Raw genomic sequence first — 54,980 nt, 5'->3', positions numbered from 1 at the left:
TTTTGGGCAGGGCATTGATCAATCAAACTTGGGTGGACTCGATGAACGGGTTTCCTCCGGGTAATCAACTGCGTCTGGTTCTCGCACCTGCGCAATCTTTGGAGACAGTCACTTACTTCGACGCGGACAATGTGCAGCAGACATTGGCCGCTGAATCCGTTTCCCTTCACCATGACGCTTGTGGCGCCTTCCTGCGGCTTGCTCCGTCTTCAGCGTGGCCGGAAACATATGATCGCGATGATGCGGTGCGCGTGACTTACATCGCTGGATATGGCGAGGCTGCGTCGGATGTGCCTGCCGAAATTCGTCTGGCCGCATTGGACGCGGTGTTTCATTGGTACAACTGCCCCGGCGACGATTTGCCGGTGCGGGTAATGGAGCGGGTGCGGAAGTTCATCCGCCCGCATTTCTGATGGCTGGAAAGGCACTTCAACGCCGCCTGGACTGGCGGGTTCAGTTCCAGCGTGCCGCAAGGGTGGATGACGGGTTTTCGGTCAACCAGGAATTTGCCGATCATGGCGACCCGATCTGGGCAGAAAAGGTGGACGTGAGCGATGGCGAGCGTCTCAAGTCTGCCGAAGTCGCCGCGCATGTATCCACGCGCTTTACGGTTCACTGGAGCACCTTCACGTCTCAGGTCACGCCAAAGGATCGTCTGATATGCGAAGGGCGCGAGTACAACATTGTGGGGATCAAAGAGACCGGTCGCAGGCGTCGATGGATTGAGATTTCAGCATTGGCGCGGACGGATACATGAGTTTCGAAACTGTCAAGCTGGAGGGGTTCAGTGACCTGGATAGAGCCTTCGAAGACCTGAGTGCAGCCACTGGCAAGAACGTTTTACTCCGGGCTGCGATTGCGGCGGCAGAGCCGATGGCTCGGGCTATGCGGAGCCTCGCACCAAAGGACGAACTGGACCTGTCGGAAAGCATCGACGTTAGTACCAAGTTGTCAGATCGGCAGGCGAAAATGCACCGCAAGATGTTCCGCAACGACAGGGATGCGGTTGAGGTTTTCGTCGGGCCGGGGCCGGACCCCGCTGCTCACATTCAGGAATTTGGGACAGAGCACGTGACACCGCAGCCCTTTGCGCGCCCAGCCTTTGATCAGGAGTGGCGCGGTTTCATCGACAAGGCCCGCGTAGAAATCGCGGACCAACTGGAGCGGGCTGCAGCGCGGGCTGCGCGGAAAGCGGCGCGGGCGGGGATCTGATGGAAGAAGAGTTGCGCGCCCTGATTTTAGCGCATCCTCCGGTGCAGGCCATCGCGGATGATCGGGTTTACTTCGGTGCACGACCACAGGGCGATCCACTGCCGGGTGTTGTGATGACCACTATATCCGACGTCGAAGGCTACCACATGCAAGGCCGCAACGGCCTTTCCGAAGGCCGGGTGCAGATCGACTGCTACGCGGAAACCTACGGGCAAGCAAAGCTGCTCTCCCGCGCCATCCGTGATCTGCTGAGTTTCTATCGCGGCGGCAGGTTCCGGGGGATTTTCCACGTTGGAACACGGGATGGGCGGGAAGACAGGGCGGATGATCAGGTCACACAGCGGCCTTTCCGCATTGGGCAAGATTTTAACACAAACTGGAGAACAGACTAATGCCTGAAGCACCAAGTCAAGTAGACATCTCGCACAATGATGAATTGTGGATTGGCAGGACGGTTGCGTCCGTGCTGGAGTGGACCCAAATCTATGGCATTGAAAGCCTGCCGTTTCCTGACCAGGTGCCGGACGATATTGACATCACTCACCAACAGTCGCCGGGACGCACACGTGAAACCAAGCCGGGGCTCTTGCCCGTCGCGGATTTCACGCAGGAAAAGCAGTATTGGCCGGCACATGCGGGTGACGTGTTGATCGAGGAACTTTCGGCTTTAACTGCCGCCGGTACACGTGAGGAAGTTCTTTTTGAATTTCACATCGAGGGTGCAGCACGGCGGACCTATCGTGGATACGTCAACAGCTTCACACCGACGGGAGAGGTAGGTGGCAAGCGGATGGCGTCGATGAATGCCAAGATTTTCGAGCGCCAGCCTACCAATGAACGGGTGATCGCCTGATGGACCGGTTCAGTGGAAGCATCCAGCGAGAGTTTAATGGCACGCAACTGACGCTCGTCATGGACTTCAATGCCGCCATCTTCTTTGAAGATGAAACGGGTTTGGATTTCTTCGAGACCGTCGAGGCATGGGGCGACGATGACGCGAAACTGCCGGTCAAACAGGTCCGCCATTTCGTACATGCCGCCCTGCAGGAACATCATGCGGAAATGAGTTTGAAGGATGCGGGAAAGCTTTTTTCTGCAGACGTAGACCTTGTGCGCCGCCTGATGGAAGCAACGACAAAGGGCGTGGAGGTTGCGCCCGAAGGAAAAAAGAAGAAGGCAGCGCGGTAAGCGTTGCCATCCTCTTTGAAAAGTGGATCAGCGCCGATCTGCCGCCCGACTTGTTCGGTCGGCAAACAATTGGCAGCTATTCCCTTTTCATGCGTGGGGTCGAACGCAGGCTGGAGCGGCTTGACCAGGATGCGCGTGCCCACTCCTACATGACTGCTTTCCTAATGCGGCAACGGGATTTGCCGGATTTCAAGGAATGGGTGACCGGCACACGGGATCGCGCGGCATTCGTCCAGAAATGGACGGCGCAATGGGACAAGATTGACGCGGCGCTGGCCGCATCTAGGAAACACAGATGTTCAAATCGGTAATCGGCGCGCTGCGCGTCAACCTGGGCCTTGATAGCGCCCGGTTCAAAAAAGGCTTGACCGACTCTCAGGCCGCTTTGCGCAAGGCCGGTCGGTCGATGAAGCAGACCGGGCGCAACCTGAGTGCGGCTGTTTCTGTCCCCATTGTCGGTTTGGCCGCGCTGACCGTGAAAACGGCAGGTGACTTTGAGGCGTCCATGAACCGGGTCAAGGCCGCATCTGGTGCAACTGGTGGCGAGTTGGCTGACTTGCGCGCAGCGGCACGTGAGATGGGCGCGACGACGCAGTTTTCAGCGTCGGAGAGTGCCGACGCCGTTGAGGTGCTGGCCAAAAACGGATTGAACGCCTCGCAGATTTTGGGAGGTGCACTCGCGGCCTCGCTGACGCTGGCAGCGGCAAGCGGTTCTGATCTGGCCACTGCGGGCGACATCGCGACGGATGTGATGTTGCAGTTCAAGAAAGAGGCGGGGGAACTGGGTGGCGTGGTTGACGGGATTTCCGGCACGCTTGTCAACTCGAAATTCGACATAGACGACTATCGCCTTGCGCTCGCCCAGGCGGGCGGTGTCGCCGGTGGATTGGGCGTTGAGTTCGATGACTTCAACGCGGTCATTGCCGCAACATCCAGCCGATTTGCGTCGGGGTCCGACGCGGGTACGGCGTTCAAGACCTTCCTGCAGCGTCTTGTGCCGCAGTCGGACGGGGCAAAGGACGCCATGGAAGAGTTGGGCCTGACCTTCTTCGACGCGGAAGGCAACATGAATTCGATGTCGGAGATTGCTGAGACCCTGCGCAACGGGCTATCCGGGCTTTCCGAAGAGGCACGCAGCGAGGCGCTGACCAAGATTTTTGGCACTGATGCGCTTCGGACGGCCATTGGCCTCATGGACGCCGGTGCCGCTGGCATCGACAACATTTCAGCAGCGATTGATCGGGTGAGTGCACAGGAACAGGCTGCGGCAAGAATGCAGGGTTTCAACGGCGCGATGAAAGAACTGCGCTCTGCGTTCGAGGAGCTACAACTTGCTATTGCGGACAGTGGTCTTTTGGATTTTGCAGCGGGCCTTGTGGCGGGTTTGACAAACGTAGTTAAGGCAATCAGCGCCGCTGATCCTAAAGTACTGAAGTTCGGTACCGTTTTTGCTGGTCTGGCGGCGGCGCTGGGTCCAGCGCTGATCGCCCTGGGTTTGGCGGCGACTGCCGTGGCGGCGGTTGGCGCACCAGTGGCAGGCGTGATCGCCGGGATTGGTGCCTTGGGTGCGGTGCTTGCAACGTTCTGGCCTGAGATCAAGGCGGCTGCGACGGCTGTGCAGGACTTCGGCGGTGACGTTGTGACATTCCTGTCTGAACTCCCGGCTGAGATCGTGGCGGTTTTCTCCGCCTTGCCGGGTCAGATGTTACAAATCGGACGCGATATCCTGGATGGTTTGTTGCAGGGTCTGCGGGACAAGTACGAGGGGGTCAAGGCGAGTATCACCGGGTTTGGTCAGGGTGTTATTGACGGCTTCAAGGAGACGTTTGGAATTCAATCGCCGTCACGTGTTTTCAAAGAGATCGGTACAGATATCATGCTTGGGCTGGGGCATGGCCTGGCAGAAACCGGAAAGCACGTTCAAGCAACCATGCAGGAAATCACCGGCGGGCTGTCCAGCGAAATTGACGGTCTATTGGAGGGTGTACTGCTCAACGGTGCCAGCTTCAAAAAGTCCCTGGCTGGAATCTTTGGGAACCTAAAGGGTCAGGTGTTTAGCAATGCCACGTCTGGGCTTTCTGAGGTGCTTACCGGGCTAATTCCCGGCTTTGCCATGGGTACGAGTTTTGCGCCGGGTGGGCTTGCCATGGTCGGGGAACGGGGGCCGGAGCTGGTCAACCTGCCACGCGGTTCGCAAGTTATTCCAAATCATCAGCTTGGGGGTGCAACGATCACACAAAATCTGACGATAAACGCCGGAGCTAGCAGCGATCCGCGTGCTATCGCAGATGTCGTGCGTCCTGTGATCCGCCAAGAAACGCTTGCGGTCCTGGAGCGTTCGCGGCGGGAGCGGCGATAATGGCATTTCCGCCCTTCACGGTCCCCGTGGGATCGGTCACTCAGGAAATCGTCACCAATGGTGTCAGAACGGAATCTCCCTACAGCTTCAAGCAAACTGCTTATGACTTCATGGGCGCGCGATGGGGGGCCACGATTGAATTGTCCGTCATGGAAGAGCGCACGCTCGCCACGTGCCTGCGTTGGCTCGCATCGCTCAACGGGTCGTTCTCGACCTTTGAAATGCTGGCATTCGACTATGCCGGGCCTTTCGGCACGATAACGGCAAATCCGACTGTTGCGGCCGCCGCATCGGCGCGCGCGCAATCCCTTTCCGTCGTGGTCGTATCCGGTGATGCGCTTGTCGCAGATGACCGGATTACGATTGACGGACACCTGCACGTTGTCACCTCAGCAGAGGTGCCCTTGTCGGAAGTGCAGGACATCACCGTCTGGCCGAGGTTGCGGGCGGATGTGTCCATTGGCGATCCGGTCGAAGCCCTCGCGCCGTATGCGACCTGGGCACTTGCTCGGCCCCGAAATGCCCTGCGCAGCAACGTGGACTTCACGAATTCCGTCACACTTGAGCTAGTAGAGGCTGTTTGATGGACGTAAGCGGTGACCGGCGCATTGGGCTTTTGGTGCGCGGGCAGTTCGACAGCGGTGATTTTGCCGCCTTTACCGGCTTGGGAACGGTCGAATGGCAAGGTGTGACATACTCGGGCGTCGATGACGCAATTGAGATAGGGGAGACAAGTGGTTCCACGGCAGACGGCAAGGCCGGTTTGTCGATCACCTTGTCAGGTGTCAATCCCGAGGTCATTGCCCTAGCGGAACTGGAAGAATTCCAGCGGCGGCGGGTCACGGTATATCTCGCCACCTTTGACGATGAAGGCGTGATCACCGACGGGGATGTCTATTTTGATGGGTTGGCGGATGATCTGGAGAGCGACGACAATCCGGACAATCCCGTTCTGACTCTGCATTGCGAGCAGCGCGCGCTTGATCTGTCCCGCCCGCGACCATTCAAATACCTGCCCGAAGATCAGAAGCGGCGATTTCCCGGCGACACGATCTTTGATCAGGTCCAGATCATTCAAAATCAGGAAGACACATGGGGAAGGTGACCGGATGGGAACGGGCCTTGGTGGAAGTTTGCCATGCCTGGAGGGATCGACCCTTTGCTTGGGGCTCCGCCGATTGCCTGCACTTCTGCATCGCGTGCGAGCGGGCGATGACCGGGGCGTCCGTGCTGGATGGATTCCCGAATTATAGGACGGAGCGCGGCGGTTATCGCCACATGCGCAAGATGGGGTTTCGCGACATTCCGTCATTCATTGACAGCAAGTTCAGTCGCGTGCCGGTCGCGGCGGCCCGGCGCGGTGATTGGGTCATGTTAGCCCAGAAAACAGGACCAGCCTTCGGCGTGGTGGTGGGGAGAGATGTGGCGGTGATGTCGGAGACCGGATTGAGCTATTATCCGGCCCTTTCGGGGGGCATGGCGTGGCACGTCATTTGAGCCGGGTAATCCTTTTAGCCTGCACGGCGCTGGTCGCATTTGCGATGCCTGCAGACGCAGCCCCTGTGTTGACGGCTTTCATCGCCACGGCGGCGGGCGGGGCGCTTACAGGCGCGCTCGCGGGTGGTGTCGTCTGGTCTGCTGTCTTAGGTCAGGCGGCGGTCGCGGGCGTTTTAGCAGGCGCGCAGGCGCTGTTGGAGCCAAAAGCAAAATCGGCACCCGCCGCCGAAGCACAAAACATCACGCTGAACCGGATCACGCCGCTAACAAACGGTCTGATCCTATATGGCGAGCGCACGCTTGGCGGCAGCATCGTGGCGCGCAGCACCACACCGTCCGGCGGAAAGGCCAATGCGCTTTATCACAGTGTCATTCCTCTGGTCTGCCATGAGATAGATGGGGCCGTAGCGATTCACATCGGGGAAACGCTGGTTTGGACAGAAGAGCAGTACCAGATCGACGCCGCCGCAGCCGTGCTGCCCGAACACCATTGGGGGCAAATAGCCAGCGCCTTTCAGCACAAGGTTGCCTTGCGCATTTACAAGGGAACGCCGGAGCAGGAGGCGGAGCCGCTCTACGTGCAGGCCGCTGCGGAATGGAAGGAAACGGCGCGGGGCAGGGGGATTGCATATCTCTATTTTAACGCCGCGTTCGACCGCAATCTGTTCCCGCAGGGGGTCATGCAAATCAGGGTCAGGTTGCGCGGAAAGAAGGTATTCGATCCGCGCACTGGCTTGACTGCGTACAGTGAAAACGCTGCGCTGCATGTCAGGGATTACGCACTGACACCGGAGATCTTCGGGGGCATCGGCTGGAGCGCGCAGGACGTTGATGATGCGTCTATCATTGCACTGGCCAATGTTGCTGATGAAGATGTCGGCGGAGAGGCCCGTTTTGCCTTCAACGGTGTGTTGGATACAGCCTTAGGCTGTGATGAGAACCTTGACCGCCTTTCTACATCGTGGGGTGGCTGGTGGACCGTCGATCGAGGGCGGTTGTCAGTTGGGGGTGGCTGGTACGACCCGCCGACTTTCACTGTGACCGAAGACATGATGCGCGGACCAATCCGGGTCCGTGCCCGCCGTCCGTTTGAGGAGCAGTTCAATATCGTCAAGGCGGTCTACGCGGACCCAGACGCGGAGCATACCCCGACTGATCTGCCTGTCCTGTCCAGCACTGTCTACCGGGCGCAGGACAATGGCGAGGACCTGGTGCGCGATTTGGGCGAATTACCTGGCGAGGTGAGCCATGCACGCGGTCAGGGTCTCATGAAGCTGGCGCTGCTCAAGGGCCGGCGGCAAAGGTTGGCCGACATCCCCTGCAGCCCGGAAGTTTGGGGTGTCAGACTTGGCGGCAATGTGCGCGTGGATGTACCGCGCCGGGGTTGGGATCAAAAGCCGTTCGAGGTGGTTGGCCGGACGGCCCGAATATCTGCCAATGAGGTTCGCGTCGCGCTGTCGTGCATTGAGACCGGCCCGGATGTCTTTGACCGAGACACCAGTACAGAAACACCAAAACCTGCCGGGTCGGTGTCGTCCTTTCCGAACCCGACCGCCTTACCGGTGGTCTTCGCGCCGTCAGCCTCGGAAGAACTCTACGAAACCCGAGGCGGCGGCGGTTTGAAAACCCGCGTGCTTGTGACGAGTGACACGGAAAATCCGTTCATCGAAACTTGGCAGTTCCGCTATCAGATGGGAGCCGATCCAGTTGTGATCGGACCTATGACGCAGGAGGCACAGCACGTCTTTGATGACATGCGTCCTGGCTCTTACGTCTTTGGTGCGCGTGCGGTGACAAGACGTGGGATTGTCGGAGATTGGGCGATTGGCAACCCGGTCCAGGTTCTCGGAGTCAACGATACCCCGACGGCTGTCACCGGACTTGTTGTGCAGGCAGCAGGCGGTGCCGTAGCAATGATGCGATGGGACCGGCACCCGTCCTTGGATGTGCGGCAAGGCGGTCGAATTGAATTCCGGCACGCGCCGCTGTTGACGGGTGCCACGTGGCAGAGTTCAACGGGGATTGGCAAAGCGGTGTCCGGCGACCTTACTGTTGCGTCCCTCCCACTTAAAGCGGGCACCTATCTCGCGCGCGCCTTTGATGCGACCGGCATTCCCGGCCCGGTATCAATGGCAACCACCAAGGCTGCTAATCTCGCCTCGCTGGTGACTGTCTCAACCATCACGGAAGACCCTGCGTTTGCCGGACAAAAAACCGACTGCACAATAGATGCGGCCAACCTTGTGATCGACCAGGGCGCTCTTTCCGCCACCTATGAACTGGCTTCGATTATAGATTTGGGGTCGGTGCAGTCGGTTCGGCTCGTTACGGAACTCAGCGTGATCATCGGGCGTCGTGATGACCTGTTTTGGCAGCGGGGCGGTACGCCTTTCTGGCAGCGCGGAGGTGATTTGTTTTGGCAATCGTCGGCAGCCTTCGGTGACGTGGATGTGCAAGTCAGCGAAACCGACGATGATCCTGCCGGATCGCCGGTATGGTCACCCTATCAAAGTCTCGATGCGGCCGATTTTTCGGCGCGGGCATTTCGTTTCCGTGCTGTTTTGAGTGTCGAAAACATCGACTTTGAGACGCGGATTTCGGCACTTTCAGTCACGGCATTACAGGGGGCCTGATGGTACAAGCAACTTACACGCCAGTCGTTACGGACAATGATGCGGCAGCGTTGGCATTCTTTCAGAACGTTCTTGCCGCAATCGCCAGCAACAACGCTGGCGCGGACGAGCCGCCGCAAGTATTTGAGCGCATGCTCTGGTTCGACACGGCGGCGGGATATCTGAAGCAGAGAAATGCTGCCAACGACGGTTGGAACCGACTGGTGCCAATTTCGCCTACTCAGACAGAGGAAGTATGGCTAGAGGGGGTTTCAGCCGTTGCAAGCCTGATCACGCCTGAGCTTCTCAAAACTGTGGTTGGCGCAGGCTCAAGGGTGGTTCACATTGCCACTGCTGAGATGACGAATGAGGCTGTGGTCGATTTTACAGCGTTTGACCCGGCATTGTACTCTGGATACCTGTTTCGTTTTGCGAACGTCGTGCCCTCCGTCGGTGATGCCAATCTGCATTGCAGGTTTTCGACGGATGGCGGCGCAACATACATTTCCTCTCTGAGCTACAAGCATACGCAAGTTTATAGCGATGGCGGTAGCAGCGCGATTTCTACGGGTGACAATTCAGCGACATACATCAACATCGCATTCCGCGTGAGCAATATTGCTGACTATGGATATTCCGGCGAACTGGACTTGATCGGCCCAGAACGTGAGGCTGCGACCTTCACAAATGCACGTGGTTCCTTGCTGCACCGAGTCTCGGGCACCTCCATCATCAGAACGACCATGAACGGCGGTGCCATGTTATCAATTGATGTCGTAAACGGCATTCGGTTCTTGTGGAACAGCGGATCGTTTGCCGGAGGAAAGATAGAAATGCTGGGGGTTAGGAGGGAATGATGAGCATGATGATTGTCAATGGCGAACCGGTTGAAATCCCCGCACAGGAACGTGCCCAGATCGAGGCGGAATGGCTGGCTAACACGACCCCCACAAGAGCCGATGTTGATATCGAAAGAGATCGCCGCTTGGCGCTGCCGCTGACCCATTCCGTCCGGGGGCAAGAGTATCAGTTTCACGTGGATGAAAAGTCACTACGGCGTGTCACGGCTGCTGCTGCGGACGCGAAATTCGCAATACTTAAGGCGTCCTTGGAAGACCCGCCCGTTGATCTATTGGGAAACTACCGGTGGCAGTGGCCGGATTTGGACTTTGCGTGGATCACGGTAGGCGGCGCGCCGGTATTGCTGGATGCTCACGAAGTTGCGGCGTTGGGTGATACTTTTATGAACTGGGAACCGGCGCTGATTTATGCCGCTAGCGCGATCAAGGCTTTGGACCCGATACCCGCCGACTATGCGGATGACGCGCGGTGGCCGTGATGGACGCGGAAACGCTGAAGCTATGGGCAGCAATCATCGCTTCTGTCGTGGTGAAATTTCTACTGACCGATGACGAGCTGGAGGAAAGGCCGACGCGGGCGAGAATCTGGCAACGCCGCAGGCGCGCGATAGGGGGTATCCTTGCGGGCATCCTGATTGCGTACTTCGGCTATGAGCCTGTCATTCGGTGGGTGCCGGTGTTCACGCCGGAAGACAAGATCGTGGTCGCCATTGGTCTGGGCTTTACCGGCGAGCACATCACGCGGTGGCTGATCGGCATAGGTCCCGATTTCATCACAAGGCTTGCTGCCCGGTTGCTCGGAGGTCAATCGTGAGAGCCGCTGTCAGATCAGTTCGGAAGTCGATAAATTGGCCATTTGTGCTGTTTGTCATGTGGGGCGTTGTTCTCTTTGGTCGGGAAGAGGGTAGGGTGCTTTGGGACACTTATGTTGACCGTGGGCCTTGGACCTCGCCAGCCGTAGAGATCATCCCGATGGATACTGGCAAGCCAGGCATTCGGTATCAGGCAAATGCGCGCCGCGCTGTGACGGGTCAATGGACTGCAATCATCGAAACAGCCGAAGGGGGCAGGATTGCCACCCGCAAGGGACGCGGAGATTACTCGCCCAAGACGTATTCGGTTCAGCCTGCCCCGTGGTCCTGGGCGAGTTTTTTTGAGAATGGACAGACTGCACCGGCGGAGCCAGCTTTTCCATACCGGATTTGCGTCCGTCATGTCGTTAAAACGCTGGATTCCGGCGTGATCCGCGCGGGGCGAAAGTCTTGCTCCTCTGCTTACGACCCGCTGTCGAAAAGCATTCTGGACTAAAAATCTAAAGGACATCGCTATGACCTATGACGTCCGCGCCATTCAGGCGCGTCTGGCGGAGCTTGGCTTTGACCCAGGCCCGATTGACGGGATCGACGGGCCGCAAACCCAAGCCGCTGTCATCGCATTCAAGAAGAGCGTCGGGCTGCGTGCACGCGCCTATGTCGGGCCGATCACATGGGCAGCACTCATGGAGGATGCCCCCGACAGCGAAATCCCTTGGATGTCCGAAGCAATCCGCGTGAAGGGACTGCATGAAGCGCGCAATCGGTCGCAATTGGTGCGGTGGTTCGATGCATCGGTAAGCTGGTTCGATCCACGCGAAGTGCCGTGGTGCGGCGCGTTTGTCGCGACCGTCATGCGCAAGTGGAAGCCTGGGATCACCCTGCCTGAGAACCCGCTCGGGGCGCGGAATTGGGATGACTTTGGGAAGTCCTGCGCGCCGCAATTGGGTGCCGTCATGGTCTTCTGGCGGGGTTCTCGGAATGGCTGGAAAGGTCATGTCGGGCTGTACTGGGGCGAGGACGCCGACGCTTACCACATCCTGGGCGGCAACCAGTCCAACGCGGTGACCATCACCCGGATCAGCAAGGCGCGGTTCCTGGATGCGCGCTGGCCCTTCGACACTCGGCAACCGTCCATCACCAAGCATCTGAACAAAAACGGGCAACCACTGTCCGTCAATGAGGCTTAGGAGGCCGCAAAAATGTTCAAAACACCTTTGGCAAATCAAGTTGATGAACTTCCGACGAACAAGCTGGCGGTGGCCGCTCTTATCGCTCCGGCGATCACAGAGGTTCTTGGGAACTATACTGCTGGTACTGCATTCGGCGGACCCGCTGTGTCGATGCTCATTGCTGCCGGGATAACAATGCTGATCGGGCGCTACATTCCTGATCGTGCCAACGTGCCCACCCGCTGATGTCTAAACCAGTTTTGGTGTTTCTTATGATCCTGCTGCCGTCCTGCGGTGGGCCGCTGAGCCTGTTGACCGGCGGTGGCCCAAATGTCGCGGCCAATGTTCAAGCGGGCAAGGAAAACACGCAGAACCTTGGTGTCGTGATCAGCCGGGAACAAACGCTGATGCGTCCGCGCGCCCGGTTCATTGAGCAATCCAGCGGGGCGACAGGGCTGCGCTCTGAGAACATCGGCACCGTTGTTCAATCCGGCACCCCGCCGTGGCTAATCCTCGCTTTTGCAGTGGCGCTGTTTTTGGACAGCCCTGTGCGCTGGCCGGGCCAGGTGTGGCGGCTATTCCGAAAGCCAAGAACAGCAACTTAAACACGAGGGGCCTGCGGGTCCCTTTTTCTTTGAAGGGGAAAGACCAATGCTTGACTACTTCTTGTCGTTCGCGAAGGGACTGACCAGTCCTGCAGACATAATCGAAAGCGTGACGCCCAATGATGTCGCGGATCTGCAGCGGGCGACACGCGCAATCAACGTGGCGACGACAGGTGTCGTTCGGGTCACGACCACGGCTGGCGTCACGGATGAAGTCACCATCGCGGCAGGTATTGCGTTTCCTATTCGCGCGACACGTGTTTGGGCGACAGGCACAACAGCCACCGGGATCAAGGGGCTGTCCTAATGTTCATCGGTGTCAGCGTCGGAATTGACGCTACTGGCGGGATCGCAATTGGCGAGGCGGTTTTTGCCACCATTGAAGGCCTGACAAACAACCCGACGCACGGCCCGACACCGCAGATCGAAACAGTGCTGACGGGCGTCTTGAACGGGCTGCAGGGCGGCGAGGTGGTGGTGCACCGCTGGCGGGTGAACGGTGTATTGATCGGCGGCGCTAATGCAGTGACCTATACGCCGATTGCTGGTCAGAACCTTCAGAGCCTACGGTATGCGCCAACAGTCGACGGCGTGGAGGTTCTCAGCGCTCCTTACACTGTTCGATACCCGCCGCCCGTATACTCCTCGCAACCGTTTGCAGATCACATCGACCCATTCGTCGGAACGCCGGTGAACATTACGCCCGGTTCTTCGATCACACCGGGCGCAGTACCCAGCATCGTTTACGTTCGGCGCAATGGAGTTGATGACAGTGAACACCTGACAGGAACCGAGTATAATGCCGAGGCAAACACGGGTGAGGTTACCTACCGAGAGGCATTAACGTCCTCTGGCGGCACGACCTATTCGGATGTAGTCACGTTCACGCTCCACGGCGGCACCTTCGATCAGGCAGACAACACCATCACGCTTACGACAAATGCCACCAGTGGTATCTGGCCGATCACGGCGTCGGGGGCTTATACCGGGACGGCCAACCTTGACCTTGAAGATTTGCAAACAGGCCCGGTCGCTCTGTTTGACACACTGCTGAGCCATGATGGATCGCCGGATGTCGGGGATAATCTCCCGATCACCCCGGCACTATGGGCAATCACTGGCGCTGGCAATCTTGTCTATTCCACGAATGGCACCAATCCGGTTGATGCGTCAGACCCCAGTGCGCCGACGCTGCTTGCCGATGCTGCTGATGCAGGCGCATCCTTGACTGTCACCGAAACCATGACGGACCAAAACGGGTCGCAACAGGTGTCGAGCAACGAGGTTTTGATCGTTGCCGGATCCAGTATTAGCCTGCCAGCCAGTCCGATTTCTGCGGGTGGCGGCAACACGCTTTCCTACACATTCCCTAGTGTCGCGCTTGGAGCAACAGACGCCAACCGCCACTTGCTGGTGTTCGTTGCTGGCTTCAAGGCCGCGAATAGCAACGCTCTGTCTCTCACTGTGGGCGGCCAGACGTGCACCAAGGTTTCCGAGCTTTTCGACCCCGGCAACATTGGTACGCTCGCCTTGTTTCAAGCTGATGCTGATCCTGCAGGCACTACGGGGGATATCGTTGCGACCCTAACGGGCGGCGTAGGCTGGTCACAATCCCGCGTCGGCATTCACGTGGTCAGGGTTGTTAAATCCGGTCCACTGACGCTGGAGGATTTGGCCTTTGCCAGTACAGCCGTCCAAGATCACACCCTTGCTGTGGACGTTACCGCCGGAGGTATCCTGCTCGCGGGGGCATTTAAATCCGGCGATACCGTGCAGCCCGGTTTCACCGGCGTCACCACCCGAGGATCGCCTTACGGTGACATCGACACAGGCGAAATTCTCTCTCTCGGATTTGACTCCGTAGTCACAACAGAGATCGGCAGGCAGGTCGTCGCCAATTCCAATCAGGCATCGCCGGGGCGTCACCTCGCAATCGCAGCGAGCTTTTTGCCATGACATTCTTCTTCTCTGGTCGCCTCAGCGGCCGCGCGCAGACGTTAACCACGACGATTGGCGGCCAGATTTTGGCGTCCGCCAGCGTGTCAACCTGGGGTGCTTCTGCCGGGTCTGGCGGTACCGTGGCGATCTCTGTTGATCGCACCAACCTGCAATGTGCGCCGGACAGCGTCCGTTTCACCGTGGATCTGTCTAGCACAACCTTTGACAGTACAGAGACCTATTCCGCCGTGTCTGGTAACACTTACAACAGTGCATACGACCCGCGCCTGCATGACCACATCTTCTTGTGGGATCTGGGGGATGTCGGCGTTTGGGACACTCCGGCCAATGTGCTGACGGAGTGGAAGTCAAAACGCTATGCGAAAGGGCCTTTTGTCTCGCACATGTACAACACCCCCGGGACGTACACAGCGAGCCTCTTGGTGGTTGAGCCGTCCTCGGGCAAGTGGTCACGTTCGGCTGATGTGTCTTTGAACGTAGCCGCGCAGGGCGATGTCTACGCGGAGGCAAACATGATCTTCGTGAACCCGATCGGGGACACGGACTTCCTTGACGCCCCCGCCGGTGCGCAGAAAGTCAATCTGGATACCCTTTACAGCGATACGGCAGAATGGATCGCCAACAGGGGTACCTCTTCGGCCTGGTACTTCAAGCGCGGCGGCGCGTGGGACGTTGGTTTGAGTATCACCGATGGCGTGGCCGGAAACATGTTCTTTGGCGACTATGGGTCGGGCGCGCGCCCGGTCATCAACAACCAGTTGGACCAGAACCAGAACCGGGTGTTTAACATCACCAACACCTACAACCCGGCCCCTGCGGAGCGCACGGACCTGCGGTTGTTCAATCTCGACTTTCAGGGTGGCTTCGATCCGTCCAGCATGGAGATCGGCGGGGTAGCCAATCCGAATGTCGGGCGCGCGGTCATCATCCACGGCTCGCCCATGGATGCCATGGTGAGTAACTGCCGGGTTCAGGGATTCCGCAACAGCAGTTTTGGCCACGGTGTCGGCACGGCGGAGTTGAGCATTCAGCAGAACTTTCACTACGATAATGTGCACCTGACCGACTTTGGTGGGCAATACGCAATCATCACGGAAAGCCTTCTGAACCCGAACAGCAGTTTTTCATTCACTGGATGCGGCTTTATACAAAACCCGCTGGCGTCGTCGGTTGACACTCAAATGCGCGCCCTTGCGAGAGTAAACGGCATAGCATTGACACATGGGCGCGGCACGGAAATGTTCCACACGCGCGGCACTGGGCAGCCGGTCTTCAAGCTGGAGGAAAACCCTACGAAAATCACCGGTCAGTACGAAGACGGGCATATCGTCAACATTCATTCGTGCGTGTTTGAGGGCGGCAATCAGGCCCCCGTGAGACTTCACGGCTTGATCAATAACAGCGGTTCGATCACCCGGCCCCTGATCGGCAACCATATCTTCGACGGAAACATCTTTATCGCGAATTGGTCATCCGACAGCTTTGTACGCACGAACGGCATGGGCCTGACCCTCAGAAACAACCTCGGGTTCAAGCATGAAATCCCGGACGACTCGCCCACGACGCGCCGCATCCTGGGCTTTGTCCTGGCGGACAATGACAAGCCGGATGCCATAACCGCCTCAATCACTGCCCCAATCACAGTCTACAACAACACGATGTGGGTCCTGAATGGCGAGGCCAGCCAGGTCGGATTTGCGCCGCTCATGATCCGAATGGAAAGCTCAACGCATGATTTCCCGGATCTGGTCGATGCGAATAACGTGCGCTACATCCCGAACCTTAATGCGCCAGATGATGTGACCACTCACGCGCCGCACACGACGGCCACGTTGTTCGATTCTCGGACACTTGGACAGATCGAGGCAGGCTTTGTGTTGAACGCGACCTATGCCCACACCACGCCTATTGTGGAAGCCGGTCTGGCACCCGGTTCAATAGGAATTAACGCAGCTGCAGGTGATCATCGGAGGCTCGCGGGTGCCGGTGCGAGAGATGATCTTGCGGCCTTCTTTACCGGCACGCCACTTGTCGCCTTCGCCAGCGACATCGGCTGGTTGGAGGCCAATTAGCGTTCGTATCGCATGTTGGCTATGCCATCCTGCACTTTTTCGAATGCCGCACCGATGTCCTCCAGCAGTTCCACAAGCAATGGCCCGGCCATCAGGGGTGTCTCATCCTGCACGAGTCTGAGAACCTCTCTTTTGAGCGCCTCATTTTCAGCCAATGCCTTTTGATGGACGGCGGGAATCGGCCTTGTTTCGTCCTCGCCAACGACTTCGCGAGTTTTCGGTTGGTTTTCAGCGGCTTCCGGCGCTATTGGTTTCTTTGTCACGATCTGCATTCCTTGGTTTGGGAGACTGGTTGTGGCGGGGCCGGTACTGTTGCGAGCAGGCCGGCCTACCTATTTGTTTTAAGCAACATGCTCCTTTCTATTGGCGACGAGCGCTGTGCCGAGTTGCATGGCGGTCTCTGTGGACATATCCACGAAAGCCTCTGTTTGGTCACGTTCGTCCCGAAAGATGACCCGGAGAGTTGAGCCAGAATGTTCAACATACGCGCGTCGGGATGTGCCATCGGACATGGTGACATCGCCAATGGGCTGACCGCCCGACGTGGCTGGTTTGTCAACGCCCTTTGCCCGCCAGACGCGAAAGCTGACGAACAGCATTGCGGCACATATGATGACGGCGCCCAATTGTGTAGCTATTAGTGTTAGCGCAGTTGCCAAAATACATTCCTTTTCAACGCGGTAGGTTGCGGCAGATCGGGAGAGTGCCAGTCCCCGAACCGACTATTTAACTAGATGGACAGGTTTCTAAAATGATCTGCATCAAGTTTTGTCGCTAATTGGCGTCACGTCACTTAGGTATTTTGGTAACGCACTCGCTTCGAATGGTCCATCGCTTCGATCCTATTCTGTGGCTTCCAAAGTTGTGATCGGGTCATCCGCTTCTGCGGCCCGTGTTCTTGCCCTCAAAGCGCCGCAAATCTGCAGGCAAATGTCGCGACCTGATGCGCTCCAGCGCAAAGCTCTTTCCATCTGCTTCATGTTGGCCTTGCGGGGCGTCGATATCCCAAGGTTGGCGCACATTGCCGCCATTTCTCCGGCATGAAGAAGTGACATTGCTTCGGGGGGAAGTGGGTTTTGTATCCCATTCTCTATCGGTGGTTCTTTCCAGCAGAACGCAGGGTGGTGAGCTTCTGCGAAATCCTGCGCGCCCGGATACCACCAGACGATCTGATCGTATTTCATGAAATCTATTCGGGGCATGGTGGCGCGGGCTTCAATCTGATCCTGTGGAATGAATTTCCGATGCAGTGCGGCAATGGCGGTGTGAGAAGTTCGGCGCATGGCATCCAGTTGTGTCTCCAGCCGATCCAGTTTGTCCCTTTCAGATTTGATTTCGACGGTTACTATTTCTGATCGGTCAACGGCCATGACATCGCAACGCACAAGGCCATCAAGCAGGTTGATCTCATGGATGATGCGGGCATTTGGCCGGGCCATTCGAAGCCGCGCGACAACAGCGTCACGTATTTCTTTTTCGGCATCGCTGCGATGTTCGGGCATCCGTTCGATCCTCTTAGGTGTTACAGGTAGCGGTAGCGGAGATCCGCGGCCAAACCGGGATATTGCTCGGCGTCCTCCAGAGACTTCACATAGGCTTCAATGGCGGCGCGGGCATGCTCGTCGTGGTCCATGTCCAAGACGAAGTATTCGCAGTCGTGGTGCTTCTCCCCTGGGGCTGATCTGCCGTCCGTGCGCTCGACTTTGAACTTGCTGTAGAGGCCGCGTTTTTCGTCGTCTGGCATGGCTTCGGCAGCAAGGTTGTGAAGCGTTGAACGCTCGCCGAAATAGACGGGTATTCCGTTCTTACGGGAGGTCTTGTCAAACTTGGCTGGGATCTCTGGGGCTAGATCAATGCCTAGATGCATTGCGATCAGGTCAGCACAAATCACAACATCCGCAAGCTCTTCCGCAATATCCCGAAGAAGATGACCGCGTTGCCCCGCTATCTCCTCGGCTTTCTGCCCCTGAATTCCCCGGTCCAGTCGGGTCAGCTTTTTCAGCTTGTTCAACAGTTCACCTGCTTCTCCGCCAAGCTCCAAACCCCGGAAGGCAAGATCGATTTCTTCTCCGCCGGGCCATGCGTCCTGGCGGGCTTGGTTCGATTTGCGTAGTTCATTCAGCATCTGTTCGATCCTTCTCTGAATTCAGTTTTCGGGTTACAGTCGGGGGTATGAAATTCCCCACGCGCCTCCCGTTCTTTCTTCGCAGCCAATGGGACATCTCTGCCGAACGTCTGGCTGATGAGGTGATTAATTGGCGGGAAACCGTTTTCTTTGCGACCAAGCACGGCTGCACGCCGCCGCTGCCCGAAGAAATACCGGGCGAGGTGCTGGAGGCATGGCAGCAGATCAGGCGCGAGGAATACGTGAACTTTGATCGCCAGTGGGAGGCTGTGCACGCCTATGCGGAGGCCAACGGGTATGAACTGTCCGTGGAACCGGAACCGACGCCGGATGATTGGTGAGCTTTTCTCCTGCCCGGTTTTTGGTCTACGGTGGCCACCATGTGCAATCTCTACGCAAACACCATGCCCATCGACGCGATGCGGAACCTCTTTGACGTTGCGCCGGGTCGGGTTGATCTGGGCAACATGGAGCCGCTCGCGGCGATTTTCCCGAAGTACGAAGCGCCGATTGTCCTGATGGACGATGGCGACCGCTCTTTGGTGCGCGCGTCGTGGGGCTTTCTCACGCCAAACAAGTCGAAGAAAACAGGTAAGTGGCTTAAGCCGCAGGCGTGGAACAACACGCGAGACGACAAGGTGAGGTCTGCGCCGCTGTGGCGCGACAGCTTCGAGACCCGCCGCTGTCTGGTCCCGGTCACGTCCTATGCGGAGGCGACGGGTCGAAACCCCGCGACTTATCATTGGGCGAACGTCAGAGACGCCGAGGGCTTTGCCTTCGCTGGCATCTGGAAGCACCAGGTCGGACGCCTGGGCGAAACCGATGTGGACACAATGGTCTATTCCATTATGACCGCCAGCCCCAACAGTTTCGCCGCGCAGTATCACACCCGCATGCCGGTGATCCTTGCTCCGGGAACCTATGACACTTGGCTGAACAGTGCCCCTGACGACGCGTTCGACCTCTTGAGCGGTATTCCCGCAGATCACATGCAGTTGATCGGCGAGGGTGAGGGAATGCGGGAACAGCCCGAAATCTGACGCTGGACAAGTGGCGCTTGTTCTTTTTATGTTCTCACGATCCAAATCGGGAGACTGAAAATGCGCGCATGGGACTATCCGCACAATCCGGTGCGTATCCGCTGTGACAAGTGCGGGCGAGCTGGTCAGTATCCCAAAGCGCGATTTGTCGAGATTGTAGGCCGTGACACCGCGCTGCCAAAAGCTCTGGGCGTGATTGCTAAAGATTGCCCGAAGGCCAACAAGCCCAGCCATATCGTTCATGACAGGTGCGGCGCGTACTACCCGGACCTTACCGACTGACGCGTTCATGGCCGGTGCTGGGTCAAGGGCGCGGGTCATCAACGGTACCCCTCATAAGGTGGATCTGGTTGAATGCCTTCGTCGTGCAGTTGCTTTTCAAGCTGCCGTGTGCGAACCATTTCACGCTCTAGAAAATGCCACGCATCGCGGCAGTCTTCCTCCCAGCTCACGCGCCACATCGGAACGTCGCAGTTCGGGCACTTCTCTGGCGTTGAGGTATCGGCGTGAACAGTGCCGGTTGATGCGGATAGAAAATTCTTTGTGAGTCGGAAGTCGCATTTCGCGCATCTCCACTCGCCCGGTACGTAAAGCTTCATGGACTGTGTCTCGGAGATCGACGGCATCACGTCTCTCCTTTGGTTTGTGTGAGGGCGGCCCGGATACGCTTCAATAGGCGAAACACGTGCTTTCTCCCGTCACCCTCTCTGGATAGAGAGTGCGCCATTTCGACAAATGGCTCGGCATCCCGCAAAGCCTCTTCCAGTGCCAGCGCACGGGCCTGCATCCTTTCCCATTCGCGATACTCTGGTGAGCGGTCCTCAAACCATTTCGCGTACAGATCAGCCCAGTCATTGTTTGGATTAGCCACGGGTTCCGGGGGTGGTCTAAACATCACACCACCCCCGCCAGAGGGATAGGCACCAAACGACTAGCAATGATCGACTGCGAGGTCCTGAACAGCGCACCTTCTAAGCCATTGATATTCAATGGGGGGACTTTTTGTTCAGGATCGGCAAAAACCCAATGAAAACAACGAAACCGCTGTTCCTCCTCGGTCCGCCAAAAATTTCAAAGGCTTAGCGAGAGATCGCTAAGCCTTTTTCGGTTTTTAGTCTCTTTTTAGTCGCTCTTCTTTGGATGGCTTAACCAAGCGAAATCGATTTAGAGTCAGATACTACGCCGAAAACACTGGTTTGATTGACTCGATCAGCAGAAGCGCACTAGCTTCGACGTATAGTCGGAGGGATTTATGAGAAAGCTATTTGTCGCGCCATTAATGTTGTTTCTGGCTGCTTGCGGTTCACCGGACGGTATTTCCAGAGCAGAAGCAATAGACGAGCTGGGGTTGGAACGCTCTGAAGGAGGCTCCAGTGTTGATACCGTGATCGCATTGTATCAGTCTGGAGATTATGTCGCTGCGTTTGACGCGATTCCTGAACAGAGCCTTGTACAGAGAATGAGAAAGTCGCAAGCGTTTGGCGGTTTGCCAACGCCGCAAGGGGAGAAAGCTGTGGTCGAGGAAATACTCTGTGCAGACTATGATCGCTGTGACGTTGTCACCGGCGCGTGATTGCGTTTTCTGAGATGCAACTCTCGATGAGCAGAGCGAAAGTCTTAGTGTTCGCTATGTGTGAGATGGCGCTACTTGGTTGCCAAACCACGACGCAATCGACCACTTCTACCCATCCAACAGGCTCGTCAGTCGTAGATCGGTCAAATTTTGTCTACGTGTCTAATTCCACACCTTCGGCAGAGGCATCCGCTTTAGGAAGGCTGAACCGTGAGGGCGTCGAAAAACGCGTTGCAGGTCAGCGAAAGCAAGCGCAGTCGTTAAAGGCAAAAAACGGTCCTCAATCAGTTGTATTTGTCTTGTATAGTGACATTCCGGTCGGTGCGCGGATAGTGACAAGTTACACCTATTCTCGCGCAGCTGATTCAATTGGTTCGGAACCCACTGATAAGCCATTCACCGAGCGTTTTCAGTATGTTGTACTGGATAGTACGCCGATAGAGCCTTTGTTGATAGTGAACGAGCTGTTCAGCGTTTTCAAAGGCACTTTTGTTTTGGAAGCGGAAGTAAACGGAAGGCGCGTACTCAGATCTGTCGTACCGGTGACGAATGACCTAGCTGGGTTGCGGAGGCAACAATGAGACAGCATATTTGGAATGTTATTCTAACAATGCTTTTGCTTGCGCCTACCATGTCTTTGGCTGGCGGTGGGCCGGGGCATGGGGTTGTGAGTTACCGGGACACCCCACGATTGCCGGTCGTAACACCCGTCACTGAAGAAGAAATTCGTGCTGAAGCGAGACGCCTTTTGCAGCGAGTTTTTGTGCAAGCAAACACGGACTACCAGTTGAGAGATTGGCTCGTATTGTTGACAGATGTCAGCGAACTAGTGGGGTCATTTGATAGCAAGTTTCATGATCTTGAAAATAATCAAAAGCTGTTCTCGTTCAGAGGGCGTACTTTGACCGGGTCGGATTTGAATTACTACTTTATGGGCGTATTCTTTTCGGCCTACGGGTGGCCGGAAGCCTCGTTAAAACTTTCAATGCGGGCCTGGAAGAAAGCAAAATATGGAGGAAGTCCCAGCGCAGATGCTCTGTGGGCTGCTGAGCAGGGCCACGCCGATGGAGTACATTATCAGTTTCAGGGGTAATTCGAAATCAGATCATTATATCTAGTGGAAAAGGCCCGAGGGCTACCTGCCCGAGAAAAAGCGTCGCATCTTCGACTTCGAGCCACGAAACATGATCGTGTTTGAAGCAGTCGCGTTGGCTGAAGCAGTGATCTTCGGCCCACCTGATCAGTTAGCCGCCGCTATGGGTTAGCCCATATCGAAAACCGCCCGCTTCAACGGGGCGGTTTTCCTTTGGCATCGACGTTCAAGAAATGAAGTTCGATGCCTTCACTACGGGCCATACCAACCGACACTGCCATTGACGATTTCAACTCCTTGCAGGCGCTTGCCGTCGGCTGTCAATAAGACGACACTGCTCGGAACTGGAATTTTGTTTTTCTGCCGAACCATAGCGCCCCCTTCACTCGAACGACAACCCGGCGAAATAGCCTGCATCTGCGCTAGCGAGACGCCACGCTGCCACTGCGCTAAGGTAAACGAGGCGACAACTTGTTCGGAAGCACCCGGACAAAAATTCACCACTCGAACGTTGTCCAGAATAATCGGCGTCTGGCTAGTCGCTGTAGCAGCGACTGGTGTTGCCTTTCCCGTGGGTGTTTCTTGCGGGACGTCGGTCATACAGGCGGTTAAGCCCAAAACAATCGGTAGTAGTAATATAGATCTCACTCAAATTATCCTTTCTTGCGGCGTATCGCGCTCAAGGCAAACACACTGGAGAACAAGAGTAAAGCGGAGGCAGGTAAAGGCACCGGGCTGACGCCGCCCGATCCACTGCCTGAGCCGGTTTCAGGTACACCGAATGAGCCGGTGACTGGATCGAAAGCGAAGCCACTCTCGGCAAAGTAGCTTCCGGCGTCACTGACAGCATCAACCCCCCGATTTGCCAGGTTGAACGTGATGAGGTCGTCAGTGCCAAACTGCGAAGGCAGAATAGTGGTTGTGCCAGCTGTTAGCAGAAAACTGATTGTTCCATTCACGGCATCGGCATCTATCGGATCAAGCCCAATCGATTGGGTTAACTCCAGATCGACCAGCGGCGTCAAACTCCAATTGAGCACTTCGCTAGCTGTCCCCCTGAACGTTGCGTAGAACAGGTCGAAGTCACCGAAATTGAAGTAATCCCGAATGGGTGTTCCAGACAGCACGCAGGCATCTGCGTTGGTGCAGCTATCAATATCAACCACGTCGCCCAGACCCACCTTCAAGGCGCTGGCCGGAGCAGTCAAACAATACACGGCTCCTGCCGCCATAATCAGTTTTTGTAGTCCCTTCACTCTGTACTCCCAATGTTTTGGGCCGCCCTATCCCCAGGCTTGGGCTGATACAAAATTGGCAATTCTGTACACTTCATGTGTTAGCGACGTCTTAGGCCGCAAATTTGCCAGTCTGAGGCAACAATTATTGAGACGCGCCGCCCGTTACGCATTGGTTTTCAACGATAAAGCACTGACTGAACCAGAATTGCCAATAGTGTAGCAACGAAATTGTTGAGGGTTGGGCGTCCCTCGTTCCTATGGCAAATCAACCCATCAACGAAATGCGCCTGTACAATCAGCGCAACGAACGGCATTTATCTCAATGCGAGTGAGTTGGCGCGCTTCATCGACGCAGCGCTTAAGGCACCGATCCGGCAGCGATCATTTGCTCTCACCCTGGCCTATACCGGTGTCCGGCTATCCGAGGCCCGGATACTACGCGGCGATGCCATCCAGCTCGAAGAACGCATTTTGTCGGTGCGGACCCTGAAACAGCGTGGCAAGCATGTGATGCGGGAGTTGCCCAAGGGACCGAGAGCTGCAATGGATGGCGCACATTGACCGGCATGGACCGCAATCGAGCGCCTTCCTCTTCGAACTGACCCGAGACACTCACCGCTGCAAGGACACTGCGCTGCGCGATATGAAGTCACTCACAGATGCCCAGTATCTCCGGTACCCAAAGCAACAAGACCAAATCGGCAAAGCGAACTTCAACCCACATGTCTACGACCTAACCGCTATCCTCGACCTGCTCATTGCTGATCAGCCACTCCGCAGTCGTGACCACATGCATCCAGGACCAGTGATAAACGGGAATCTTGGATCTGCTCTTCCTGACTTCCTCAACAGGATGCGCGGTCGGCTTAGTCGCGAATTGATTGGATATCGTGATGACGCAATCGACGCCGTTCTCTTTGGCAAGAGCACGGCATCTTTCAATTTGCTCAGCATCGAGGGTGTTGTTCCCAACTTTGGTTTCCACAAGAGCCTTCCACTCGCGGGAGCCGACCTTCAGGACAATCAAGCCGTCGGGCCGATCCTTGATTGTCTTGGATTGGTTCTTGAACACAACCTCAGTGAACGCATGTAACTGTGCCCGTTTCCCGCGCTTCTGGCCTACTGATTGGAGCAACGCGGCTCCCAACTCTTTAATCTGAACCATGCAGGCCAGCACAATGGACGTTGTGCGACCTTCCTTTGATGTGGTTGAGAGAACGGGGAACAAACGCGCGGCTTCGCCTTGAGCCAGGTAAACTGGCAGCTTCTCAGTCATCTACATGCCTACAACTTGAAATTGCATACAATGTCTCAAATAGACAGCTCCAGCAGCTTTCCGTCAAGTTTTCAATGAAGTACCGTTCTCAGAACGAATAGGGGAACGGCCTCTAGTGTGCTTGATGGACCACGCTCTGATAGGAGTAGCGCAATTCAATGAAGTTTTACTCGGATTGGAAGTTCACCCAATGGCAGTCTGTCGAAAGAGTTGCCAACAATGACTTGACGCGGGTCGTCGCATTGGTGCCAATCATTGGTTACATCATCCTATTTAACGACCAAATTGCGGAAATAGCTTCATTTCGGATGATTGCTGGTGTCGAACCGAATGCGAAAACACCTTTTTACTTGAGCGGCTTAGACAAGATGAGACTAGTTTTCTTCGGTAGCCTACTATTGCTGATATCCAATTTAATTTTCAGGATTTTTCGTCCTTGGGTTTTGGACCTGGCCAAGGGAGACATGGAGTTTGCCGCTAGTGTCGGTGAACGCTATAGCGTCCATGAGCTTGCCAGCATGGAAGAACAAGTGTTTTCCGATCATTGGAAGCCGAGATTGCGTTTGTTCTGGAAAGTGCACGACAAGTTCAGGAACAAGAAGCCGCTGGTTTCAGGTTACCGGCTCGATGTGCGAACTTTCATGTTCAACAAGCATGGCGACTACATCAGTTACCTTTCGCGAGAATGGTGGACCGGTGAGATGCATACATTCCGTTTGGCGCGCTTCGTATCACTAAGCTTGGGCGTCGCCGGAATTTTCCTATTGGCACTTCCGACGCTAGATATCTCGCAAGCCGTGGTCAGAGACATTCTTCAAAAGCTATGGGAATTCGGTTAACGGCCACATCTGGTATCGGGTCAAGAACGAATGGCTGCTAAGGGCTGGCACCCGTCAACCGTCAAGAACCGTCAGATGCCCGCAGAGAGCCCATACTTCCCAAGTTGCCGCAGGATGGCGAAGGTCCGGTCCTGGATCGTTGGCCAAAAACGTGCCAAAAGCAAACGTAGTTTTGCCAAGGGTTTGTGACACGAGATTTTTCAACGGTTCTAGCTCCGTCGGCCAAAGTGACAAAAACGACCGTTTTTGACACATAGGTTGTGTCAGAGGGTTTATGTCCGGATTGCAGGAAGAAGCAGACGTTCAACCACGTGTTACGAAAGTCCGCTTTGAATTCACCAAATTCAGTTGTTTCACGAATGCCGCTAGGGTTGCGTGTATTAGTTTCGACCCACGATCACAAAGAATCGATCGTCGAACAAGCCGAGCGCCTTACAAGTTCGTAAGTGCCGTACAACTTCAATTCCTTTACCGCTACTTTCGGATAGATTGATATCAAACACGTACTCAAAAGCTGGAACATTAAAGAAATTCTCAATCCCGTTAGGTTTCGACGCTTCATAACTAGCATAAGCAGAACACTTACACGAAGGGGGATCAGCCGTTCCATCGCATATGCTTAAGAAAGCTTGATACTTGTTCTGAGCCTCTCTTTGGGCAAGAACAGAACCCAGTCCTGCGGACGCTACCACCACTGAAATGATGAGCATAAGTTGTGTCGTCTTGTGTGCCCAGTAGTCAAGAAAGCGCTTTATGTAAGACATAAGTCTATCATTCACATAAGATTTTAGTAGCTTCGAAGGCTAATCGTAAACTTTTACAGAAGCTAGCCTACGCTCACGATGTGGTTTGCTCATGTTCAGTCTTTATTGTATAGAACCCGGCAAAGCGGCCTCTCTCCGGACCTTCCCCGCACCGCGGTATGTGCCAAAACTCATACGTTTATGACATGGGCGATAACGACCGTTTTTGGCTGGGGAGTTTTGACCTTCGGTTTTTGTCACCTTCTCCCGAAAGTTGTTCTTCGACCGCGTACACCGTAGGTTAGCGAAGTAGTCACTGCTTTTCAGTGCGGGGGAGATACATTGAACCCAGATGATATTGGCATTCTGTCCAACGCAGATATTCCTGAGAGCATCCGTGCGAAGATCGCCGAGCAGATAGTTGGAGCGGGCGACCGAGAAGCCCAAAGGGCACTTGAAGCAAAACGGCTCGCGGCAGAACGAACCAAGTTTCTTTGGAATACCCCGGTAGTCGCAGCGATAGCGGGCCTCTTAACCCTGACAGCGACTTTTGTATTTGAACGCCTTACCGCCAAAGACGAAACAGTTAACACAATTACCTTGGAACAAGTGCGAACCGAGTTAGAGCAAAGCGAAGCTCGTCTAAAACAGGAGCTAGAGCTCGCAGCGAGTGAAAATCTCGCCAGGCTGGAAGCTGAAGCCAAAGAACGCGAGTTCCAATATGAAATCGTCCGTTCAGAGCTAACGAACGCAGAAAAGTCCAATGCTGAACGAGCTGCAGTATTGCTTTTTCTTGTTCGAGCCGGAGTTCTCAGCACACTGAACGAAGACGAACTAAGAGAGATGGCAGAGCAGCAAATAGAACGGCCAGATGCAACGATCATTCCTCAATTAACTCCATCACCCCAGAATTTGGGAGGAATCGTCGGCTTCGATGATTCTGGTCTCGTATCAGGTTTTGATATCGACCATCCGGCCCGTCAGCTCGCTCGATCCGTAGGTCGTCTCAAAATCATGAATGCAAACCAAGCCGTCAGTATGTGTACTGCATTTCTTGTTTCAAAGGACCAGATAGCAACCGCACGGCATTGCGTTGACCAAGAGTACCAACGCATGCGGTTCGAGCTCTTTCCTGATGGTTTTGACGCCACCATCTCAGGCGGCGAATTTGAGACTTATGAAGTGTCAAATACACCTGCAACAATCTACCGGGGCGATGGCAGAGGTGGGTATGCCGTTCTAACTCTTGAGCAGCCCGTCGGAGATGCGTTTCAGCCTCTCGCTACTGACCCGAGCACTGGCGCAGAAGGAGCTAGATTAGGTGTAATCTACTTCCGATTTGGTAGTGAACAAAGGGCTGTTTGGGGTGCGCCTGACTGCAAAGTTCTCAAGTGGGAGAACGACCTTTTCTATCACCTGTGTGACACCGGCGCGGGAACCTCTGGAAGTCCGATTATAGACCTCGAAACAAACGCTGTGGTTGCTGTCCACACTCGGCGAAGTGAGTTCGGGGGCGTCGCCTACAGAGTCGTGGATTGAAGCTGCTAGTGATGCCAAAGTGCCAAACTCATACGTTTTTGTCATCGGCAGAAACGACCGTTTCTGACGCATCGGTTCTGACAGAGGGTTTGTGCCAAGGGAGGTAAGCACAGCTTACTCGATCCAACTCAATCCGAATTTTCGTCGACGCGACCCGCCTTCCGTAAAGTGGAATCTTGTGAGAGAGTGCCACTATCGACCATTTCGGAGGGCTCCGTGCCACCACGCCGCCGCATCATGAGCACCTCAGCGAGCACGATTTTCGTCGATCGGGAGGAGCCCAAAAGAACATTTGAGCGCGCCGTCTTCGCGATCCCTGAGGATAGCGCCATCATTCGGACCTGGTACGGGGTTGGCGGGCAGGGGAAGACGGCGCTTGCGCGCGAACTCTTCCGGATGTCGTCCAAGGAGGCAGATCCTAGCTTCGCGCATTTGCGCCGCGCGATGCTCGATCTTCACGGCCGACCGAAGACAGATCCCGATCGTCTTATGGTCTGGGTGCGTAATGCTTTCGCCCGGTCTGGGGTCGCGTTTCGCGCGTTCGACCTCGCCTTTGCGGTCATGTGGGAGAAGACGCGCGGTGAGGAGCCGATGCCGACCTTCGAAAGCCCATGGCTGCATCGCACAGGAGAGGCGGTAACCGATGCCCTGCCGGAAGTCATCACCCTGACGCGGGAGTTCATTGAAGAGACCGCTGGGACGGTGCCGGTCCTGGGTTACCTTCTCAAGCGCGGGTCCGGCTGGGCGATCGACCGGGGCAAGGCCGCATGGATCAAACAAACGCACGCGCAGCTTCAGGCGCTCTATCGCGACGGTCAGATGATCGCCAACTACGAGATGTCCGCGTTGATGCCGTGGATGCTGGCCCAAGACCTCAACCGGCATATCGCGGACTATCCCGACGAGCGGTTCGTGCTTTTCGTGGACGAGTACGAAAGCGTCATGGAGGGGGCCGGAACCGGCGCGCGGTGGCGCGAGAACCCGTTTGATGCCTCCATGCGGACACTCGTCGCCGAAACCAACGGATTGCTGGCGACCTTCTTCTCTCGAGAGAGACTGCCATGGGAAGAGGATGCGGATTGGCGCGACGATCTCGTCGGTAACCAGCATCTCCTCGGTGGATTAGCGGACGGTGATGCCGACGCCTGGCTCCGCAAGGTACCCATTGAAGGTGAGACGATCAGGGCCGCGATCATCGAGGGCGCTCGCGAAACGCAGAACGCCGGCGACCCGATCTACCCTCTCATGCTCGATCTTCAGGTCGAGCACTGGCGCAATCTCGGCGATGCCGCGGTGCCAAAAGACTTTCATGTCGAGGCAACGGGCTTCGAGCCGCGCCGCCTGCAGCTTGTGCAGAGACTACTCCGTGATTACGACGCGCCGATACAGGAGGTCGTGTCGCGCCTGTCGGTCGCGCAGAGGTTCGATCGGCCCGCCTTCGCGCACGTCGTCACGATGTACAACATCCCCCTCGCCTTCTCCGCCTTCGAGCAGGTGACCGATCTGTCCATCATGAGCATCGACGAAGACGGATGGGCCGCCCCGCACAGGGCCATTGCTGATGCGATTGTCCAGTCGACGGGTGACGAATTCGTCATGGAGAGTCGCGAGGCGCTTCTCGACCACTACGCAGAGCGCGCCCTCCCTGGGCGCGCGGCCGACGTCACGGACAAAACAGTTGCCTGCTTCGCCGAAGCAGCAAGGTTGCGGCGGCAGAAGGGTATCGATGGCTACGTTGAATGGCTCGAGGAGACCGGAAAGAAATTAGAGGAGGCGCAACGCTCCCGGTTCCTCGAACATATTTGGCGTGAGGCTTTCGAACATGCGCGTGCCGCGCTCGGGGAGGATCACCCCGACACGGGCGCGAGCTACAACAACGTGGCCTCAAACCTTGATGACCAGGGGCGCTATGAGGAGGCCGAGCCGCTCTACCAAAAGGGCCTGGAGATCAGGCGTGCCGCGCTCGGCGAGGACCACCCCGACACCGGCACAAGCTACAACAACGTGGCCTCCAACCTCAACGCCCGGAGGCGCTACGAGGAGGCCGAGCCGCTCTTCCGAAAGGGCCTGGAGATCAGGCGTGCCGCACTCGGCGATGACCATCCCTACACGGGCGTGAGCTACAGCAACGTGGCCTCAAACCTCGATGACCAGGGGCGCTATGAGGAGGCCGAGCCGCTCTACCAAGAAGCCGTGCGCGTACTTCAATCGCTTCCAGAGGGGCATCCGTGGCGGGAGGGTGCTGTGATCAATCTTGAGGCTTGCCAAACAAAGATCATCGGGCGGAAAGGCTCAAGATCGAATGGAGCTAGTGTGGAGAAATAGGTCTACGACGGCGTAGCCATGAAAGCGGCCGCGCTGAGACTGATGCAGCGTCTCATATGCTTGGGAAGCAGCCTTTCCGAACAACACTAAGGCTAGGTCGGGGTGCTGACAGAACCGTCAGATCAAAGCTGCACGACGGCAGATATGCCAAAACTCAACCGTTTCTGTCACCGGCAGAAAGGACCGTTTTTGGCACCGCCTCTTCTTAAAAGCTGACGTTGGCGCAGTCGCAGCGAAAGCACACTTAGTCCCGCTGACCCGCCACCTGGGCCCCAAATCCAAGGTCTGCATTCGGTTCTCGAACGGTTATTTGACTGGTCGTGACGCTCCTGAATGGAAGTGGGCTTCAGTGGGTGCGATCATGGGTTGCCTCGTCTGGATTGTGGCGTCCGCAGGGTTCGCCTTTTACGTCAGTAACTTTGGCTCTTACAATGAAAGTTTCGGCACTCTGGCGGGCGTGATCGTTCTGCTTATGTTGTCTGTGCGAACGCGCAGCCAGCGGCGAAGGCGCTGAACGCCACCGTGCCAAGCAGTGTTTTCATAGTTGGTTTCATCGTGTCGTCCTTTGAAAAGACGGGCCGGAAACCATACCGGATGAAGGGTATGATCACTCCTCATCGCCAGTCTGTCTAAATTGTTGGTGGGCATTCACCACTGGATTTCGCAGTGGTCATCTATCCCCAACCGAATGCCTGAATCAGCAACGCTGCAAATCCTTGAAGCTACGAACAACTTAGCAGGCAGACGCAGGCGCTATGGGGTGATGACACTAATCCCTGCCAAGTTTGATGGACTTTTTTGGAGTATTTGTTCACGGGCGGGCCGGTCTGAAAGAACGGGGAAGTGGGCAAAACCTGGTGGTCGAGGTGGTAGGGTAAGTGTTTCAGAACAAGGTGGGACCTACCATGGATGTAAGAATTATTGTTGAGACAACATTTGACGATGGCAAAACGCGTAGGTTCAATATCGGCCGGCTCCGACGTGCGCCTGACGAGTTGGGACCCGAGAGCCTTGGCTTGCTCCTCGACGAGGCAAAGCAGTTGCTTAGGCGGCTACAGGAAACGATTCTGCGAGATTAGATCGATGAAGCTTTCGAAGCTCGCCGGAAATGCGACGACTGCGGAAAAAGACGTTCGATCCATGACGATCGGTGCCGCATTTTGGATACGCTCTACGGTCAGATTAAAGTGAAGTCGCCGAGGATTCGAAACTGCTCTTGCCAATCGTCAGGGATCGCAAGCCCTGGGCTGCAGTCACCAATTTCAAGACTTTCCATTACCGTGCGACGCCAGAACTTCAGCACCTGCAGACTGAATTGTGGTCGCGGCACTCGTTTCGAGAAGCCGCCCGGCTGATCGAAATATTCTTGCCCTGTTCTGCACAGTCGAACACGACCGTTCGAAATCGCTTGGGGCGCATCGCCGAGGAACTCAGCCACGATGACGCAAGCCAAGCAGACCCGGATACAGACGCGACATTATCCCCACTGACCGTTTTCTTGGATGGTGCGCACATACGATGTCGGCCTGAATACCAGAAATGGCACCTCTATGTTGTAGTCGGCAAGGTTGAAAGCCCCAACATGAGCCGACGTTTCGGCCTCGTGCAACAAGCCGCCGCCTCCCCTGCCAGACAGCTCCGAAATGACCTAATTGCACAAGGTTGGGATGGCCAAAGCATGGTTACCGTGATTTCAGACGGCGAGCCAGCCTTGCCAAATCTAGTGCGGCGTGCAGTTCGAGGTCCCGTCACTCACATACTGGACTGATGGCACATTTAGATGCGGGTCAAACACATCGAAAATGCGGTGCAAGGACTTCTTCAATCGAAGGGCTTTTCAGGGTTACGACTACTATTTGAACGCGCTGCCAAAACACTGCGTTGGCACCTTTGGCACGGGAGAGTAATGACCGCCGCGACAATCTTAAAAGTTCTCCAAATCGATTGCGTGCCGAAACCCGAGAATCAAGGGAAGCGGCCAGACGCGTGAAAGCCCGCTGTCGGGATCTCTATTCCTACCTTTCCAACAACTTCGAAGCGCTTCCGATTATGGCCGTCGATACCGAAACGGCCTCGCTGTTTCATCGTCCCGGGCAGAAGGCTGCGTCGATGATACTGGCAACACCCGCATGGGAAAGCGCCGCCGAATGAGATGGTCACCGCAGGGCGCACATCGAGTTGCGGTAACACGAGCCGCTGTTCTTGACGGGAGGCTAGGCGTAGGCAAATTGGCTGCATAACCACCATGATTTGCCCATTCCCGTCGTGGTTTCTCAAGTCGAAGAAATCGGACGCACCCTGCAAGTAGCGATGGCAAACTGTCTTTTGAACCTGCCGGCCAACTAACTATTTCTTATCTCCAGCCTCGATCATCAGATCAGAGTATGAATCGCACAATTGCGACCCAAACGGCTTCGTCCAAACCGTCAACAGGGTCGGCTTTCACATTAATACTCCATGGCTAGTGCATGCATTGCCACCGACCTCCACCAGACAACTCCGTCAGCCTACGGTTCTGCACGAGAAGTCGGCCGCGCGACAACACAGCTGTGGGCAGACCTTTTACTGTGGTTCCCTCATAGGGATTGTACCCGACGTTATCTTTCAGGTCATTTGCTCCGTATTTGTAGGTCGCGTTTGGGTCCCAAACCGTTATGTCCGCATCGAAGCCTTCGGCAATCTGCCCCTTGTTCCTTAGTCCGAAGATCTCTGCTGGAGTTTTTGAGGTCAGTTGCACGAAAGCGTCTACTCCCCCGCGCCCGCAGCTTACCATTGCGTTAAACATCAGTGGCAGGCGGGTTTCTAAGCCGGGCATGCCGTTGGCGATCTTGTTGAAGGGGGCGCCCCTGCCGTTGGCGAATTTGCCGCTGTCGTCCATCCGATAGGGCGCGTGATCCGAGGTGACGCACTGGATTGTTCCATCTGCAATCGCATCCCACAACGCCTCCTGGTCATCGACCGTGCGTTGCGGGGGGGAGCACATGAACCGTGCAGGGTGTTCACGCTCTAGAATGTCGACCGTCATGAAAAGGTAGTGAGGACAGGTTTCCGCCTGCACTTGAACGCCGCGTGCGCGTGCGTTGCGGATGATCTCGACGCCTTCGCGGGTCGAGACGTGAAAGATCATGATCTGCGTGTCGGCAAAGGCGGCAAACCGGCACACGCGGTCGATTGCCTCCACTTCTGCCTCGCGCGGGTGAGACGTGGCGTGATGTTTCGGTGCGGTATGCCCGGCGGCCAGCAGTTTTTCCGTCATGTTGCGGATCAGCCCATCGTTTTCTGCGTGGAAGCAGACCAATGCGCCATCGCTTTTGGCCACATCCAGCAGATCGAGGATGGATTTGTCGTCTTGCCGGACTTTGTCATAGGTGGTGAAAATCTTGATTGACCGATGCCCCTGCGCGATCATCGCAGGAATGTCATCTGTCAGATTACCGTCGCCGGTATCCGCCACGATCATGTGGAAAGCGTGGTCAATCAGGGCGCCTTTGCGAGCGAGGACAGCATAATCCTCAACCACCTCGCGGATGCGCTGGCCCGGATGCTGGGCGGCGAAGGAAACGACAGTCGTGGTGCCGCCGAATGCAGCGGATCGGGTAGCTGTTTCAAACGTGTCGGCATTCATTAGACCCGCACCCGAAATTTGTTCGATATGGCAATGGGTGTCGACGCCGCCTGGCAACACCAGATGGTCCGTGGCGTCGATGTCTTGTGCACCCATGGCCTCGAGTTTGGGTGCAATGGCCGCGATCTTGCCGTCACGGATTCCGATATCCGCAACCATTGTTCCGGCGGCCGTCACAGCGGTTCCGCCGCGGATTACTATATCCATTTGTGAATTTTTCATAGCGATCCCAAAGCTGTGTTTTGAATATTGAAATACCAAGTGTATACCATTTGCAATCTGCTTGTCGCGACGCTGCGATATCAAGAAGGACATACATGCCCGAAGTTTCACAAACGCTGGGTGACTCCGCGTTCGAGCGGATCAAGGCGATGATCCTCGACGGAACGCTTGAGCCGGGCACGCTGCTGCGCGAGAAAAAGTTTGCCGACAGGCTGGGAGTGTCGCGCACGCCGGTGCGTGAAGCGATTGGGCAGTTGATCAGCGAGGGCCTTGCCATCAGATCGGAAAGTGGCGCGCCCGTCGTCAACAGTGTCTCGCTGAGCGACATCATGGAGATTTTGCACGTCCGCAGCCTTCTGGAATGTGAAACGGCTAAAAAAGCGGCACTTGCGGGTAAGCCGACCGAGGCTTTGCTGACCTGCCGGGCGGAATTTGTCGGGTTTCTGGAAGGGCCGCGCCCGGACGCGCAGGTTCATTCCGCGCTGGATTCGCGACTGCATCTCGAGATTGCGCGGTTGGCGGGATCAAAGCTTCTTATCCAACTGGTTGAAGGGCTTAAGGTTAAAACCGGGATGTTCGATCAGGGGTCAATCCCGGACCGGCTGATACCGGGCTGCCATGAACACATAGCCATAATCGACGCGATAACAGCACAATCCCCGGACGCAGCGGGGGCAGCGATGAAACTGCATCTGGCAAACGTACGCGATGCCATCATCTCGCATATCTACCATCCGTTTTAACCTGCGTCCAAGCGGATCACGATGACAATTTCAAGGTGTCAGTTGACTTGGCATGCAGTGTGTATACCATCTGCATACTGAACGGTGCGGACTGGGGCGGGAAGATGAGTGCGACGGACATACATCGGCCAGACGGAGGGATCGTACTGGTCATCACGTTCCAGTATTACCGTGATCTGCCCACCGCGATGCGGTTCTACGAAGACGTTCTTGGGTTTGAACTTGCAATCGATCAGGGCTGGTCGAAAATTTATCGCATCGACGGCCAGGCGCATGTGGGTCTGGTGGACGAAACGCGCGGCATGAAGAACTGGCGCGAGGAAAAAACCGTTCAGGTCTGTCTGCGCGTGCCGGATGTAGACGCGTGGTATGCTTGGGCCGAAGCCAATAAGGTTGATGGGCTGAGCGAGATGTTCGACAGCGTGGAACTGGGTATCCGCGCTTTTGTTATGAACGACCCCGAAGGTTACCAGATCGAAGTGCAGACCGCGAAGCCGGGGCATTGATCACAAACATATTGGACGACGGGCGGCAAACGTCCGGATCACAGGAAAAGCAACAAGGGAGTTTGCAATGAAATACCCGTCTCAATCCGCGCTGCGTGCGGGGGCAATTGGCGTGGCGATCATGTCTGCCACTGCGGCCTTCGCGCAGGAGAAATCCGTGACCATCGGACTGACATCTGATCCCAGCCACCTTTATCCGCTAGCGGGTGAGGAGCTGTCTTCCAACATCATGTACTACCACCTCTATGATCCTCTGGTGAAACGCAGTGCCGATCTGTCGTTCGGTCCGGGGCTAGCAGAAAGCTGGGAGAATGTGGACGAGGTGACCTGGCGTTTCAAGTTGCGTGAAGGGGTGACGTTTCACAACGGCAACGCCTTCACCGCTGACGATGTCGTCTTCACCGTGAACAAGGCGCGCGAGTCGATCCGGCCCGATCTGGTGGCGAACATCGCCGAGATCACGGCGATTGATGACACCACGGTAGAGATCAAGACGCCGAAACCCTACGCCGTGCTGCCCAACGATCTGGCGGAACTATTGATCCTGGACGAAGAGTACACCACCGAAACAGGTGACGAACAGATGGACCTGAAGCCCATGGGCACGGGACCTTACAAGCTGGTCGAGTGGATCAAGGAAGAGAAGCTGACGCTCGCGGCGTTTGACGGCTATTGGGCGGGTGCGCCGGTGATCAAGAACGTCACTTTCCGCCCGATCACGAATCCGGCGACGCGCACCGCAGCGCTGCTGACCGGTGAAGTCGACGTCATTCAGGACCTCGCCGTGCGCGATGTGGACCGGGTGAAAGGCGAGGGCGACTTCAACGTGCTGACCCGGCCCAGCCTGCTGAATGTGGTACTGGCGATGGACACGCGCGCGCAATCGCCGACCATCGAAGGTGAGAATCCGATGACGGATGTTCGTGTGCGTCAGGCGATCGCCCATGCGATTGACGTCGATGCGATCAACAAGATTGTCATGAACGGTCTGGCAACGCCCAGCACGCAATACGTTCCGTCTTCGCACATCGGCTATGTCGAGGGCATGAACTTTCGCGAGATGTATCCGCTGGACATCGAGAAGGCCAAAGCATTGCTGGCTGAGGCCGGACACCCCGATGGGTTCACCATGACGCTGGATGCCACCAACAACCGCTATGTCAACGATGCGCAGATCGCGCAGGCACTGGCATCGATGCTGGCCAAGATCGGTGTCACGCTTGAGCTGAACATCATGCCCAAGTCGAATTTCTGGGGCTATATCCGCGTCCCGACAGAGAACTCCAGCTTTATCATGAGCGGCTGGGACGTGCCTGCGGGCGATGCCGGATCGATGTATGGCGCGTTGTTCTACACCCGCGACAAGAAGGAAGGCTACGGTCAGGTGAACCGCGGATCCTATTCCAACCCCGATGTCGACGCGCTGGTCGATCAGGCCGATGCGACGCCAAGCATCGAGGAGCGTGACGGATATCTTCAGGAAGCGACCAAGATCCTGTTGGCCGATGTGCCGATGATCCCGGTCCACTACGAGCAAGATATCTATGCCGCGCGCAAGGGTGTGACGCTTGAGCCCCGTGTGGACAAGTTCATCTGGGCCTACGACATGGATGTCGAGTAAACTGCTTGCCCCGGCTGACTTGCTCAGCCGGGATTTTTCTGCCACTCGCGAAAGACTGATCCCCAGGCATGTTAGGATATCTGCTTAAACGCCTGATCCAGATGCTGCTGGTGTTGTGGGTCGTGTCGGTCATCGTGTTCCTGATGATGAGCTTTACGGGCGATCCTGTTTTCATGGTGGTGCCCATCGACGCGACAGACGCCGAGATTGCGCAGGCGCGGCGGCTTCTGGGTCTCGATCAGTCGCTGATGGTGCAATACTGGAAATTCATCACAAGCCTGTTGCAGGGCGATTTCGGTCGCTCCTATGTGTTTCGCCAGCCTGCGATGACGCTGATCCTTGAACGCATGCCCGCGACGGTCGAGATGGTTCTGGTGGCCATGGTGCTGGCCGTCGTCGTTGCAATTCCGCTGGGGGTTTACGCGGGGGCCAACCCCAATGGCCGTTTGAGCCGGATCATCATGTCAAGCTCGCTGCTGGGCATTTCATTGCCGGGCTTCTGGGTGGGGATGGTGCTGATCTATCTCTTTGCGGTGAATTGGGGCATCTTTCCGTCTTCGGGCAGAGGCGATACCGCAGAGATCCTCGGCTTGCGTATCAGTCTGCTGACCTGGGACGGGTGGCACCATATCGTGCTGCCCGCCGTCACCCTTTCGCTAGGCACGATGGCGATCCTGTTGCGCATGACCCGCGCGGGCATGATGGAGGTCGCACGGCAGGACTACATGAAATTTGCCCGCGCCAAGGGGGCTACGCGGGGTGATGTACTCTATAAACACGGGCTGAAGAATGCGCTTATCCCGGTGGTCACCATCTTTGGTCTGCAACTGGGGGATCTGATTGCCTTTGCCACCATCACCGAGACGATCTTTTCCTGGCCCGGCATGGGCAAGCTGCTGATCGACAGTATCTACCGCGCCGACCGACCCGTGATTGTCGTCTACCTGATGCTGGTGGCACTGATCTTTGTGGTGATCAATTTCCTCGTCGATATCGTCTACACGCTGATCGACCCACGCATCACGTTGAAATGAAGGGCCGGAAATGACAACATTTCTTCAATCCGAGTTCTTTCACAACTACACTCGCAGCAGTTCGGCGATCATCGGCAGTGCGCTGATGGCGCTGTTTGCCTTTGCTGTACTGGCGGGGCCGTTTCTGGTGGCGCAGAACCCCTATGACATTGCGTCGCTTGATCTGATGGACAGCTACAAGCCGCCCGTCTGGCTGGAAGGCGGCGATCCGCGCTATTGGCTGGGCACGGACGGGCAGGGAAGAGATGTGTGGGCGTCGATCCTTTATGGCGCGCGGATTTCGGTGTTTATCGGGCTGGTTGCGATGATCGCATCCTGCGTGATCGGCACGTTGCTGGGACTGATCGCGGGTTTTTACGGCGGGATCGCAGACAGTGTGATCATGCGGATCGCGGATATCCAACTGTCGTTTCCATCCATCCTGATCGCGCTGTTTCTGATGTCTGCGGTGGGGACCGGCGTGGACAAGGTGCTGATCGCGCTGACGGCGGTGGGCTGGGTCGTTTATGCGCGTACCGTGCGCGGTTCGACCTTGTCGGAGATTGAAAAGGAATACGTGCAGGCCGCGCGGGTTGCCGGGCTGCCTAACCACAAGATCATCCGCAAACACGTGCTGCCCAATGTGCTGACGCCGCTGATCGTGATCGCGACCATTCAGGTGGGGACCTTCGTGTTGATCGAAGCCTCGCTGAGTTTTCTGGGTGTTGGAGTACCGATCACGCAGCCGTCTTTGGGCTTGCTTATCAAGAACGGTTTTGACGTTCTGTTCAGTGGGTTGTGGTGGACCTCGGTGTTTCCCGGCGTCGCCATCATGATGCTGGTGTTTGGCATCAATCTTTTTGGCGATTTCCTGCGGGACGAACTGAACCCGAGGCTGAAATGAGGGACGCAGCCGCCCTATCCCCACTTTTGGATGTGCGCGATCTGCGCACCTATTTCCACACGTTTGCGGGAACGGTGCGCGCGGTCAACGGGGTGAGTTTTGAGGTTGGTTATGGCGAGGTAATGGGCCTTGTCGGCGAAAGCGGCGGCGGAAAGTCGGTCGTCGGCTTCTCCATCCTTGGTCTGATCGACAGCCCCGGCAAGATCGAGGGTGGGAAGATCCTGTTGGAAGGGCAGGACCTGGTCGAGGCGGGCGAGGAGCGGTTGCGCACCGTGCGCGGGCGCGAGATTTCGATGGTGTTTCAGGACCCGATGACATCGCTCAATCCGCTGCATACCGTTGGCCAACAGATGGATGAGGTGCTGCGTCTGCACAGTGATCTGGGCACGGATGCGCGGCACAAGGCGTGCGTGGACATGCTCGAAAGCGTCGGCATCAGTCGCGCCGCAGAGCGGCTCAAGGCCTATCCGCACCAGTTTTCCGGCGGTATGCGTCAGCGCGTCGTCATTGCGATTGCCATGCTCGCCAGTCCAAAGCTGATTATTGCGGATGAACCTACCACGGCGCTTGATGTCACGATCCAGAGCCAGATCCTCAAGCTGATGCGTACGCAGATCGCCGATAAGGGCGCGTCGATGATCCTGATCACGCACGATCTGGCAGTCGTGTCCGAAATGGCAGACCATATCACGGTGCTGTATTGCGGGAATGTGGTGGAGCGCGGGCGCACCCGTGACCTTATCGAAAATCCTGCCCATCCCTACACGCGCGGCTTGATCGACAGCATTCCCGACACCACCGAAAGGCTGGACCGTTTGAGTCAGATTCCCGGCTCGGTGCCGGACATCCGCAATCTGCCAACGGGATGCAACTTTCGCGACCGCTGCCCCCGCGCGCAGGCGCTTTGCGCCAAGGATGAACCCGTTCTGACACCGCAACATGATGGGTTGTTGGCGGCGTGTCACTTTCCTTTGAAAGCCGGTGAGCGACCATGACGGATACCCCCATGCTCGACGTGCGCGATTTGCAAATGCATTTTTCCATCGGTGGCGGTTTCCTTGATCGGCTCAAGGTGGACGGCAAAGGCGTGCGGCTGGAAAATCCGATTGTGCATGCGGTGAACGGTGTCAGCCTGCAGATCAAGCGCGGAGAGATCATGGCGCTGGTCGGCGAGAGCGGCTGCGGCAAGTCCACCGTCGCCAAGACCATCGCACGTATCTACAAACCCACGGCGGGCGAAGTGCGCATCGAGGGGCAGGATGTGGCAGGCTTCGGCTTTACCGAAATGCTGCCGGTGCGCGCCAAGATGCAGATGATCTTTCAGGACCCCTACGCATCGCTCAACCCGCGCCAGCGCGTGCGGGATATAGTCGCCGAACCATTGCTGGAGCAGACCAAGACCACACGGGACCGGGCAGGGGTGCCGGAGCGGATTGAACAATTGCTCGCCCGCGTCGGTCTGAATGCCGAGCACGCGGGGCGCTATCCGCACCAATTCTCGGGCGGTCAGCGCCAGCGGATCGGCATTGCCCGCGCGCTGTCGGTCACGCCGGGTCTGATTATCGCGGACGAACCTGTCTCGGCGTTGGACGTGTCCATTCAGGCGCAGATCCTCAACCTGATGAAAGACCTGCGGGATGAGTTTGGTCTGGCCTATCTATTTATCAGCCACGATCTGTCTGTTGTGCATCATATCGCCGACAAGGTCGGGGTGATGTATCTGGGGTTCATGGTTGAGAACGCGCCGCGAGATGTCCTGTTTGCGCGACCCCGCCACCCTTATACGCGCGCCCTGCTGTCAGCAGCGCCCAGCATCAAGGCCAAGCGGGACACCGAAGAAATTGTACTGAGCGGTGAGGTCCCGTCGGCGCTGGACCTGCCTTCGGGCTGTTGTTTCCGTACGCGCTGCCCGTTTGCATGGGACCGATGTGCGACGGAGCGACCGGTTCTGCAAGAAACGGGTGCTGCGCAAACGGTGGCCTGCCATCTGATAGATGAGCCGGAAAGGGATACCGCATGATTACCATTGCACAGGCCCGGTTGGGCATCCACGATCCCCACGATTGTACCGATGCCAGCGACGAACTGACCATCCTGCACGCGATCTACGACACACTCGTCCGCCGCGTGGGACAGGATTTCGTCCCGCATCTGGCGCGGCGATGGGACGTGTCGCAGGACGCGGTGGCATGGACGTTTCATTTGCAGCCCGACGTGATCTTTCACGATGGCACGCCTTGCGATGCAACCGCGGTCGCCGCAAGCCTTGCGCGAATGGCGCGCGAGGACAGAGGGTACACTCTGGGCGCACCTGCTGTCTGGCGGCAGTTTCTGGGCGGTGCCGATCTTGAGGTGGTTGACCCCCTGACGCTGCGCGTGACCTTGGCGGCTCCCATGGCAGACCTGCTTGATGTGTTGGAGCAGGGGTTTATCGTGGCCCCGTCTGTCTTTGATGCGCTGGATGCCAAGGATTATTCCGTACAATGCGGGACGGGGCCCTATCGTCTTGTTTCCATCTCGACGGACGAGATTGCCGTCACGCGATTGGAAGACTATTTCGCAGGCACTCCGAGCAATCGTGACATCACATGGCGGCTGGTGCCTAACGCTGCTGATCGTTTGACGCTGTTGCAGAAAGGCAATGTTCAGATCGCCAATGGACTGGGTTATGAGGCATCACGCGCCCTTGGCAACATGCGCCATACGTTCCTTTCACCGGTCGCGATTATCTACCTACTGAACGCAGCCAAAGGCCCGCTCTGCGATCCGCGCGTGCGTCGCGCGCTCAGCCTTGCGGTGGATCGCGAGGCACTTGTCGAGACAGTGATGCACGGCGCTGCGCAGCCTTTGCGGGGGTTTGTCAGCCCAAACCACTTTGGTGCGGGGCAGGGCGGGTGTGACCGGATGGACCGCGATCTGGCGCGGGAGTTGTTGACGCAGGCGGGGCATGGAGGGGGTCTGACGCTGGAGGTCGATTGCCCCACGCGCCTGCCGGATGAGGCCGAGCGTCTGACGGCGGCTTTGGCTGCACAACTCGCAGACATGGGCATCACACTGAACGTGCACATCCACCCCGAACGCGAAGACTATGCGCATATGGTTCGCCGCAAGGACGTTCAAGACATGTGCGTTTTTGATTCCAGCCCGATGAGCACGTACCGCGTGCTTTACGAAAAGATCGACTCGCGCGTGGCGGGGTCGTGGTGGCAGGGATATGCAAATCCTCGGATCGAAGCATTGATTGACCGGGGCCGGTTGACCACGGATCGCGCTGCACGCGCGTCGATCTGGCGGGATGCATATTCCCTGTTGCAGGACGATCCCGCCTGGCTCACACTCTACAATCCGATCCGCGTGATCGGCCTTGCCGGATCGCACCCGGACTTCGCCATGCCTGCCGATGGTGTGATCGACGTGGCCCGGTTGCCGGCATTCGAGGCGACACAATGAACGCCGATACATTGATCCTTGGCGGTACGGTCGTGACGATGGACGCCGCGCGCAGGGTGATCGAAAACGGTGCCGTCGCGGTGAATGACGGACGTATTGTTGCCATCGACACGACCGACAGACTGCGCGAGCAGGTGCAGACTAAGCAGACGATTAATTGTACGGATCACGTCATTCTGCCTGGTTTGATCGACGTGCACGCCCACGCAGGTCACGCGTTGATCAAATCGATGGGCATGCACGCGGGCGACCGCTGGGAAGACATTTGCGGAGAGGTCTATACGCAGGCCTCGCCGCCAGACTTCTGGTACGCCGAAGCCCGACTTGCCGCACTGGAGCGTTTGCGGTTCGGGGTCACGACCGGTGTGTCCCTGCTGGGGGGTGGCGATACGATCATGCGGACCGATCACCCGGACTATGCCGCTGCCCATTGTCAGGGCGTGGTCGAGGTCGGCACCCGGAGTGTCGTGGCGGTGGGTCCGACGCGCGCGCCGCATCCGCGCACTTATGCCGAGTGGCGAAACCACCAACGCCACGTCTATCCCGTGACCTTTGAGCAGCAGATGGACGCCTGCACGCAGATCGCAGACACATGGCACGATACGCATGGCGGGCGCATCAACATCGCGATGCTTTACCCGGTTCTGCGCGATGAGCATGAGCGGGATATGGCCCCCGGTGATTACGCGACCGCCTGCACACAAGCGCAGATCGTCCGGCAGCACGCCCGCGAAATGGGGCTGATCTTCACGCAGGACGGTCACTGGCGCGGCTCCATCCGGCGAGCGGACAAGCTGGGCTTGCTTGGGCCCGACACGTTGCTGTCGCACTGCATCGACCTGCATGAGGACGAGATCACGCGTGTCGCTGAAACCGACACCAAGATTGCCCACAACCCCTCGGCTAACGCATCGATCATGGGTCGCTGCCCCGCAACCGAAATGATCGCGGCGGGTGCCACCGTGGCGCTGGGATCGGATGCGACGGCGCCAGACCGCTCCGCAGATATGTTCCGCCATATGCAGCAGGTGATGCACTATCATCGCACCCATCACAGGGACGCGCGCGTGGTGCCCATCGGCAAAGTGTTGGAAATGTGCACGATTGGCGCGGCCCATGCCCTGGGGCTGGCGCAAGAGATCGGATCGCTGGACATCGGCAAACGGGCTGACATCGTGACGATGAATCTGCGCCGCCCGCATCTTTATCCGCCGAACATGGCGTTGCATCGGCTGGTGTGCTTTGCCAACGGGAACGATGTGACCAACGTCATGGTGGGTGGTGAAATGGTGCTGGAGCAAAGCAGCGCCACGCGTGTGGACGAGGCCGAGATATTAGGCGATGCGGCGGAGCAGACGGCGCTTATGCTCGACCGTATCGGCGGCGCGGATGATCTGGCGCTACCGGCGGATTTCTGGGGCACCAAAGGAAGCGACACATGACGATATTTGTCCTCAACCCCAACAGCAGCCAGCATGTGACGGACGGCATTGATCACGCTGTGGACCCGATGCGTGCGGCCAGCCCGGTTCCGATTGAAACACACACGCTGGTCGAGGGGCCGCCAGGCATCGAGACGCAGGCCCATGTGGACGGTGTGGTCGCCCCGATGCTGACCCATTGCGCGCAGCTGGAAGACCGGGCAAGCGCCTTTGTCGTGGCCTGCTATTCTGATCCTGGTCTCGCGGCGCTGCGGGAACAATCGGCACAACCTGTGTTAGGTATCGCAGAGGCATCGATCCTGACGGCAATGACGCTGGGCCAGCGGTTCGGCATCATCTCGATCCTGTCCAAAAGCATCCCGCGACACATGCGCTATGTCGGCGCGATGGGTGTGATGGACCGGCTGGCGGGCGATCAACCGCTGGAACTGGGCGTGCTGGACCTTGCCGATCAGATACGCACGTTCGAGCGGCTCAAGACCGTTGGTGCGAGTCTGCGGGATACTGCACTGGCTGATGTGCTGATCCTCGGCTGCGCCGGGATGACCGCCTTTCGCACTGATTTGGAAGATCACCTTGGCGTGCCGGTGGTTGAGCCCTGTCAGGCCGCGACGGCGATGGCGATTGGCCGCGTGGCCCTGCAAAAGACAAGATAGGATAAGAGATGAATGAGCTGACGATCAAAGCCGCTGGAGTATTCGTGATTGCGGTCACACCGTTTCACCCCGACGGTCGCATCGACATGGAAAGCTGCGACCGGATGGTCGATTTCTACCTCGACGCCGGCGCGACCGGCCTGACCGTACTGGGTATGATGGGCGAGGCGCCCAAGCTGACGGTGGAAGAGTCGCGCGATGTGGTGGCGCGTATCCTGACGCGCGTTGAGGGACGTGTGCCGGTGGTGGTTGGCGTTTCGGCCCCCGGTTTTGCGCAGATCGATGCATTGACGCGGATGGTCATGGATCTGGGCGCGGCGGGTGTCATGGTTGCACCGCCTGGCGGCCTGCGGACGGACGATCAGATCGTGACCTACTATACGCAAGTGGCCGAGTTGATCGGTGATGTGCCTTTTGTGCTGCAGGACTTTCCGCTCGCAACCGGCGTGCAGATCGCACCGTCCGTTATCGCGCGTATCGCGAACGATCTGCCGACCTGCTTGTGCCTCAAGCATGAGGACTGGCCGGGGCTGGAAAAGATCACCTATCTGCGCAAGGAAGGCGTGCTGACCCGGCGCATCTCGATCCTGTGTGGGAATGGTGGTCTGTTTCTGCCCGAAGAGATGGCGCGGGGTGCCGACGGCGCGATGACCGGTTTTGCCTATCCGGAAATGATGGCAAGCGTGATTGCGCATTACGCCAAGGGCGACATGGCACGCGGGCAGGACATCTTCAATGCTTACCTGCCGCTTGCGCGGTTCGAGCAGCAGCCGGGCATGGGGTTGGCCATCCGCAAATACATACTCGCCAAACGCGGGATCATCGCGCACGCTGACTTGCGTAAACCCGGGGCAGCGCTGTCGGCGCAAAGCCGGGCCGAGGTGGACGCGCTGATTGAACGACAGGAACACAGATTGAAGGAACTGGGCTGATGGATTTGGGGATCAAGGAAAAACGCGCGCTGGTCCTGGGCGCAAGCCGCGGACTGGGCAGGGCGATTGCACAAGCGCTGGCGGCGGAAGGCGCGGTTGTCTTTGCCGCTGCGCGCAGTGTGGACAAAATCTCAGCCTACGCTGACGCGGCTGACACCATACATGCCGTGGAACTGGACCTCGGGCAGATTGATCAGGTCGACCGCGTAGTCGATGGTCTGATCAAGGACGGCGGCGTGGACATCATCGTGAATAACGGCGGCGGCCCGCCTCCGGGTGCAGCGCAGACTGCGGAAAGGGCGGCTTGGCTGCAGCATTTTGAGGCGATGGCGGCCAATCTGTTTCACCTGAATGCGCGGCTGTTGCCGATGATGAAGGAACGCGGCTGGGGGCGCATCATCTCGATCACCTCATCGGGCGTAGAGCAACCCATTCCCAATCTTGCGTTGTCCAACGGGATACGTTCGGCAGTTGTCGGTTGGTCCAAGACCCTTGCCAATGAAGTTGCAGGGGACGGGATCACGGTCAACGTGGTGATGCCGGGACGGATTCACACGCAACGGGTGGACGAATTGGACGCAGCCGCTGCCAAGCGGACGGGCGCGGATGTGGCGGAGGTCGCCGCCAAGTCGCGTAGAACGATCCCCGCAGGCCGGTATGGCAAACCCGAGGAGTTTGCCGATGTGGTCACGTTCCTTGCTTCTGCTCGGGCTGGCTATGTGACGGGGTCAAAAATCCGGATAGACGGAGGTTCGATTAAGTCGATTTGAAAGATCGCCAGGTTTGCCGCTTGGAAAGGCGCTACGTGGATCGCGAGGGCTCCCTAAAGTTCACGGACGCTGGCCAATGGAATTCTGGGATGGAGGGGAACTGGAACAGGTTGGCCATGGGGTCGTGGACAGACACAAGTCACGTGCAGTTGCTCGGACGATTTGAACCGCTTCTCTAGCCGGGCGTTGGGGTCCAGTTCATTTCATCGTTTCATTTCCGTCCCATGAGGATCGATGTCCTTCATCCGGGTCACGCTTCTCTTCGCAGTTATTGGTGACCCGGTTCGGTTGGGTCGCTGCATGCATGTGTCTGAATGGACGTAGAGCGCCCCGCTTAGTCTCGCGCTAGCTAGTCGCAGCAGACTTATTCGGCGTCATCTACAGACCTCGTCCGGTGAGGGACGATCCCGTCATTGAGCTTTGGAAGGCTGTCAGGTCATAGCGGCCTCCAAAGGTCTGTGACGGAATTCGGTATTGTCGGCCCACATCCGGTGCATGACCACGGCCAGTTTTCTCGCAACGGCAACGACAGCGCGGCGGCGGCCCTTTCTGCGCATCAGGCGCAAGCCCCAGCTTTTGATCTCGGAACTGGCGACTGATCGCATCATCATTGCATTGGCTGCAGCATAGAGTGTTGATCGGACATCCCGGTCACCAGCTTTGGAGATGCGGCCACGATTATCCATCTCGCCGGACTGATACCGGCGCGGTGTTAATCCAAAATGCGCCGCAACAGTTCGGGAACTGGAGAACCGTGCTGGATCATCAACTGCAGCACGGAATGTCAACGCCGCAATAGGACCCACGCCGGGGATCGCCGTGAAGCGCATGCAAATCTCGTCATTGCTCGCCACGCGTTTCACGCGCCGATCCAACTCGCGATAGGCGCTGTAGAGGATTGCCCGCGCGTCTAGCAATGGTAGCAGCGCTTGCGACAGGTCGGGATCAGCTTCGATGATGGGGCGCACCCGTTCATCGAAAGAGGCTTGGTCAATGCGCGACGGAAGGCGAAGGCCGAAGATCCGGAAAAGACCGCGAACCTCATTCGCCAAATCAATGCACTTGCGTTGGACGGCCTTGCGACTGCTGAGCAAAGCACGAACGGCATGGGCGTCTCTGCTCTTCATATGAACAGGATTGAACCAGCCGGAACGAAGCACATTCGCAATCCCTCGGGCATCCGTCCTGTCGGTCTTGTTGCGCATTGCCGCAAGAGCGGCATTCACTTGGCGCGCCTCCATGCATACGACATTAAAACCGGCTTTCTTGAGCCCAAAGAAAAGGTGCTGACTCATTGCACCAGACTCGAAGCCAATACGGCACGACCTCTGCGGCAAATCGTGCAGGCAGGCCTGAATATCCTCTATTTCACACGCCACTGAGTGTTCGAAGATCCGCTTGCCATTTGCATCTATGACACAAACCGCAACGGACCGAAGGGACACGTCCAAACCAACAGAGTAATCCATTTCGTTCTCCTCAAATTGCAGAAACGCCCTGCAACTCTAACAAGAACCTGACCCATCAACCTGGTCAGCCCGATTACCCATGCTTTGTCCCGCGGTCCAGACTCGGTTTGGCCTACCAGCTTTGCGCTTGCAGCGAATGTCTCCTCTGACGGGCAGACTGCAGCAGCGAGGAAAGCTCCAGCCCCACTTTGGTTTAGTCATGCCTGAACACCTGTTGTGTTCCGATAAATGCGGCGTAATCTAGCCCTGCAGGAGCAGCGGCTTCATCGGCAGTCACGGCGAAACGCCTGGCATACATCTTCGCGATATATGCGACCGGCTGACCATCAACATCTTCAACTGCGCGCTGCACTTGGGCGTCTTGATTTGCCAGTAGACGTATTCCGATATCGATGGAGGGATCGAGTTGGGTGGGTTTTAAGAGACGGAAATGTCTCGCTTGATTGAAGAGCGGGCGCGCCGATAAGCAGCGGGCAGACCGCTCACGACTTAGGCAAATCCCCCTAGCATCACCAAGTTTGCCCACTCCCGATATCACGCGTTCTGAGCAAGATAACGTGTGCAATCCCAACGAGTTCGACCACCTGTCTTAGCAGACTTACAGCTTCAGCCGATCGTTGCTCTGGCGGGACAATCATTGGATGCTAGACCATCTCCTTTCTTCAGGTAGCGCCACATGAATAGTGCAACAGACCTGTGTCGATGGGGAGGGGAGTTGACAGAATGACACAAGCCTGCTCACTTTACTGGTATTGTGAGCAGACCAGTAGATTAGTCGGCTCCAACCTTGGGAGGAAAAATGGAACATATCAGTTATCTTTCGCTTGCTGCGATCCTTGTGGCACATGCTGCCGTTGCACAGGAGGCCACTTACCCTGAGCCTCAACGGGCTACCTATGTGATCGAAGACTTCGAATTTCAGACCGGCGAAGTGCTGGCAGAAATGAATGTCAGCTACCTTACGATCGGAGATCCGGCAAATCCGCCGGTCCTGATCACCCATGGCACCACGGGGCAGGCGACCTCGATGCTCGGCGAGGCCTTTGCGAACAATCTTTATGGTGAAGGTCAGCCGCTGGATGCGTCGAAATACTATCTGATCTTGGTTGATGCCGTCGGCGCAGGTCAGTCCTCCAAACCATCGGACGGCATGCGGACCGACTTTCCCGAACAGACTCTGATGGATATGGTGAACGCTCAGAAGATACTGTTGGAGGACGGCCTGGGCATCGACCGGCTGCATCTGAAGATCGGCTTCTCCATGGGCGGCATGCTGACCTGGACCTGGCTCACCGAATATCCCGATTTCATGGATGGTGGTGTGCCCATCGCCTCGCTACCTGGGCCAATGGCCGGGCGCAACTGGATGATGCGGCGTATGGTGATTGACGCTGTGCGGGACGATCCGGCGTGGAACAACGGCTTTTACGAGGAACAGCCCCCCATGCTGCGCTACATGTCAGCCTGGTTCGGCATGGCGACCTCAGGGGGCAATCTGCGGCTGCAGGAGCTTGGCGCAACAAATGAGATGGCCTCGGCCTATGTGGATGAACGTAAGGCCGCGCAGAAGGTCGGCGACGCCAATGATGTGATGTACATGTGGAACGCCTCGCGCGCGTTTGATCCCACGCCTAAGCTGGGCGACATCACGGCTGACGTGCTGGTAGTGCTGTCGCAGGACGACGAACGCAACCCGGTTGAATTGCCGATGCTGGCCGAGAATATGGCCAAGATCCCCTCTGCCGAGATAGTTATCGTGCCTGAGGATGCTGAGACGCGGGGACACGGAACCACGTACAATGCATCTTACTATGCGGATGAGCTTGCGGCGTTTCTGGCGCAACTGCCCGGCGCACCAGAGTGATGCCGCGCGGCTTTTGAGCGACGGTCGGGGACCTGGCGTTTGCTCAGGCACCCCCCTCTGTTTCGGAATCCAGAAACGCACGGGTTGTCACAAAGATGCGTGTGGCATGGGTCTCGACGGCTCGCACGGCTGCATCTGCATCTTTGGCCTCTAGTGCCGCGAGGATCGCGCGGTGATCCGACACACTTTCCGCGATTGAGCCGGGTTGGGATACGATGCGGCGCCGATGTTCCAACAAGTGGTTGTAGAGCGACATGGCGATGTCAAGCAGTGCATCGTTGCGCGCCGCGCCATAGAGAGTCGCGTGGAATTCCCGGTCGCAGAGCAGAAACCGCACCGGATCGCCCTCACAGGCCTCCTGCGCGGTGAGCGACGCGCGCAGTTTGTCGAGGACGTCATCACTGATGCGCGCCGCCGCCTGGGCCGCGATGCGCCGTTCGACCAGCAAGCGTGCTTCATGAATGCTTTCCAGCGTGTAAGAGCCGTCAAACCCTGGGGCACGGGCGTCCAGCGATAGGGAGCTGACATCGGCCTTGGCCACCGTTGTGCGCATGCCATGCACCACCCGCAGAATGCCGTGCGAGGCCAGGATGCCGATGGCGCCCCGTATTGTCTCGCGGCTGACCGATAGGGAATTGGCCAACTCTCGCTCGCCGGGCAGTTCGTCGCCGACGGCCAAAACCCCGGAGGAGACCAGCTCTGCAAGCTTGTTGGCGATGACATCACGCACCGACTGGCGCGAGACGTCTCCGATCAACGCTTTCGTGTTTTCGATTGGAAGTCTTCGAACTTGTCCCATCCGCTCTCTTTCTAGTCTTTCGCCTCCGCTGAGCAGGTATCAGAGAGGTCCTTGGATGTGTAGCGGCACCCTATCAGAGATCACTGACGTCCGAAGCGCAAAATCGGTACGGGTCGGCAAGATTGAAGGGTTGACTTGACAGATCAGCCTATTGGTCTACTGTTCAGACCAGTAGTCCAAAAGCTGCTGATGGCAGTGTAGCTGGAATGAGGGGGAGCCGCATGGACGCGCACGCATTGCTGGTCGAAGACCGCCTTGGCCATGTTTCCCGACAGTCAATGAAGGACACCGTCGCTGAGAAGCTCGCGACGTTGATTGCATCCGGTGTGCTGTCCGTCGGTGACGAGCTGCCCGCAGAGCGGGATCTGGCCGCAGCGCTCGGTGTCAGCCGCGAGACGATCCGTGGGGCGCTGCTGATCCTGTCCACGCGCGGCATTCTGTCGGTCGTGCAGGGGGCACGCACAACCGTCGCCTCGCAGGACCTGGGGGATTTGGGGCTGTTTGCCATGGGCTATGCTGCCATGACGACAGATGCGCTCGATGATGTGCATGAGGCGCGCTTGCTGATCGAGGCGCGGGTTGCCGCGCTCTCCGCGGCGCGGATCGATGCTGAGGCGCTGGCCCGCCTGACGGACCTGATCGAGGCGCAGGATGCAGCGCTTGAGGATCCGGTTCGGTTTCTGATCCTCGACCGGGAATTTCACACCGTCGTCTACCGCGCGTGCGGGAACGCTGTGCTGGCTGATCTCGCAACCACGCTCTATTCGTACCTGCTGGATCATCGCCGTCGGGTCGTGGCCCGGCCAGGGGCCATTCAACGCAGCATCGATGATCATCGCGCCATCCTTGCGGCCCTCAGGGCACAGGATGTCGAGGCGGTGGTACAGGCTTTCGGAGTTCACGAACGCCAAATCTACGAGACGACCCGCCAGCTGCTTGCTGGAACGGATCGCGACTTTCAACAAGGAGGAGACCTAACATGATCAATCGCAGAACAGTGACCCAAGCCGTCACCGTCGCCCTGGCGGCGGCGACCTTTGGGATGACCCCCCCGGCCATGGCGCAGGACAAGGGGGAGCTAGTCTACATGACCCCGGGGCTGGACCTCGCCTTCTGGCGCTATGTGTCCGAAGGGGTGAAGTCGGTGGCCGAGGAGAACGGCTTTGGCTTTGCGGCGCTCGATTCCACCAACGACCCGCAGACCCAGCTGCAGAACGCCCAGGATGCTATTGCACGGGGTGTGGCAGGCATCGTGTTGTCGCCGACCGATTCCTCAACCGCTCCTGCCGTGCTGCAACTGGCGCAGGACGCGGGTATCCCTGTGGTGATCGCGGACATCGGCACCGACAGCGGTGAGTTTGTCTCTGTCATTGGGTCCAATAATTATGAGGGCGCGAACGGCGTGGGCGAAGCTTTGGCCGCTGCAATGGTGGAAGCGGGTAAAGTGGATGCAACTGTCGGCATCGTCGGCATAAGCCAGGCACGCCTGAACGGGCAGGCCCGGACAAAGGGTTTCAAGGACGCCATGACCAAAGGCGGGGTGACTGGCGAGGCAGGATTGCAGCAGATGCAGGCCTACACCGCCGAGGAGACCTTCAAGTTCACCCAGGACATGATTACGGCGAACCCCGATATGGCGGGCATGTTCGTGCAAACGGACGGCCCCACCCTGGGGGCCTTGCGGGCGATCAAGGCTGCGCGCATGGATGGAGATGTTCTGGTCGCGGCCTTTGACGGTATCCCGGAGTTCGTTCCGCTCTTGCAGTCCGGTGAATTGGTCGTGTCCGGCATGCAGCAACCCTATCTGATGGGGGTGCGGTCTGCCGAGGCTATGGTTGAGCATCTGGGAGGCGGCACGCCCGAGAAAGAGATCACCGTGCCAATCCTGATCGTGACCTCGGAGAACATCGAGGAGATGTTGCCGACCATCAAAGAAACCGTTTTCGCCAACGAAATCGAGTAGTCCGGTCTGTCCGGGGCACGGTGTTTGCGCGCCCCGGACACCCATGGTTTGATCATGCTGCAATCCCAGACCCACCAAGGGCAAATCGTCCAAGCCGAGCCGTTGCTGATAGCGCGGGGCGTTTCAAAAAGCTTTGGCAAGACCCAGGCGCTGCGCGATGCGGCACTGACCATGCGCCCCGGCGAGGTGACGGGATTGCTGGGGGCGAATGGCGCAGGCAAATCCACCCTGTCGCGCATCGTCTCCGGTCATATCCAGCGCTCTGGCGGTGATATTTCTTTCGACGGGGCGCCGCTGATGCTGTCGTCCACCCGGGATGCGCTGCGGCAGGGGATTGCCTTGGTGGCGCAGGAAACTTCGCTCGCACCGGATCTGTCAGTTCTGGAAAACATCTTTCTGCCTGACCTCGCAACGCCCGGGCGACTTTCGTTTCGGAGCATGCGCCAGAAGGCCAACGCGTTGTTGTCAGGTCTGGGTCACGAGCATGTGCTGCCGCTGGATGCTGAGGTCCGCACTCTCTCAGCGGCGCAACGCCAGTTGGTAGAGATCGCAAAGGCCCTCGCGCTGGATGCGCGGCTGGTGATTTTTGACGAACCCACGGCATCGCTCTCTGCGACCGAAGTGGACCGGCTTTTTGATATCATGGCACGGCTGCGGGAAGGGGGACGGGCCCTTGGTTTTGTGTCGCACCGGCTGGAAGAGGTGTTTGCCATCACCGACCGGGTCACGATCCTGCGCGAGGGCCAGGTGGTCGCGGAAGATGTGGCCACCGGCACACTGACGCAGAACGACATCATCCAGCATATGGTGGGCCGCGATATCGGCACTATCTATGCCGCGCGCCACATGGCCCCGGAGGCGGTTGGTGAAATCGTTTTCGAGGTGCGTGGTCTGAGTGCGATGCCCTGGGTCCGCGACATGAGTTTTTCGGTGAAGGCCGGTGAAATATTGGGCCTTGGCGGTCTGGTGGGTGCTGGACGCTCCGAGGCAATGGAAGCGATCTGGGGACTGCGCGCCCGTCAGAGCGGTGAAATACTGGTGCGTGGTTCATCTGTTCGTCTGAAAAAACCCGCCGATGCCGTGCGCGCGGGGCTGGGGTTTGTCGCCGAAGACCGTCGGGCGCAGAACATCATCCCCGATCTAAGCGTGCGCGAGAACCTGATGATTGCCCAGATGGGCCAGCATCGCGGTTTCGGGCGGGGCTATCGCAAGCGGGCTGAGAAGGTCGCCTCGCTGATTGCCGATCTGGGCCTGCCTGCGGACCGGCTGGATCAGAGCCTGTTGAACTATTCGGGTGGGATGCAACAGAAGATCATCATTGCCCGCTGGCTGTTGACTGAGCCGGATATTCTCATTCTGGATGAACCGACCAAGGGCGTGGACATCGGAACGCGCGCGTCCATCTACCGGCTATTGCAGAAAGCTGCGGACAGTGGGTTGGCTGTGATCGTCATTTCGTCGGACTTCGAGGAACTGCTCGGTATTGCCGAGCGGGTGGTCGTCGTATCGGACGGTTTGACGATCGCCGATCTTCCCACTGCGCGGCTCTCCGAAGAAAAGCTGACGCTGCTTGCCGCGCCGCGCACCTCGACAGCCCGCAATCAGGCGCTCCTTACGGCCTTGACCGAGGACCACGGGGGGGACGCATTCTGGGTTCTGCTGGACGGCGAGGATACCATCTGCCTTGCACAGGCGGGTGCCCAACTGGCTGGTATGATCCCGGGGGAAGCCGCCATGATGTCGGAGACGTCCATTCCGAAGGCCATTCAGAAGCGTGCCGATGTGTTCATTCCGGATCGCGCAGGTCAGACCCTGCTGACTCAGATGACCGACAAACGGGGGCACGACCTGGGCTGGATCGGGCTGACCCTGCCGGATGGGGCGACTCTGCCGGACCCGGAAACGATCCGCGCCCGTGTTGCGCGCCTGATACAATCCGACGAGGAGACGCGTCCATGAGTGACACAAGCCCCCCCGCTGACACACCCTATCGCGCCACCCCCTGGGCCAGCATCTTGCGGAGCCTCGAATTTCGCATGCTGGGTCTTGCCCTGCTGCTGGCGGTCATTTTGTCGTTCTCTTCGGAGCACTTTCTGACCGAGCGCAACATCTTCAACATCCTCGATCAATCCGTGGTGATCGGGATCGTGGCTGTGGGGATGACCTTCGTGATCCTGACCGGCGGCATTGATCTTTCGGTGGGTGCCGTCTTCGGACTGACGGGCATCATCCTCGCACAGGCGCTGCAAATCATGCCGATACCGCTGGCCATTCCATTGGGCATCGCAGCTGGCGCGGGTATCGGGCTCTTTTCCGGCGTGCTGATCGCAGTCTTCGGGTTGGCGCCTTTCGTGGTGACGCTGGGGGTGATGGCCATCGGGCGCAGCCTGTCGTTCATCTTTTCAGGGCAGCGCAGCATCTCGGGGCTGCCGCCCGATCTCGATGCGATTGTCTACAGCAGCTTTCTGGGCATTCCGGCCAATGTGCTCTTCCTGATCGGGCTTTACCTGGTCGCCTGGGGCTATCTGACCTACACCAAGGGCGGGCGGACCATCTACGCCATCGGCTCCAACCACGAGGCTGCAAAGGCGGCGGGCCTGTCGGTGATGTTCTATTCGATCCTGCCATACGTCATCTCCGGTGCGCTGGCGGCCGTCGCCGTCACCTTCAGCCTGGCGCAGGTCATGTCCGCCGATCCGTTGGCCGGCAACGGGCTGGAACTCGACGCCATTGCCGCTGTGGTAATCGGCGGGGCCAGTCTTTATGGCGGGCGCGGCTCGATCATCGGCACGCTTCTGGGGGTGCTCATAATGGTGATGATCCGCAACGGGCTGAACCTGATGGGGGTGTCGCCCTTCTGGC

The 54,980-nt window shown here is 57.6% G+C and carries 61 protein-coding genes and 1 pseudogene (2 of these 62 cut by a window edge); 50 read left to right on the top strand and 12 right to left on the bottom strand.

All coding sequences use genetic code 11. From position 1 onward, the window contains the following. The 22 genes from Q1A52_RS00880 to Q1A52_RS00775 form a co-directional block, all read left to right on the top strand. Positions 1-413 carry the 3' portion of a hypothetical protein gene (locus Q1A52_RS00880; RefSeq protein WP_300009696.1) on the top strand. 163 nt of this gene lie to the left of the window's left edge, so only the last 413 of its 576 coding nucleotides appear in the window; its start codon lies off the left edge, out of view; its stop codon occupies positions 411-413. Beyond that, on the top strand, positions 413-757 hold the full coding sequence (locus Q1A52_RS00875) for a head-tail adaptor protein (protein ID WP_300009693.1): 345 nt from the start codon (positions 413-415) through the stop codon (positions 755-757). Before Q1A52_RS00880 ends, Q1A52_RS00875 begins: the two co-directional genes overlap by 1 nt. Next, complete coding sequence (locus Q1A52_RS00870; protein ID WP_300009690.1) at positions 754-1,212, top strand: HK97-gp10 family putative phage morphogenesis protein; 459 nt, start codon at positions 754-756, stop codon at positions 1,210-1,212. The genes Q1A52_RS00875 and Q1A52_RS00870 overlap by 4 nt, the downstream gene beginning before the upstream one ends. Next, the gene (locus tag Q1A52_RS00865) at positions 1,212-1,604 is read left to right on the top strand and encodes a DUF3168 domain-containing protein (protein WP_300009687.1); all 393 of its coding nucleotides are present in this window, start codon (positions 1,212-1,214) and stop codon (positions 1,602-1,604) included. Before Q1A52_RS00870 ends, Q1A52_RS00865 begins: the two co-directional genes overlap by 1 nt. Further along, entirely contained in the window at positions 1,604-2,065 is a 462-nt protein-coding gene (locus Q1A52_RS00860; RefSeq protein WP_300009684.1) for a phage tail tube protein, read from the top strand. The genes Q1A52_RS00865 and Q1A52_RS00860 overlap by 1 nt, the downstream gene beginning before the upstream one ends. Beyond that, complete coding sequence (locus Q1A52_RS00855) at positions 2,065-2,400, top strand: hypothetical protein (protein ID WP_300009681.1); 336 nt, start codon at positions 2,065-2,067, stop codon at positions 2,398-2,400. The genes Q1A52_RS00860 and Q1A52_RS00855 overlap by 1 nt, the downstream gene beginning before the upstream one ends. 149 nt (positions 2,401-2,549) lie before the next feature. Further along, on the top strand, positions 2,550-2,711 hold the full coding sequence (locus tag Q1A52_RS00850) for a hypothetical protein (protein ID WP_300009678.1): 162 nt from the start codon (positions 2,550-2,552) through the stop codon (positions 2,709-2,711). Then, a complete protein-coding gene (locus Q1A52_RS00845; RefSeq protein WP_300009675.1) occupies positions 2,696-4,759 on the top strand; it encodes a phage tail tape measure protein in 2,064 nt (687 codons plus the stop codon). The genes Q1A52_RS00850 and Q1A52_RS00845 overlap by 16 nt, the downstream gene beginning before the upstream one ends. Further along, positions 4,759-5,343 carry a hypothetical protein gene (locus Q1A52_RS00840; protein ID WP_300009672.1) on the top strand — a complete coding sequence of 195 codons (585 nt, stop codon included), beginning with the start codon at positions 4,759-4,761 and terminating at the stop codon, positions 5,341-5,343. The genes Q1A52_RS00845 and Q1A52_RS00840 overlap by 1 nt, the downstream gene beginning before the upstream one ends. Next, positions 5,343-5,864, top strand: coding sequence for a hypothetical protein (locus Q1A52_RS00835; protein WP_300009669.1), 522 nt, complete (start codon positions 5,343-5,345; stop codon positions 5,862-5,864). The genes Q1A52_RS00840 and Q1A52_RS00835 overlap by 1 nt, the downstream gene beginning before the upstream one ends. Then, entirely contained in the window at positions 5,852-6,256 is a 405-nt protein-coding gene (locus tag Q1A52_RS00830; protein WP_300009666.1) for a hypothetical protein, read from the top strand. The genes Q1A52_RS00835 and Q1A52_RS00830 overlap by 13 nt, the downstream gene beginning before the upstream one ends. Then, positions 6,241-8,889: a hypothetical protein gene (locus tag Q1A52_RS00825; protein ID WP_300009664.1), complete on the top strand. Its 2,649-nt coding sequence runs from the start codon at positions 6,241-6,243 to the stop codon at positions 8,887-8,889. Before Q1A52_RS00830 ends, Q1A52_RS00825 begins: the two co-directional genes overlap by 16 nt. Further along, complete coding sequence (locus Q1A52_RS00820; RefSeq protein WP_300009661.1) at positions 8,889-9,725, top strand: hypothetical protein; 837 nt, start codon at positions 8,889-8,891, stop codon at positions 9,723-9,725. Before Q1A52_RS00825 ends, Q1A52_RS00820 begins: the two co-directional genes overlap by 1 nt. Further along, complete coding sequence (locus Q1A52_RS00815) at positions 9,725-10,207, top strand: hypothetical protein (protein ID WP_300009658.1); 483 nt, start codon at positions 9,725-9,727, stop codon at positions 10,205-10,207. The genes Q1A52_RS00820 and Q1A52_RS00815 overlap by 1 nt, the downstream gene beginning before the upstream one ends. Beyond that, complete coding sequence (locus Q1A52_RS00810; RefSeq protein WP_300009655.1) at positions 10,198-10,542, top strand: hypothetical protein; 345 nt, start codon at positions 10,198-10,200, stop codon at positions 10,540-10,542. The genes Q1A52_RS00815 and Q1A52_RS00810 overlap by 10 nt, the downstream gene beginning before the upstream one ends. Positions 10,543-10,586: 44 nt before the next feature. Next, on the top strand, positions 10,587-11,036 hold the full coding sequence (locus Q1A52_RS00805; protein WP_300009652.1) for a hypothetical protein: 450 nt from the start codon (positions 10,587-10,589) through the stop codon (positions 11,034-11,036). A 19-nt stretch (positions 11,037-11,055) separates the two neighbouring features. Then, complete coding sequence (locus Q1A52_RS00800) at positions 11,056-11,730, top strand: TIGR02594 family protein (RefSeq protein ID WP_300009649.1); 675 nt, start codon at positions 11,056-11,058, stop codon at positions 11,728-11,730. A 12-nt stretch (positions 11,731-11,742) separates the two neighbouring features. Then, positions 11,743-11,958, top strand: a complete 216-nt coding sequence (locus Q1A52_RS00795; RefSeq protein WP_300009646.1) for a hypothetical protein — start codon at positions 11,743-11,745, stop codon at positions 11,956-11,958. Then, entirely contained in the window at positions 11,958-12,317 is a 360-nt protein-coding gene (locus tag Q1A52_RS00790) for a bacteriophage spanin2 family protein (protein ID WP_300009644.1), read from the top strand. Before Q1A52_RS00795 ends, Q1A52_RS00790 begins: the two co-directional genes overlap by 1 nt. 46 nt (positions 12,318-12,363) lie before the next feature. Next, positions 12,364-12,624, top strand: coding sequence for a hypothetical protein (locus Q1A52_RS00785; RefSeq protein ID WP_300009641.1), 261 nt, complete (start codon positions 12,364-12,366; stop codon positions 12,622-12,624). Next, entirely contained in the window at positions 12,624-14,273 is a 1,650-nt protein-coding gene (locus tag Q1A52_RS00780) for a hypothetical protein (protein WP_300009638.1), read from the top strand. The genes Q1A52_RS00785 and Q1A52_RS00780 overlap by 1 nt, the downstream gene beginning before the upstream one ends. Then, positions 14,270-16,348 (top strand): hypothetical protein, encoded by a 2,079-nt coding sequence (locus Q1A52_RS00775; protein ID WP_300009635.1) that lies wholly within the window; start codon positions 14,270-14,272, stop codon positions 16,346-16,348. The genes Q1A52_RS00780 and Q1A52_RS00775 overlap by 4 nt, the downstream gene beginning before the upstream one ends. Here Q1A52_RS00775 and Q1A52_RS00770 read toward each other — a convergent pair. The 3 genes from Q1A52_RS00770 to Q1A52_RS00760 form a co-directional block, all read right to left on the bottom strand. Next, positions 16,345-16,620: a hypothetical protein gene (locus Q1A52_RS00770; protein ID WP_300009632.1), complete on the bottom strand. Its 276-nt coding sequence runs from the start codon at positions 16,618-16,620 to the stop codon at positions 16,345-16,347. The two genes, Q1A52_RS00775 and Q1A52_RS00770, sit on opposite strands and share 4 nt — an antisense overlap. A gap of 570 nt (positions 16,621-17,190) precedes the next feature. Continuing rightward, on the bottom strand, positions 17,191-17,850 hold the full coding sequence (locus Q1A52_RS00765; RefSeq protein WP_300009629.1) for a hypothetical protein: 660 nt from the start codon (positions 17,848-17,850) through the stop codon (positions 17,191-17,193). 20 nt (positions 17,851-17,870) lie between these two features. Further along, positions 17,871-18,473: a MazG-like family protein gene (locus Q1A52_RS00760; protein ID WP_300009626.1), complete on the bottom strand. Its 603-nt coding sequence runs from the start codon at positions 18,471-18,473 to the stop codon at positions 17,871-17,873. A 47-nt stretch (positions 18,474-18,520) separates the two neighbouring features. Here Q1A52_RS00760 and Q1A52_RS00755 point away from each other — a divergent pair, with 47 nt between their 5' ends. Genes Q1A52_RS00755 through Q1A52_RS00745 form a run of 3 tightly spaced genes read left to right on the top strand, consistent with a single transcriptional unit; the run spans position 18,521 to position 19,795 of the window. After that, complete coding sequence (locus tag Q1A52_RS00755; RefSeq protein WP_300009623.1) at positions 18,521-18,814, top strand: hypothetical protein; 294 nt, start codon at positions 18,521-18,523, stop codon at positions 18,812-18,814. Positions 18,815-18,853: 39 nt separating this feature from the next. Then, the gene (locus Q1A52_RS00750; RefSeq protein WP_300009620.1) at positions 18,854-19,513 is read left to right on the top strand and encodes an SOS response-associated peptidase; all 660 of its coding nucleotides are present in this window, start codon (positions 18,854-18,856) and stop codon (positions 19,511-19,513) included. A 60-nt stretch (positions 19,514-19,573) separates the two neighbouring features. Further along, complete coding sequence (locus Q1A52_RS00745; RefSeq protein WP_300009617.1) at positions 19,574-19,795, top strand: hypothetical protein; 222 nt, start codon at positions 19,574-19,576, stop codon at positions 19,793-19,795. A 38-nt stretch (positions 19,796-19,833) separates the two neighbouring features. Here Q1A52_RS00745 and Q1A52_RS00740 read toward each other — a convergent pair whose 3' ends face one another. Both Q1A52_RS00740 and Q1A52_RS00735 read right to left on the bottom strand, forming a co-directional pair. Then, entirely contained in the window at positions 19,834-20,139 is a 306-nt protein-coding gene (locus Q1A52_RS00740) for a hypothetical protein (RefSeq protein WP_300009615.1), read from the bottom strand. After that, positions 20,139-20,408 carry a hypothetical protein gene (locus Q1A52_RS00735; RefSeq protein ID WP_300009612.1) on the bottom strand — a complete coding sequence of 90 codons (270 nt, stop codon included), beginning with the start codon at positions 20,406-20,408 and terminating at the stop codon, positions 20,139-20,141. Before Q1A52_RS00735 ends, Q1A52_RS00740 begins: the two co-directional genes overlap by 1 nt. Before the next feature lie 357 nt (positions 20,409-20,765). Between Q1A52_RS00735 and Q1A52_RS00730 the strand changes: the two genes are divergently transcribed. After that, positions 20,766-21,086: a hypothetical protein gene (locus Q1A52_RS00730; protein ID WP_300009609.1), complete on the top strand. Its 321-nt coding sequence runs from the start codon at positions 20,766-20,768 to the stop codon at positions 21,084-21,086. Between the two features lie 577 nt (positions 21,087-21,663). After that, positions 21,664-22,179 carry a hypothetical protein gene (locus Q1A52_RS00725; protein WP_300009607.1) on the top strand — a complete coding sequence of 172 codons (516 nt, stop codon included), beginning with the start codon at positions 21,664-21,666 and terminating at the stop codon, positions 22,177-22,179. 252 nt (positions 22,180-22,431) lie between these two features. On the opposite strand, the gene Q1A52_RS00720 is transcribed toward Q1A52_RS00725, so the two are convergent. Both Q1A52_RS00720 and Q1A52_RS00715 read right to left on the bottom strand, forming a co-directional pair. After that, the gene (locus Q1A52_RS00720) at positions 22,432-22,779 is read right to left on the bottom strand and encodes a hypothetical protein (RefSeq protein WP_300009604.1); all 348 of its coding nucleotides are present in this window, start codon (positions 22,777-22,779) and stop codon (positions 22,432-22,434) included. A 53-nt stretch (positions 22,780-22,832) separates the two neighbouring features. Further along, the gene (locus Q1A52_RS00715) at positions 22,833-23,435 is read right to left on the bottom strand and encodes a hypothetical protein (protein ID WP_300009601.1); all 603 of its coding nucleotides are present in this window, start codon (positions 23,433-23,435) and stop codon (positions 22,833-22,835) included. 210 nt (positions 23,436-23,645) lie between these two features. Here Q1A52_RS00715 and Q1A52_RS00710 point away from each other — a divergent pair, with 210 nt between their 5' ends. Next, positions 23,646-23,978: a tyrosine-type recombinase/integrase gene (locus tag Q1A52_RS00710; protein ID WP_367277971.1), complete on the top strand. Its 333-nt coding sequence runs from the start codon at positions 23,646-23,648 to the stop codon at positions 23,976-23,978. Between the two features lie 172 nt (positions 23,979-24,150). Here Q1A52_RS00710 and Q1A52_RS00705 read toward each other — a convergent pair whose 3' ends face one another. Then, positions 24,151-24,693, bottom strand: a complete 543-nt coding sequence (locus tag Q1A52_RS00705; RefSeq protein ID WP_300009595.1) for a hypothetical protein — start codon at positions 24,691-24,693, stop codon at positions 24,151-24,153. A gap of 158 nt (positions 24,694-24,851) precedes the next feature. Between Q1A52_RS00705 and Q1A52_RS00700 the strand changes: the two genes are divergently transcribed. From Q1A52_RS00700 to Q1A52_RS00680, 5 genes and pseudogenes are all read left to right on the top strand, one after another. After that, positions 24,852-25,532 carry a hypothetical protein gene (locus Q1A52_RS00700; protein ID WP_300009592.1) on the top strand — a complete coding sequence of 227 codons (681 nt, stop codon included), beginning with the start codon at positions 24,852-24,854 and terminating at the stop codon, positions 25,530-25,532. Between the two features lie 1,085 nt (positions 25,533-26,617). After that, the gene (locus tag Q1A52_RS00695; protein ID WP_300009589.1) at positions 26,618-27,814 is read left to right on the top strand and encodes a trypsin-like peptidase domain-containing protein; all 1,197 of its coding nucleotides are present in this window, start codon (positions 26,618-26,620) and stop codon (positions 27,812-27,814) included. A 237-nt stretch (positions 27,815-28,051) separates the two neighbouring features. Next, on the top strand, positions 28,052-30,139 hold the full coding sequence (locus Q1A52_RS00690; RefSeq protein WP_300009586.1) for a tetratricopeptide repeat protein: 2,088 nt from the start codon (positions 28,052-28,054) through the stop codon (positions 30,137-30,139). Positions 30,140-30,449: 310 nt separating this feature from the next. Further along, positions 30,450-30,653: a YhjD/YihY/BrkB family envelope integrity protein gene (locus Q1A52_RS00685; RefSeq protein ID WP_367277969.1), complete on the top strand. Its 204-nt coding sequence runs from the start codon at positions 30,450-30,452 to the stop codon at positions 30,651-30,653. Between the two features lie 391 nt (positions 30,654-31,044). After that, positions 31,045-32,379 (top strand): annotated as a pseudogene (locus tag Q1A52_RS00680) (ISKra4 family transposase). A 221-nt stretch (positions 32,380-32,600) separates the two neighbouring features. Here the strand turns inward: Q1A52_RS00680 and hydA are convergent. Beyond that, entirely contained in the window at positions 32,601-33,986 is a 1,386-nt protein-coding gene (gene hydA / locus Q1A52_RS00675) for a dihydropyrimidinase (RefSeq protein WP_300009583.1), read from the bottom strand. Positions 33,987-34,081: 95 nt separating this feature from the next. Here hydA and Q1A52_RS00670 point away from each other — a divergent pair, with 95 nt between their 5' ends. From Q1A52_RS00670 to Q1A52_RS00615, 12 genes are all read left to right on the top strand, one after another. Further along, entirely contained in the window at positions 34,082-34,729 is a 648-nt protein-coding gene (locus Q1A52_RS00670; protein WP_300009580.1) for a GntR family transcriptional regulator, read from the top strand. A gap of 104 nt (positions 34,730-34,833) precedes the next feature. Continuing rightward, positions 34,834-35,235, top strand: coding sequence for a VOC family protein (locus Q1A52_RS00665; RefSeq protein WP_300009577.1), 402 nt, complete (start codon positions 34,834-34,836; stop codon positions 35,233-35,235). 67 nt (positions 35,236-35,302) lie between these two features. Further along, the gene (locus Q1A52_RS00660) at positions 35,303-36,856 is read left to right on the top strand and encodes an ABC transporter substrate-binding protein (RefSeq protein WP_300009574.1); all 1,554 of its coding nucleotides are present in this window, start codon (positions 35,303-35,305) and stop codon (positions 36,854-36,856) included. Positions 36,857-36,924: 68 nt separating this feature from the next. Then, positions 36,925-37,890 carry an ABC transporter permease gene (locus Q1A52_RS00655; protein WP_300009571.1) on the top strand — a complete coding sequence of 322 codons (966 nt, stop codon included), beginning with the start codon at positions 36,925-36,927 and terminating at the stop codon, positions 37,888-37,890. A 10-nt stretch (positions 37,891-37,900) separates the two neighbouring features. Beyond that, positions 37,901-38,773 (top strand): ABC transporter permease, encoded by an 873-nt coding sequence (locus Q1A52_RS00650; protein ID WP_300009568.1) that lies wholly within the window; start codon positions 37,901-37,903, stop codon positions 38,771-38,773. Further along, positions 38,770-39,768 carry an ABC transporter ATP-binding protein gene (locus Q1A52_RS00645; RefSeq protein ID WP_300009565.1) on the top strand — a complete coding sequence of 333 codons (999 nt, stop codon included), beginning with the start codon at positions 38,770-38,772 and terminating at the stop codon, positions 39,766-39,768. The genes Q1A52_RS00650 and Q1A52_RS00645 overlap by 4 nt, the downstream gene beginning before the upstream one ends. Next, positions 39,765-40,793 carry an ABC transporter ATP-binding protein gene (locus tag Q1A52_RS00640; RefSeq protein WP_300009562.1) on the top strand — a complete coding sequence of 343 codons (1,029 nt, stop codon included), beginning with the start codon at positions 39,765-39,767 and terminating at the stop codon, positions 40,791-40,793. The genes Q1A52_RS00645 and Q1A52_RS00640 overlap by 4 nt, the downstream gene beginning before the upstream one ends. After that, complete coding sequence (locus tag Q1A52_RS00635; protein WP_300009559.1) at positions 40,790-42,223, top strand: ABC transporter substrate-binding protein; 1,434 nt, start codon at positions 40,790-40,792, stop codon at positions 42,221-42,223. Before Q1A52_RS00640 ends, Q1A52_RS00635 begins: the two co-directional genes overlap by 4 nt. After that, the gene (locus Q1A52_RS00630) at positions 42,220-43,665 is read left to right on the top strand and encodes an amidohydrolase family protein (RefSeq protein WP_300009557.1); all 1,446 of its coding nucleotides are present in this window, start codon (positions 42,220-42,222) and stop codon (positions 43,663-43,665) included. The genes Q1A52_RS00635 and Q1A52_RS00630 overlap by 4 nt, the downstream gene beginning before the upstream one ends. Next, positions 43,662-44,321: an aspartate/glutamate racemase family protein gene (locus Q1A52_RS00625; protein WP_300009554.1), complete on the top strand. Its 660-nt coding sequence runs from the start codon at positions 43,662-43,664 to the stop codon at positions 44,319-44,321. The genes Q1A52_RS00630 and Q1A52_RS00625 overlap by 4 nt, the downstream gene beginning before the upstream one ends. Before the next feature lie 8 nt (positions 44,322-44,329). Continuing rightward, complete coding sequence (locus Q1A52_RS00620) at positions 44,330-45,253, top strand: dihydrodipicolinate synthase family protein (RefSeq protein WP_300009551.1); 924 nt, start codon at positions 44,330-44,332, stop codon at positions 45,251-45,253. Then, on the top strand, positions 45,253-46,023 hold the full coding sequence (locus Q1A52_RS00615) for an SDR family oxidoreductase (protein WP_300009548.1): 771 nt from the start codon (positions 45,253-45,255) through the stop codon (positions 46,021-46,023). The genes Q1A52_RS00620 and Q1A52_RS00615 overlap by 1 nt, the downstream gene beginning before the upstream one ends. 431 nt (positions 46,024-46,454) lie before the next feature. Here Q1A52_RS00615 and Q1A52_RS00610 read toward each other — a convergent pair whose 3' ends face one another. Both Q1A52_RS00610 and Q1A52_RS00605 read right to left on the bottom strand, forming a co-directional pair. Beyond that, the gene (locus tag Q1A52_RS00610; RefSeq protein WP_300009545.1) at positions 46,455-47,492 is read right to left on the bottom strand and encodes an IS110 family transposase; all 1,038 of its coding nucleotides are present in this window, start codon (positions 47,490-47,492) and stop codon (positions 46,455-46,457) included. 193 nt (positions 47,493-47,685) lie between these two features. Next, positions 47,686-48,018: a hypothetical protein gene (locus Q1A52_RS00605; protein WP_300009542.1), complete on the bottom strand. Its 333-nt coding sequence runs from the start codon at positions 48,016-48,018 to the stop codon at positions 47,686-47,688. A gap of 273 nt (positions 48,019-48,291) precedes the next feature. Between Q1A52_RS00605 and Q1A52_RS00600 the strand changes: the two genes are divergently transcribed. Next, complete coding sequence (locus Q1A52_RS00600) at positions 48,292-49,356, top strand: alpha/beta fold hydrolase (protein WP_300009539.1); 1,065 nt, start codon at positions 48,292-48,294, stop codon at positions 49,354-49,356. Between the two features lie 43 nt (positions 49,357-49,399). Here Q1A52_RS00600 and Q1A52_RS00595 read toward each other — a convergent pair whose 3' ends face one another. Then, complete coding sequence (locus Q1A52_RS00595; RefSeq protein ID WP_299961084.1) at positions 49,400-50,155, bottom strand: FadR/GntR family transcriptional regulator; 756 nt, start codon at positions 50,153-50,155, stop codon at positions 49,400-49,402. Positions 50,156-50,376: 221 nt separating this feature from the next. Between Q1A52_RS00595 and Q1A52_RS00590 the strand changes: the two genes are divergently transcribed. The 4 genes in view from Q1A52_RS00590 to Q1A52_RS00575 are tightly spaced (at most 54 nt apart) and all read left to right on the top strand, a layout consistent with a single transcriptional unit that may run on beyond the window. After that, entirely contained in the window at positions 50,377-51,138 is a 762-nt protein-coding gene (locus Q1A52_RS00590; protein ID WP_300009535.1) for a FadR/GntR family transcriptional regulator, read from the top strand. Then, positions 51,135-52,118 (top strand): substrate-binding domain-containing protein, encoded by a 984-nt coding sequence (locus Q1A52_RS00585; protein WP_300009532.1) that lies wholly within the window; start codon positions 51,135-51,137, stop codon positions 52,116-52,118. Before Q1A52_RS00590 ends, Q1A52_RS00585 begins: the two co-directional genes overlap by 4 nt. A 54-nt stretch (positions 52,119-52,172) precedes the next feature. Continuing rightward, complete coding sequence (locus Q1A52_RS00580) at positions 52,173-54,077, top strand: sugar ABC transporter ATP-binding protein (RefSeq protein ID WP_300009530.1); 1,905 nt, start codon at positions 52,173-52,175, stop codon at positions 54,075-54,077. Continuing rightward, a protein-coding gene (locus Q1A52_RS00575) for an ABC transporter permease (protein WP_300009527.1) crosses the window boundary here: on the top strand, positions 54,074-54,980 show its 5' portion. It continues 80 nt past the right edge of the window; only the first 907 of its 987 coding nucleotides appear in the window; it begins with the start codon at positions 54,074-54,076; the stop codon falls past the right edge of the window. The genes Q1A52_RS00580 and Q1A52_RS00575 overlap by 4 nt, the downstream gene beginning before the upstream one ends.

This window comes from uncultured Roseobacter sp. (assembly GCF_947488185.1).
In the GTDB taxonomy this organism is placed as follows: Bacteria; Pseudomonadota; Alphaproteobacteria; order Rhodobacterales; family Rhodobacteraceae; genus Roseobacter.
Note: the sequence above shows the minus strand (reverse complement) of the source record. Positions and strands in the feature narration are given on the sequence as shown.

Excerpts from the sequence above, each read along its gene's own strand:
- Q1A52_RS00840 (WP_300009672.1), top strand. The coding sequence starts at position 4,759 with ATGGCATTTCCGCCCTTCACGGTCCCCGTGGGATCGGTCACTCAGGAA.
- Q1A52_RS00855 (WP_300009681.1), top strand. The coding sequence starts at position 2,065 with ATGGACCGGTTCAGTGGAAGCATCCAGCGAGAGTTTAATGGCACGCAA.
- Q1A52_RS00650 (WP_300009568.1), top strand. The coding sequence starts at position 37,901 with ATGACAACATTTCTTCAATCCGAGTTCTTTCACAACTACACTCGCAGC.
- Q1A52_RS00730 (WP_300009609.1), top strand. The coding sequence starts at position 20,766 with ATGAGAAAGCTATTTGTCGCGCCATTAATGTTGTTTCTGGCTGCTTGC.
- Q1A52_RS00745 (WP_300009617.1), top strand. The coding sequence starts at position 19,574 with ATGCGCGCATGGGACTATCCGCACAATCCGGTGCGTATCCGCTGTGAC.
- Q1A52_RS00720 (WP_300009604.1), bottom strand. The coding sequence starts at position 22,779 with ATGACCGACGTCCCGCAAGAAACACCCACGGGAAAGGCAACACCAGTC.
- Q1A52_RS00845 (WP_300009675.1), top strand. The coding sequence starts at position 2,696 with ATGTTCAAATCGGTAATCGGCGCGCTGCGCGTCAACCTGGGCCTTGAT.
- Q1A52_RS00635 (WP_300009559.1), top strand. The coding sequence starts at position 40,790 with ATGATTACCATTGCACAGGCCCGGTTGGGCATCCACGATCCCCACGAT.
- Q1A52_RS00630 (WP_300009557.1), top strand. The coding sequence starts at position 42,220 with ATGAACGCCGATACATTGATCCTTGGCGGTACGGTCGTGACGATGGAC.
- Q1A52_RS00665 (WP_300009577.1), top strand. The coding sequence starts at position 34,834 with ATGAGTGCGACGGACATACATCGGCCAGACGGAGGGATCGTACTGGTC.
- Q1A52_RS00620 (WP_300009551.1), top strand. The coding sequence starts at position 44,330 with ATGAATGAGCTGACGATCAAAGCCGCTGGAGTATTCGTGATTGCGGTC.
- Q1A52_RS00595 (WP_299961084.1), bottom strand. The coding sequence starts at position 50,155 with ATGGGACAAGTTCGAAGACTTCCAATCGAAAACACGAAAGCGTTGATC.
- Q1A52_RS00610 (WP_300009545.1), bottom strand. The coding sequence starts at position 47,492 with ATGGATTACTCTGTTGGTTTGGACGTGTCCCTTCGGTCCGTTGCGGTT.
- Q1A52_RS00740 (WP_300009615.1), bottom strand. The coding sequence starts at position 20,139 with ATGCCGTCGATCTCCGAGACACAGTCCATGAAGCTTTACGTACCGGGC.
- Q1A52_RS00835 (WP_300009669.1), top strand. The coding sequence starts at position 5,343 with ATGGACGTAAGCGGTGACCGGCGCATTGGGCTTTTGGTGCGCGGGCAG.
- Q1A52_RS00725 (WP_300009607.1), top strand. The coding sequence starts at position 21,664 with ATGAGACAGCATATTTGGAATGTTATTCTAACAATGCTTTTGCTTGCG.
- Q1A52_RS00640 (WP_300009562.1), top strand. The coding sequence starts at position 39,765 with ATGACGGATACCCCCATGCTCGACGTGCGCGATTTGCAAATGCATTTT.
- Q1A52_RS00690 (WP_300009586.1), top strand. The coding sequence starts at position 28,052 with ATGAGCACCTCAGCGAGCACGATTTTCGTCGATCGGGAGGAGCCCAAA.
- Q1A52_RS00625 (WP_300009554.1), top strand. The coding sequence starts at position 43,662 with ATGACGATATTTGTCCTCAACCCCAACAGCAGCCAGCATGTGACGGAC.
- Q1A52_RS00775 (WP_300009635.1), top strand. The coding sequence starts at position 14,270 with ATGACATTCTTCTTCTCTGGTCGCCTCAGCGGCCGCGCGCAGACGTTA.
- Q1A52_RS00865 (WP_300009687.1), top strand. The coding sequence starts at position 1,212 with ATGGAAGAAGAGTTGCGCGCCCTGATTTTAGCGCATCCTCCGGTGCAG.
- Q1A52_RS00705 (WP_300009595.1), bottom strand. The coding sequence starts at position 24,693 with ATGACTGAGAAGCTGCCAGTTTACCTGGCTCAAGGCGAAGCCGCGCGT.
- Q1A52_RS00600 (WP_300009539.1), top strand. The coding sequence starts at position 48,292 with ATGGAACATATCAGTTATCTTTCGCTTGCTGCGATCCTTGTGGCACAT.
- Q1A52_RS00700 (WP_300009592.1), top strand. The coding sequence starts at position 24,852 with ATGAAGTTTTACTCGGATTGGAAGTTCACCCAATGGCAGTCTGTCGAA.
- Q1A52_RS00750 (WP_300009620.1), top strand. The coding sequence starts at position 18,854 with ATGTGCAATCTCTACGCAAACACCATGCCCATCGACGCGATGCGGAAC.
- Q1A52_RS00655 (WP_300009571.1), top strand. The coding sequence starts at position 36,925 with ATGTTAGGATATCTGCTTAAACGCCTGATCCAGATGCTGCTGGTGTTG.
- Q1A52_RS00645 (WP_300009565.1), top strand. The coding sequence starts at position 38,770 with ATGAGGGACGCAGCCGCCCTATCCCCACTTTTGGATGTGCGCGATCTG.
- Q1A52_RS00760 (WP_300009626.1), bottom strand. The coding sequence starts at position 18,473 with ATGCTGAATGAACTACGCAAATCGAACCAAGCCCGCCAGGACGCATGG.
- Q1A52_RS00870 (WP_300009690.1), top strand. The coding sequence starts at position 754 with ATGAGTTTCGAAACTGTCAAGCTGGAGGGGTTCAGTGACCTGGATAGA.
- Q1A52_RS00875 (WP_300009693.1), top strand. The coding sequence starts at position 413 with ATGGCTGGAAAGGCACTTCAACGCCGCCTGGACTGGCGGGTTCAGTTC.
- Q1A52_RS00735 (WP_300009612.1), bottom strand. The coding sequence starts at position 20,408 with ATGTTTAGACCACCCCCGGAACCCGTGGCTAATCCAAACAATGACTGG.
- Q1A52_RS00850 (WP_300009678.1), top strand. The coding sequence starts at position 2,550 with ATGACTGCTTTCCTAATGCGGCAACGGGATTTGCCGGATTTCAAGGAA.
- Q1A52_RS00590 (WP_300009535.1), top strand. The coding sequence starts at position 50,377 with ATGGACGCGCACGCATTGCTGGTCGAAGACCGCCTTGGCCATGTTTCC.
- Q1A52_RS00790 (WP_300009644.1), top strand. The coding sequence starts at position 11,958 with ATGTCTAAACCAGTTTTGGTGTTTCTTATGATCCTGCTGCCGTCCTGC.
- Q1A52_RS00820 (WP_300009661.1), top strand. The coding sequence starts at position 8,889 with ATGGTACAAGCAACTTACACGCCAGTCGTTACGGACAATGATGCGGCA.
- Q1A52_RS00795 (WP_300009646.1), top strand. The coding sequence starts at position 11,743 with ATGTTCAAAACACCTTTGGCAAATCAAGTTGATGAACTTCCGACGAAC.
- Q1A52_RS00660 (WP_300009574.1), top strand. The coding sequence starts at position 35,303 with ATGAAATACCCGTCTCAATCCGCGCTGCGTGCGGGGGCAATTGGCGTG.
- Q1A52_RS00770 (WP_300009632.1), bottom strand. The coding sequence starts at position 16,620 with ATGCAGATCGTGACAAAGAAACCAATAGCGCCGGAAGCCGCTGAAAAC.
- Q1A52_RS00755 (WP_300009623.1), top strand. The coding sequence starts at position 18,521 with ATGAAATTCCCCACGCGCCTCCCGTTCTTTCTTCGCAGCCAATGGGAC.
- Q1A52_RS00585 (WP_300009532.1), top strand. The coding sequence starts at position 51,135 with ATGATCAATCGCAGAACAGTGACCCAAGCCGTCACCGTCGCCCTGGCG.
- hydA (WP_300009583.1), bottom strand. The coding sequence starts at position 33,986 with ATGAAAAATTCACAAATGGATATAGTAATCCGCGGCGGAACCGCTGTG.
- Q1A52_RS00830 (WP_300009666.1), top strand. The coding sequence starts at position 5,852 with ATGGGGAAGGTGACCGGATGGGAACGGGCCTTGGTGGAAGTTTGCCAT.
- Q1A52_RS00800 (WP_300009649.1), top strand. The coding sequence starts at position 11,056 with ATGACCTATGACGTCCGCGCCATTCAGGCGCGTCTGGCGGAGCTTGGC.
- Q1A52_RS00785 (WP_300009641.1), top strand. The coding sequence starts at position 12,364 with ATGCTTGACTACTTCTTGTCGTTCGCGAAGGGACTGACCAGTCCTGCA.
- Q1A52_RS00780 (WP_300009638.1), top strand. The coding sequence starts at position 12,624 with ATGTTCATCGGTGTCAGCGTCGGAATTGACGCTACTGGCGGGATCGCA.
- Q1A52_RS00615 (WP_300009548.1), top strand. The coding sequence starts at position 45,253 with ATGGATTTGGGGATCAAGGAAAAACGCGCGCTGGTCCTGGGCGCAAGC.
- Q1A52_RS00670 (WP_300009580.1), top strand. The coding sequence starts at position 34,082 with ATGCCCGAAGTTTCACAAACGCTGGGTGACTCCGCGTTCGAGCGGATC.
- Q1A52_RS00860 (WP_300009684.1), top strand. The coding sequence starts at position 1,604 with ATGCCTGAAGCACCAAGTCAAGTAGACATCTCGCACAATGATGAATTG.
- Q1A52_RS00580 (WP_300009530.1), top strand. The coding sequence starts at position 52,173 with ATGCTGCAATCCCAGACCCACCAAGGGCAAATCGTCCAAGCCGAGCCG.
- Q1A52_RS00815 (WP_300009658.1), top strand. The coding sequence starts at position 9,725 with ATGAGCATGATGATTGTCAATGGCGAACCGGTTGAAATCCCCGCACAG.
- Q1A52_RS00765 (WP_300009629.1), bottom strand. The coding sequence starts at position 17,850 with ATGCCCGAACATCGCAGCGATGCCGAAAAAGAAATACGTGACGCTGTT.